The 54,407-nt window shown below is 71.0% G+C and carries 58 protein-coding genes (1 of these 58 running past the window's edge); 29 read left to right on the forward strand and 29 right to left on the reverse strand.

Annotated elements, in window-relative coordinates; genetic code table 11:
• Positions 1-111 precede the first annotated feature (111 nt).
• From ABZX61_RS49780 to ABZX61_RS49805, 6 genes are read right to left on the reverse strand one after another with little or no spacing between them, the layout of a single operon-like run.
• Positions 112-714, reverse strand: coding sequence for an SIMPL domain-containing protein (locus tag ABZX61_RS49780; RefSeq protein ID WP_350728870.1), 603 nt, complete (start codon positions 712-714; stop codon positions 112-114).
• Between the two features lie 47 nt (positions 715-761).
• Complete coding sequence (locus tag ABZX61_RS49785) at positions 762-2,177, reverse strand: alpha/beta fold hydrolase (protein WP_355206073.1); 1,416 nt, start codon at positions 2,175-2,177, stop codon at positions 762-764.
• 29 nt (positions 2,178-2,206) lie between these two features.
• Positions 2,207-2,767: a hypothetical protein gene (locus ABZX61_RS49790; RefSeq protein WP_355206076.1), complete on the reverse strand. Its 561-nt coding sequence runs from the start codon at positions 2,765-2,767 to the stop codon at positions 2,207-2,209.
• 8 nt (positions 2,768-2,775) lie between these two features.
• Positions 2,776-3,675 carry a zinc metalloprotease HtpX gene (gene htpX / locus ABZX61_RS49795; RefSeq protein ID WP_350728865.1) on the reverse strand — a complete coding sequence of 300 codons (900 nt, stop codon included), beginning with the start codon at positions 3,673-3,675 and terminating at the stop codon, positions 2,776-2,778.
• A 3-nt stretch (positions 3,676-3,678) separates the two neighbouring features.
• Positions 3,679-3,957, reverse strand: a complete 279-nt coding sequence (locus ABZX61_RS49800; protein ID WP_185072836.1) for a hypothetical protein — start codon at positions 3,955-3,957, stop codon at positions 3,679-3,681.
• Entirely contained in the window at positions 3,954-4,772 is an 819-nt protein-coding gene (locus ABZX61_RS49805; RefSeq protein WP_350728863.1) for a PspA/IM30 family protein, read from the reverse strand. The genes ABZX61_RS49800 and ABZX61_RS49805 overlap by 4 nt, the downstream gene beginning before the upstream one ends.
• Before the next feature lie 152 nt (positions 4,773-4,924).
• On the opposite strand from ABZX61_RS49805, the gene ABZX61_RS49810 reads away from it, so the two are divergent.
• Complete coding sequence (locus ABZX61_RS49810) at positions 4,925-5,506, forward strand: DUF3043 domain-containing protein (protein ID WP_350728862.1); 582 nt, start codon at positions 4,925-4,927, stop codon at positions 5,504-5,506.
• A 28-nt stretch (positions 5,507-5,534) separates the two neighbouring features.
• Here the strand turns inward: ABZX61_RS49810 and ABZX61_RS49815 are convergent, their stop codons facing one another.
• Positions 5,535-6,455 carry a hypothetical protein gene (locus ABZX61_RS49815; RefSeq protein WP_355206081.1) on the reverse strand — a complete coding sequence of 307 codons (921 nt, stop codon included), beginning with the start codon at positions 6,453-6,455 and terminating at the stop codon, positions 5,535-5,537.
• 57 nt (positions 6,456-6,512) lie between these two features.
• On the opposite strand from ABZX61_RS49815, the gene ABZX61_RS49820 reads away from it, so the two are divergent.
• Positions 6,513-7,511 (forward strand): aldo/keto reductase family protein, encoded by a 999-nt coding sequence (locus ABZX61_RS49820; protein WP_350728858.1) that lies wholly within the window; start codon positions 6,513-6,515, stop codon positions 7,509-7,511.
• 69 nt (positions 7,512-7,580) lie between these two features.
• Here the strand turns inward: ABZX61_RS49820 and ABZX61_RS49825 are convergent, their stop codons facing one another.
• Positions 7,581-7,787, reverse strand: coding sequence for a hypothetical protein (locus tag ABZX61_RS49825; protein ID WP_185072832.1), 207 nt, complete (start codon positions 7,785-7,787; stop codon positions 7,581-7,583).
• An 82-nt stretch (positions 7,788-7,869) separates the two neighbouring features.
• Here ABZX61_RS49825 and ABZX61_RS49830 point away from each other — a divergent pair, with 82 nt between their 5' ends.
• Together ABZX61_RS49830 and ABZX61_RS49835 are read left to right on the forward strand one after the other, a co-directional pair.
• Positions 7,870-8,514 (forward strand): SCO2322 family protein, encoded by a 645-nt coding sequence (locus ABZX61_RS49830; RefSeq protein WP_355206085.1) that lies wholly within the window; start codon positions 7,870-7,872, stop codon positions 8,512-8,514.
• A gap of 50 nt (positions 8,515-8,564) precedes the next feature.
• On the forward strand, positions 8,565-9,596 hold the full coding sequence (locus ABZX61_RS49835) for a bifunctional adenosylcobinamide kinase/adenosylcobinamide-phosphate guanylyltransferase (RefSeq protein ID WP_355206088.1): 1,032 nt from the start codon (positions 8,565-8,567) through the stop codon (positions 9,594-9,596).
• Positions 9,597-9,599: 3 nt separating this feature from the next.
• Here the strand turns inward: ABZX61_RS49835 and ABZX61_RS49840 are convergent, their stop codons facing one another.
• A complete protein-coding gene (locus ABZX61_RS49840; RefSeq protein WP_350728852.1) occupies positions 9,600-10,400 on the reverse strand; it encodes an ATP-binding cassette domain-containing protein in 801 nt (266 codons plus the stop codon).
• Positions 10,401-10,433: 33 nt separating this feature from the next.
• Between ABZX61_RS49840 and ABZX61_RS49845 the strand changes: the two genes are divergently transcribed.
• Positions 10,434-11,171 (forward strand): adenosylcobinamide-GDP ribazoletransferase, encoded by a 738-nt coding sequence (locus tag ABZX61_RS49845; RefSeq protein WP_350728851.1) that lies wholly within the window; start codon positions 10,434-10,436, stop codon positions 11,169-11,171.
• A 12-nt stretch (positions 11,172-11,183) separates the two neighbouring features.
• Here ABZX61_RS49845 and ABZX61_RS49850 read toward each other — a convergent pair whose 3' ends face one another.
• From ABZX61_RS49850 to ABZX61_RS49860, 3 genes are read right to left on the reverse strand one after another with little or no spacing between them, the layout of a single operon-like run.
• On the reverse strand, positions 11,184-12,080 hold the full coding sequence (locus tag ABZX61_RS49850; protein ID WP_355206092.1) for a CPBP family intramembrane glutamic endopeptidase: 897 nt from the start codon (positions 12,078-12,080) through the stop codon (positions 11,184-11,186).
• The gene (locus tag ABZX61_RS49855; RefSeq protein WP_355206095.1) at positions 12,077-13,039 is read right to left on the reverse strand and encodes a hypothetical protein; all 963 of its coding nucleotides are present in this window, start codon (positions 13,037-13,039) and stop codon (positions 12,077-12,079) included. Before ABZX61_RS49855 ends, ABZX61_RS49850 begins: the two co-directional genes overlap by 4 nt.
• A complete protein-coding gene (locus ABZX61_RS49860; protein WP_355206098.1) occupies positions 13,036-13,383 on the reverse strand; it encodes a GntR family transcriptional regulator in 348 nt (115 codons plus the stop codon). Before ABZX61_RS49860 ends, ABZX61_RS49855 begins: the two co-directional genes overlap by 4 nt.
• Before the next feature lie 97 nt (positions 13,384-13,480).
• Between ABZX61_RS49860 and ABZX61_RS49865 the strand changes: the two genes are divergently transcribed.
• From ABZX61_RS49865 to ABZX61_RS49895, 7 genes are all read left to right on the forward strand, one after another.
• Positions 13,481-14,950, forward strand: a complete 1,470-nt coding sequence (locus tag ABZX61_RS49865) for a leucyl aminopeptidase (protein ID WP_350728845.1) — start codon at positions 13,481-13,483, stop codon at positions 14,948-14,950.
• Positions 14,951-15,001: 51 nt separating this feature from the next.
• Entirely contained in the window at positions 15,002-16,366 is a 1,365-nt protein-coding gene (gene lpdA, locus ABZX61_RS49870) for a dihydrolipoyl dehydrogenase (protein ID WP_350728843.1), read from the forward strand.
• 39 nt (positions 16,367-16,405) lie between these two features.
• Complete coding sequence (gene sucB / locus ABZX61_RS49875) at positions 16,406-17,863, forward strand: 2-oxoglutarate dehydrogenase, E2 component, dihydrolipoamide succinyltransferase (RefSeq protein ID WP_355206100.1); 1,458 nt, start codon at positions 16,406-16,408, stop codon at positions 17,861-17,863.
• Between the two features lie 119 nt (positions 17,864-17,982).
• A complete protein-coding gene (locus tag ABZX61_RS49880) occupies positions 17,983-18,876 on the forward strand; it encodes a TIGR01777 family oxidoreductase (RefSeq protein ID WP_355206103.1) in 894 nt (297 codons plus the stop codon).
• Positions 18,877-18,913: 37 nt separating this feature from the next.
• A complete protein-coding gene (locus tag ABZX61_RS49885) occupies positions 18,914-19,651 on the forward strand; it encodes a peptidase E (protein ID WP_350728838.1) in 738 nt (245 codons plus the stop codon).
• 37 nt (positions 19,652-19,688) lie between these two features.
• Positions 19,689-20,381: a lipoyl(octanoyl) transferase LipB gene (gene lipB / locus ABZX61_RS49890; RefSeq protein WP_355206107.1), complete on the forward strand. Its 693-nt coding sequence runs from the start codon at positions 19,689-19,691 to the stop codon at positions 20,379-20,381.
• Positions 20,382-20,403: 22 nt separating this feature from the next.
• On the forward strand, positions 20,404-21,384 hold the full coding sequence (locus tag ABZX61_RS49895) for a M48 family metallopeptidase (protein ID WP_355206110.1): 981 nt from the start codon (positions 20,404-20,406) through the stop codon (positions 21,382-21,384).
• 6 nt (positions 21,385-21,390) lie between these two features.
• Here the strand turns inward: ABZX61_RS49895 and ABZX61_RS49900 are convergent, their stop codons facing one another.
• The gene (locus ABZX61_RS49900; protein WP_355206112.1) at positions 21,391-22,776 is read right to left on the reverse strand and encodes an IS200/IS605 family accessory protein TnpB-related protein; all 1,386 of its coding nucleotides are present in this window, start codon (positions 22,774-22,776) and stop codon (positions 21,391-21,393) included.
• A gap of 95 nt (positions 22,777-22,871) precedes the next feature.
• Here ABZX61_RS49900 and lipA point away from each other — a divergent pair, with 95 nt between their 5' ends.
• The 8 genes from lipA (at position 22,872) to ABZX61_RS49940 (ending at position 30,855) form a co-directional block, all read left to right on the forward strand.
• Entirely contained in the window at positions 22,872-23,801 is a 930-nt protein-coding gene (gene lipA / locus ABZX61_RS49905; RefSeq protein ID WP_355206115.1) for a lipoyl synthase, read from the forward strand.
• A gap of 194 nt (positions 23,802-23,995) precedes the next feature.
• Positions 23,996-24,553 (forward strand): alpha-ketoglutarate-dependent dioxygenase AlkB, encoded by a 558-nt coding sequence (locus tag ABZX61_RS49910; RefSeq protein WP_355206118.1) that lies wholly within the window; start codon positions 23,996-23,998, stop codon positions 24,551-24,553.
• Between the two features lie 66 nt (positions 24,554-24,619).
• The gene (locus tag ABZX61_RS49915; RefSeq protein ID WP_355206121.1) at positions 24,620-25,588 is read left to right on the forward strand and encodes a helix-turn-helix domain-containing protein; all 969 of its coding nucleotides are present in this window, start codon (positions 24,620-24,622) and stop codon (positions 25,586-25,588) included.
• 78 nt (positions 25,589-25,666) lie between these two features.
• The gene (locus ABZX61_RS49920) at positions 25,667-26,062 is read left to right on the forward strand and encodes a VOC family protein (protein WP_355206124.1); all 396 of its coding nucleotides are present in this window, start codon (positions 25,667-25,669) and stop codon (positions 26,060-26,062) included.
• On the forward strand, positions 26,038-26,853 hold the full coding sequence (locus ABZX61_RS49925; protein WP_355206126.1) for an alpha/beta hydrolase: 816 nt from the start codon (positions 26,038-26,040) through the stop codon (positions 26,851-26,853). Before ABZX61_RS49920 ends, ABZX61_RS49925 begins: the two co-directional genes overlap by 25 nt.
• A 156-nt stretch (positions 26,854-27,009) precedes the next feature.
• On the forward strand, positions 27,010-29,346 hold the full coding sequence (locus ABZX61_RS49930) for a glycoside hydrolase family 3 C-terminal domain-containing protein (RefSeq protein ID WP_355206129.1): 2,337 nt from the start codon (positions 27,010-27,012) through the stop codon (positions 29,344-29,346).
• 64 nt (positions 29,347-29,410) lie between these two features.
• Positions 29,411-30,091 (forward strand): DUF4191 domain-containing protein, encoded by a 681-nt coding sequence (locus tag ABZX61_RS49935; protein ID WP_350728818.1) that lies wholly within the window; start codon positions 29,411-29,413, stop codon positions 30,089-30,091.
• A complete protein-coding gene (locus ABZX61_RS49940; RefSeq protein ID WP_355206132.1) occupies positions 30,091-30,855 on the forward strand; it encodes a class I SAM-dependent methyltransferase in 765 nt (254 codons plus the stop codon). The genes ABZX61_RS49935 and ABZX61_RS49940 overlap by 1 nt, the downstream gene beginning before the upstream one ends.
• On the opposite strand, the gene ABZX61_RS49945 is transcribed toward ABZX61_RS49940, so the two are convergent.
• The 3 genes from ABZX61_RS49945 to ABZX61_RS49955 are packed head-to-tail and all read right to left on the reverse strand — an operon-like array spanning position 30,836 to position 32,907.
• The gene (locus ABZX61_RS49945) at positions 30,836-31,774 is read right to left on the reverse strand and encodes a hypothetical protein (protein WP_355206135.1); all 939 of its coding nucleotides are present in this window, start codon (positions 31,772-31,774) and stop codon (positions 30,836-30,838) included. The genes ABZX61_RS49940 and ABZX61_RS49945 overlap by 20 nt on opposite strands.
• A complete protein-coding gene (locus ABZX61_RS49950; RefSeq protein WP_355206137.1) occupies positions 31,752-32,387 on the reverse strand; it encodes a TetR family transcriptional regulator in 636 nt (211 codons plus the stop codon). Before ABZX61_RS49950 ends, ABZX61_RS49945 begins: the two co-directional genes overlap by 23 nt.
• Positions 32,388-32,445: 58 nt before the next feature.
• Positions 32,446-32,907, reverse strand: coding sequence for an RDD family protein (locus ABZX61_RS49955; RefSeq protein WP_350728810.1), 462 nt, complete (start codon positions 32,905-32,907; stop codon positions 32,446-32,448).
• 77 nt (positions 32,908-32,984) lie between these two features.
• On the opposite strand from ABZX61_RS49955, the gene ABZX61_RS49960 reads away from it, so the two are divergent.
• From ABZX61_RS49960 to ABZX61_RS49970, 3 genes are all read left to right on the forward strand, one after another.
• Positions 32,985-34,079, forward strand: a complete 1,095-nt coding sequence (locus ABZX61_RS49960) for a hypothetical protein (protein ID WP_355206140.1) — start codon at positions 32,985-32,987, stop codon at positions 34,077-34,079.
• Between the two features lie 93 nt (positions 34,080-34,172).
• Complete coding sequence (gene glnA / locus ABZX61_RS49965; RefSeq protein WP_350728806.1) at positions 34,173-35,597, forward strand: type I glutamate--ammonia ligase; 1,425 nt, start codon at positions 34,173-34,175, stop codon at positions 35,595-35,597.
• Between the two features lie 725 nt (positions 35,598-36,322).
• A complete protein-coding gene (locus ABZX61_RS49970; protein WP_355206143.1) occupies positions 36,323-36,889 on the forward strand; it encodes a hypothetical protein in 567 nt (188 codons plus the stop codon).
• Positions 36,890-37,493: 604 nt separating this feature from the next.
• On the opposite strand, the gene ABZX61_RS49975 is transcribed toward ABZX61_RS49970, so the two are convergent.
• Together ABZX61_RS49975 and ABZX61_RS49980 are read right to left on the reverse strand one after the other, a co-directional pair.
• Positions 37,494-37,754, reverse strand: coding sequence for a hypothetical protein (locus ABZX61_RS49975; protein ID WP_355206146.1), 261 nt, complete (start codon positions 37,752-37,754; stop codon positions 37,494-37,496).
• Positions 37,755-37,909: 155 nt separating this feature from the next.
• Positions 37,910-38,056, reverse strand: a complete 147-nt coding sequence (locus tag ABZX61_RS49980) for a hypothetical protein (protein WP_355206148.1) — start codon at positions 38,054-38,056, stop codon at positions 37,910-37,912.
• A 213-nt stretch (positions 38,057-38,269) separates the two neighbouring features.
• Here ABZX61_RS49980 and ABZX61_RS49985 point away from each other — a divergent pair, with 213 nt between their 5' ends.
• Positions 38,270-39,106 carry a helix-turn-helix transcriptional regulator gene (locus tag ABZX61_RS49985; protein ID WP_355206151.1) on the forward strand — a complete coding sequence of 279 codons (837 nt, stop codon included), beginning with the start codon at positions 38,270-38,272 and terminating at the stop codon, positions 39,104-39,106.
• 39 nt (positions 39,107-39,145) lie between these two features.
• Positions 39,146-39,358 carry a DUF397 domain-containing protein gene (locus ABZX61_RS49990; RefSeq protein WP_355206154.1) on the forward strand — a complete coding sequence of 71 codons (213 nt, stop codon included), beginning with the start codon at positions 39,146-39,148 and terminating at the stop codon, positions 39,356-39,358.
• A gap of 198 nt (positions 39,359-39,556) precedes the next feature.
• On the opposite strand, the gene ABZX61_RS49995 is transcribed toward ABZX61_RS49990, so the two are convergent.
• Together ABZX61_RS49995 and ABZX61_RS50000 are read right to left on the reverse strand one after the other, a co-directional pair.
• Positions 39,557-40,258, reverse strand: a complete 702-nt coding sequence (locus ABZX61_RS49995) for a phenylalanine--tRNA ligase beta subunit-related protein (protein WP_350728805.1) — start codon at positions 40,256-40,258, stop codon at positions 39,557-39,559.
• A 53-nt stretch (positions 40,259-40,311) separates the two neighbouring features.
• Complete coding sequence (locus ABZX61_RS50000; protein ID WP_355206157.1) at positions 40,312-41,559, reverse strand: MFS transporter; 1,248 nt, start codon at positions 41,557-41,559, stop codon at positions 40,312-40,314.
• Between the two features lie 84 nt (positions 41,560-41,643).
• Between ABZX61_RS50000 and ABZX61_RS50005 the strand changes: the two genes are divergently transcribed.
• Positions 41,644-42,510, forward strand: a complete 867-nt coding sequence (locus tag ABZX61_RS50005; protein ID WP_355206160.1) for a LysR family transcriptional regulator — start codon at positions 41,644-41,646, stop codon at positions 42,508-42,510.
• On the opposite strand, the gene ABZX61_RS50010 is transcribed toward ABZX61_RS50005, so the two are convergent.
• The 6 genes from ABZX61_RS50010 to ABZX61_RS50035 form a co-directional block, all read right to left on the reverse strand.
• Complete coding sequence (locus ABZX61_RS50010; protein WP_355206163.1) at positions 42,497-43,018, reverse strand: GNAT family N-acetyltransferase; 522 nt, start codon at positions 43,016-43,018, stop codon at positions 42,497-42,499. The two genes, ABZX61_RS50005 and ABZX61_RS50010, sit on opposite strands and share 14 nt — an antisense overlap.
• A gap of 93 nt (positions 43,019-43,111) precedes the next feature.
• Positions 43,112-43,876: an amino acid ABC transporter ATP-binding protein gene (locus ABZX61_RS50015; protein WP_355206166.1), complete on the reverse strand. Its 765-nt coding sequence runs from the start codon at positions 43,874-43,876 to the stop codon at positions 43,112-43,114.
• A complete protein-coding gene (locus ABZX61_RS50020; protein ID WP_355206169.1) occupies positions 43,873-44,784 on the reverse strand; it encodes an amino acid ABC transporter permease in 912 nt (303 codons plus the stop codon). The genes ABZX61_RS50015 and ABZX61_RS50020 overlap by 4 nt, the downstream gene beginning before the upstream one ends.
• On the reverse strand, positions 44,781-45,707 hold the full coding sequence (locus ABZX61_RS50025) for an ABC transporter substrate-binding protein (RefSeq protein ID WP_355206172.1): 927 nt from the start codon (positions 45,705-45,707) through the stop codon (positions 44,781-44,783). The genes ABZX61_RS50020 and ABZX61_RS50025 overlap by 4 nt, the downstream gene beginning before the upstream one ends.
• Positions 45,700-46,500: a deaminated glutathione amidase gene (locus tag ABZX61_RS50030; RefSeq protein ID WP_350728791.1), complete on the reverse strand. Its 801-nt coding sequence runs from the start codon at positions 46,498-46,500 to the stop codon at positions 45,700-45,702. Before ABZX61_RS50030 ends, ABZX61_RS50025 begins: the two co-directional genes overlap by 8 nt.
• The gene (locus ABZX61_RS50035; protein WP_355206176.1) at positions 46,497-47,384 is read right to left on the reverse strand and encodes a hypothetical protein; all 888 of its coding nucleotides are present in this window, start codon (positions 47,382-47,384) and stop codon (positions 46,497-46,499) included. Before ABZX61_RS50035 ends, ABZX61_RS50030 begins: the two co-directional genes overlap by 4 nt.
• Before the next feature lie 151 nt (positions 47,385-47,535).
• On the opposite strand from ABZX61_RS50035, the gene ABZX61_RS50040 reads away from it, so the two are divergent.
• A complete protein-coding gene (locus ABZX61_RS50040; protein WP_350728788.1) occupies positions 47,536-48,885 on the forward strand; it encodes a PLP-dependent aminotransferase family protein in 1,350 nt (449 codons plus the stop codon).
• On the opposite strand, the gene ABZX61_RS50045 is transcribed toward ABZX61_RS50040, so the two are convergent.
• Both ABZX61_RS50045 and ABZX61_RS50050 read right to left on the reverse strand, forming a co-directional pair.
• Positions 48,869-49,888, reverse strand: coding sequence for a hypothetical protein (locus ABZX61_RS50045; RefSeq protein WP_355206179.1), 1,020 nt, complete (start codon positions 49,886-49,888; stop codon positions 48,869-48,871). The genes ABZX61_RS50040 and ABZX61_RS50045 overlap by 17 nt on opposite strands.
• Positions 49,889-49,935: 47 nt before the next feature.
• Complete coding sequence (locus tag ABZX61_RS50050) at positions 49,936-52,848, reverse strand: bifunctional [glutamine synthetase] adenylyltransferase/[glutamine synthetase]-adenylyl-L-tyrosine phosphorylase (protein WP_355206181.1); 2,913 nt, start codon at positions 52,846-52,848, stop codon at positions 49,936-49,938.
• A gap of 75 nt (positions 52,849-52,923) precedes the next feature.
• On the opposite strand from ABZX61_RS50050, the gene ABZX61_RS50055 reads away from it, so the two are divergent.
• The gene (locus ABZX61_RS50055; RefSeq protein WP_355206184.1) at positions 52,924-53,499 is read left to right on the forward strand and encodes an HXXEE domain-containing protein; all 576 of its coding nucleotides are present in this window, start codon (positions 52,924-52,926) and stop codon (positions 53,497-53,499) included.
• Here the strand turns inward: ABZX61_RS50055 and ABZX61_RS50060 are convergent.
• On the reverse strand, positions 53,477-54,160 hold the full coding sequence (locus ABZX61_RS50060; RefSeq protein ID WP_350728784.1) for a type 1 glutamine amidotransferase: 684 nt from the start codon (positions 54,158-54,160) through the stop codon (positions 53,477-53,479). The two genes, ABZX61_RS50055 and ABZX61_RS50060, sit on opposite strands and share 23 nt — an antisense overlap.
• Before the next feature lie 84 nt (positions 54,161-54,244).
• Here ABZX61_RS50060 and ABZX61_RS50065 point away from each other — a divergent pair, with 84 nt between their 5' ends.
• A protein-coding gene (locus ABZX61_RS50065; protein WP_355206188.1) for an alpha/beta hydrolase crosses the window boundary here: on the forward strand, positions 54,245-54,407 show its 5' end (the start). 698 nt of this gene lie beyond the right edge of the window; 163 of the gene's 861 nt are visible here — the first part of the coding sequence; the start codon lies at positions 54,245-54,247; the stop codon falls past the right edge of the window.

Genomic DNA, 54,407 nt, shown 5'->3' on the forward strand with positions numbered 1-54,407 from the left:
CGCGGCGGCCCCCCCCCCATCCCCCCCCACCCCCTCACGCTCACCCCACCCCCCCCCCCCCCCCCCCCCCGCCCCACGTCTCATCCACGGAGCCGACCTCAGTCACCCCAGTCACGCGAAGTCGTAGCCGAGCCGGACGGTCACCGTGAGGGACTGGCGGCCGGGACTGATGGAGGCGCTGGTCTCGGCCACCGCGGCGGCCATGGTGAGGGGCTGGGGGCCGCCGCCCCTGACGTCCTCGCTCACCGAGACCACCCGGCCCAGCGGGCGCCCGGCCAGCTCGGCGTAGTGGGCGGCCTTGGCGGCGGCGTCGCGGAAGGCCCGGGTACGCGCCTCCCTCAGGACGCCCGACGGGTCCGACACCTCGAACGCCAGGCCGTTCAGCCGGGCCTCCTCCCCCACCCCGGCGACCGTGTCGATGACGTGGTCGGCCCTGGACAGGTCGCGGACGATCACCTCCACCCCCTGGACCGCCCGGTAGGCGGCCACCTTGGGGTAGACCTCGTACTCCGGGCCCAGCGACAGCTCCACGGTGCGCACGTCCTGCGCGGCGATGCCCTCCCGGGCCAGGGCCTCGGCCAGCCGGGCGGCGGCGGCCCGGACGGCGGTGAAGGAATCCGCGGCGGAGGCCCGGCGGACCTCGACGCCCGCGTGCAGCCGGAGGATGTCGGGTGCGGCCAGGACGGCGCCCTCGCCGACGACGGTGATGTCCACGCCTACTCCCTCGAACGGGTCCCGCATCGATCCTAGAACGCCCGGCGTCATCCCGCCCGGCCGATGCCCGGCGCGCCCAGGACGGCCTCCGCGACCGCCCCGGGATTCTCGAGCTGGATCTGGTGCCCGCATTCCGGCAGGCGTACGAGCGTGGCGGACAGGGCCCCGGCCAGCCGTGCGTGGCCCAGGTCCCGCCCACCGGCGCTGATCACAGTGACCGGCACGCCGGGGAACTGCGTCTCCTCCCGCACCCGCAGCAGGTCGGCGACCATGTCGCGACGGGCCAGCCACTCCCCCGCCGCCGCGGCGAGCACCTTGCCCGTGCGGTAGACGCCGTACGGGTCGGGCACGCCGACGAGCAGCCGGTGGGCGGCGGGCCCGGCCAGGCGGGCCACGGCGGTCGCGCCCCACGTGCCGCCCAGGGCGGGCAGCCACTGGCCCGCGGTCCTGGCCGGCGCGGACGGCTTGCGCTCCGTGACCGGGGCCGGATCCACCAGGACGAGCTTGGCCACGCGCAGCGGGTGCAGCCTGGCGAACGCCTCCGCGTGCCAGCAGGCCACGCCGTGGGCGACGACGGTCACCTGCTCGGGATGGGACGGGGCCAGCGCGGCCAGGCGGGCCACCTCGGTGTACAGGGTGGGCGGGGCGGTCGCGTGCGGGCTGAGGCCGAGGCCGCAGCGGTCGAAGCGGATGACGTGACGGGTCCCGGCCAGCAGCCCGGCCACCGCGCCCCAGTGGAACCAGGCGCCCCCGAGCTCGGCCGTGATCAGCACGACGGGCCCGGCCCCCTGCTCGACCACGTGCGGCCCGGCGTATCCGCCGTCGTGATCGAGCGCCTCGGCCGTGATCGGCGGGACGGGCGGGTCGTCGGTGATGAGCAGGTGGACGGCCACGTACACCAGCCAGACCGCGAACAGCGTGAGCTGCGCCCGGTGGGCCAGCCCCACCCCGTGCCGGTCGGCGAGCGCGGCGGCGGTGAGCAGCGTGGCCGCCAGCCCCAGCCACGTGAACAGCCACGACACCCACGACCGCCAGCGCGCGCTGAGCAGCACCATCGCGGCCAGCAGGGCGGCCGTGCCCAGCGCCCCGGCCAGTTGATGCACGTGGTGCGCGGACGACACGACCCGCCGCCCGCAGTACGGGTCACTCAGCGTGGCGCAGTCCAGCGGGAACAACCCGGCCGCGAACGTGAACACCCCGAACGCCGCCAGCGCCAGCCAGGCCCGCCACTCGCGGGCCACCCTCGGCACGAGCGCCACCCCGGCCGCGCAGGCCAGCCCCGCCAGCGCGTCGCTGGTGCGGAACAACCGCGTCCACGGCTGGTCGCGGGCGGCCAACTCGCTGACGTACCCGTCGGTCCTGTCGACCTCCGGCGTGGTGAACTGGCCGGTGATCCACGCACTGCCCAGCACGGCCGCCACGATGAACGCGGAAGCCGCGAGGACGTACAACCTTCGCTCCACGTGATCATTAGATCACCCAGGGTGTCCGGTCAGAGGCCGGGCGCGCCCCAGACCGGGAACCATCGGCCGAGATCCTTCTCCAGCGGCAGCTCGCCCTCGAGAGCGCCCCTGACCTGCAGTTCGAGCGCGTTGTCCCGCCTCTGGGCGGCGAGCGGGGCGAACGGGTAGAAGGTCCCGCGTTTGTAGAGGTACACGACGGCCAGCCGGCGGCCGTCGCCTTCGGACCGGAACGACACCAGCGAGCACAGCAGCGACGGCCCGAACCCGGCCGACTCCAGCGACGAGTTGACGGCGTGCAGCTCGGTGACCAGGTCGCCGAGCGCGTCGGGCTCGCGGCGCACCAGGAGCCAGGTGTAGCCGTAGGAGTCGCGCGACTCCTCCACGCGCTCCCCGAGCAGCTCCTTGACGTCGCGTTGCAGCGTGGCGAACGCCCCGCCCTCGGCGGCCCTGAAGGCCACCGAGCCGAGGCCCGTGGGCACCAGCCCGGTCGCGGCCTGCAGCGTCACGGCCGCCGACGGCAGTGCGAACAGCGCGTCGAGGTTGGGCTTGACCGGCTTCGACCGGCCGAGCAGGGCGTCCAGCCAGCCCATGCCGAGGCTCAGCCCCTTCCGAGCTGCCGGGAGATGTCCGACAGCTGTGCCAGCCGCCGTTCGAGCGGCGGGTGGGTGGAGAACAGGTTCGCCAGCGTCTGGCCCGGGGCCGCCGCCGGGGCGAAGTAGAAGGCGTTGAACGGCGCCGCCTCGCGCAGGTCCTGGGTCGGGATCCTGGCCATGTCGCCGGTGATCTTGACCAGCGCGCTCGCCAGGGCCGAAGGGCGCTGGGTGAGCAGGGCCCCGGCGCGGTCGGCCGCCAGCTCGCGGTAGCGCGACAGGGCGCGGGTGAGCAGGAAGCTGATCGCGTACACGATGACGGAGACGAGCAGGATGATCAACCCGACGGGCACCCCGCCCTGGTTGCCGTTGCGGCGGCCGCCCAGCCCCGCGTAGAGGGCGAACCTGGTCATCAGCCCCGCCACGATGCCCAGGAACGAGGCGATCGTCATGACGGCGACGTCGCGGTGGGCGACGTGCGACAACTCGTGCGAGAGAACCCCTTCGAGCTCCTGGGGCTCCAGGCGGCGCAGAATGCCGGTCGTCACGCAGACGACGGCCTTCTTCTGGTTGCGGCCGGTGGCGAACGCGTTGGGGACGTCGGAATCCGCGATCGCCACCCGAGGCTTGGGCATGTCCGCGAGCGCGCACAGCCGGTCGATCATGCCGTGCAGCTCAGGGGCCTCCTGAGGCGAGACCTCCCGCCCGTGCATCGCGAACAGCGCGATGCGGTCGGACAGGAAGTACTGCACGAACAGCAGGCCCCCGGCTATCACCAGCACGCTCAGCGCCCGTACGCCCAGGGCGATCAGGACGCCGACGAACACGACATAGAGCAACCCGAGCAGGAACATCGTCACGACCATGCGGGTGGTCAGCCCGCGGTCGGACGCGAACCGCGTACCCACGGCTCAGCCCGGGATGAGGCCCTGGTCGCCCAGCATCTCCCGGACCTCCTCGATCGAGGCGTCCGCGGGGGGAAGGATCAGCTCTGACGGCTCAAGGCTGTCGTCGGGAAGCGCCTTGCCCACCTGGCGCACCTTGTCGAGCAACGCGTGCAGCTTCGTACGGAAGATCGGCTCGTCGCCGACCTCGATGGCCGCCTCGAGCTCGGTGTCGAGCTCGTTGAGCACCGCGATGTCGTCGGCGGAGATCTGTACCTGGCCTTCGCCCATGATCCTGACAATCATGCCGGCTCCCCAGGCTGACGAAGCTGCTGGGTCCCGCCGTGCTGCTGCGGCTGCGCCTGAGGCTGGGGCTGCTGCTGCGGCTGGCCCTGCTCGATGGCGCTCTTGGGCGCGGGGCCCTGGCCCAGCTCGGCCTTCATCCTGGCCAGCTCCAGCTCGACGTCCATGCCGCCGCCCATGCGGTCGAGCTCGGCCTGGATGTCGTCGCCGCGGGAGCCGGTGTAGTCGTCGAGCGCGCCGCTGGCCAGCAGCTCGTCGATCGCGCCGGCGCGGGCCTGCATCTGCGCCGTCTTGTCCTCGGCGCGCTGGATCGCCAGGCCGACGTCGCCCATCTCCTCGGAGATGCCGGAGAAGGCCTCGTTGATCCGGGTCTGCGCCTCGGCGGCGGTGTAGGTGGCCTTGATCGTCTCCTTCTTCGTACGGAAGGCGTCGACCTTGGCCTGCAGCCGCTGGGAAGCCGTGGTGAGCTTCTCCTCCTCGGCCTGTAGGTTGTCGTGCTGCAGCTTCAGGTCGGCCATCTGCGTCTGCAGATTGGAGCGACGCTGCAGCGCCTCGCGGGCGAGGTCCTCGCGCCCGACGGACAGCGCCTTGCGGCCCTGCTCCTCAAGGCGCTGGGCCTGCTTCTCGAGGCCGGTTACCTGGAGCTCGACCCGCTTACGCGACGTGGCGACGTCGGCCACACCCCGGCGCACCTTCTGCAGCAGCTCGAGCTGCCGCTGATAGGAGTAGTCAAGGGTCTCGCGCGGATCCTCCATCTTGTCCAAGGCCTTGTTGGCCTTGGACTTGAAGATCATCGAAAGTCTCTTCATCACGCTCATGCGCGTCGGCCGTCCCCTTCTAGGTCGTGCTGGTGTTCACCCAATGCAGCGCAGCCGCCTTGGGATTACCCTACGCATAACGCACGAGGGCGTCACTAAGTTGCAGTCCAGGTAGGGTTGACGTCGTGTTGCGACGCCGTTCCCAAACCTCCGTGGACGACACCCCCGTCCCCGATGACGATCCTAAGCCCCAGGGTAAAGGTCGTCCCACTCCCAAGCGCCGTGATCAGGAGAGCAAACGGCGCCAGCCGGTCCATGCACCGAAAGACCGTAAAGAGGCCTATCGGCAGATGCGGACCAAGCAGGCCGCCGAGCGAGACAGGGCCCGCCAGGGCATGCTCGCAGGTGACGAGCGGTATTTTCCTGCTCGTGACAAGGGCGCAGCGCGCAAGTTCGCGCGCGAGTGGGTCGATTCCCGGCGGCTGCCGAGCCAGTATTTCCTGCCGTTCTCGCTACTGATCCTGCTGGCGACGTGGATCCCATGGCCCATGTCGATCCGCACCGCGGTGCTGGGATACACGGTCACCATCGGCTGGCCGATCATGATGATCGGCGTGCTGTTCACCTCTGTCTACGTGGCGTGGAAGGTGAAGCGCCTGGTGGCGGAGAAGCTGCCCCAGGAGAGCACCCGGGGCGTGGGCTTCTACGCGGCCATGCGGGCGCTGCAGATCCGCAAGCTGCGCTTCCCGCCGCCCACGGTGCTGCCGGGCGGCAAGCCGGTGCTCAAGAAGTAGCCGTCCCCGGCCTCCGGGGACGGCTCGCTCACAGAGCGTCGGACCAGCGGAGCAGGCCGCCCTTGACCGTGGCCCGCGCCCCGAACATGGGGCGGCCCTTCTCCAGCGCGTCCGCCATGTCGCGCAGCATCGCGTGGTACGAGGGCCAGATCGGTTCCGGCCCCACCATCGACGCCACCACGTGGCCGCTGTCCGCGTCGACCTCGATCAGGGTGCCGACGCGGATCAGCCGGCCGATCGGGTCGCCCCTGCCGACCCGCGCGGCGCAGCTCTCCCGCCACTGGTCGCGGATCTCGCGCACGCCGAGCACCCGCTCCTCGCCGAAGCTGAAGCGGGCCCCGGGCGGGCCGGACATGCCGTTGTGGCGCAGCAGCGAGGCCCTCAGGTCGTCGGGGAACTCCAGGCCCGTCTGGGCCTCGGCGAGCGCGACGGTGCCGGCCCTGCCGGGGGCGCCCAGCGAGGCGTACGTCCGGGGCGCGTGCTCCCGTAGCCACCGCTCGATGCGCCGCCACTGCCGGTTCACCGCCGCCCGCACGCGGGGGCTGATCGGGCGTACCGTCGCCTGACCGCTTACCATGCACGCGGCCGGGATGCCCGGGGGCGGCACTGGGGCCGTGGCGGCCGGCGTGGGCGCGACAGGCGTGGGTGTGGGCGCCGGGCTCTTTCCGTCGGCGCCCATCGTCACGCCCATGACCGACTGCTGAATCTGGTAGACGGCCGACCGCACCTCGGACGCCGCCTGCGGCCCCGTGGGGATGAGGGCGGCGCCCAGTGCCAGGGCCACCACCCCCGCAATGGCGGCCCATGCCAGGCCCATCCGCGCGTGTGCGACCGCCTGCGGGGCCGGGGGCGCGGGCGGCTTGACGGGCATCCGGGCGCGGCGGCGCAGCCGTACCCCGATCGCGGTCAGGATGGCCGCCGTCAGCGCCAGCCGTACGAGCTTCAGCACGTCGCGCACCCTATCCCGAAACCAATCACCCCATGGACCGGGATTAAGGTCGGATCCATGGAATTCCGACACCTCGGTCGTAGTGGTCTCAAAGTCAGCGAGATCAGCTACGGAAACTGGCTCACCCACGGCTCCCAGGTCGAGGAGGACGCCGCCAAGCAGTGCGTGCAGGCGGCGCTCGACGAGGGCATCACCACGTTCGACACCGCGGACGTCTACGCGGCGACGAAGGCCGAGGAGGTGCTCGGCCGCGCGCTGAAGGGCGTGCGAAGGGAGTCGCTGGAGATCTTCACCAAGGTCTACTGGCCGACCGGCCCCGGCCAGAACGACCGCGGCCTGTCCCGCAAGCACATCACCGAGTCCATCAACGGCTCGCTGCGCCGCCTGCAGACCGACTACGTCGACCTGTACCAGGCGCACCGCTTCGACTACGAGACGCCGCTGGAGGAGACGCTCAAGACGTTCGACGACCTCGTACGCCAGGGCAAGGTCCTCTACATCGGCGTCAGCGAGTGGAGCGCCGACCAGATCGCCCAGGCGCTGAAGATCGCCGACGAGATGGGCTTCGACCGGATCGTCTCGAACCAGCCCCAGTACTCGATGCTGTGGCGGATCATCGAGGGCGAGATCGTGCCGCTGAGCGAGAAGGAGGGCATCGGCCAGATCGTCTGGTCGCCCATCGGCCAGGGCGTGCTCACGGGCAAGTACCTGCCCGGGCAGCAGCCGCCGGAGGGCTCCCGGGCCACCGACGGCAGCGGCAGTGCCATGATCGCCCGGTTCATGAACGACGACGTGCTGACCCGCGTCCAGGAGCTCAAGCCGATCGCGGCCGACCTCGGGCTGAGCATGGCGCAGCTGGCCGTCGCGTGGGTGCTGCAGAACCCGAACGTCTCCAGCGCCATCGTCGGGGCCAGCCGCCCCGAGCAGGTGCGTGACAACGTCAAGGCCGCGGGCGTGAAGCTGGACGCCGACGTGCTCAAGCGGATCGACGACGTGCTGGACCCGGTCGTGGAGCGCGACCCGGCCAAGACGCAGAGCCCGCGCACCCGCCCGTAACCCGTCCCCACCCGAGAAACAGCCCCTTGAGCCACAATGGCGCTCAAGGGGCTTTTCATTTACCGCAGATCACTCCTGGCGCAATGACAAACCCGTGTACTCCACGCGGTCCTCTTCGAGCAAGGCCACCTGCTCAACTCCCGATTCGAGCAGGTCACGCCAGTTCTCGCCAAGCCAGGACTCCGCGTCCGCCTGGCTCGGAAAAACTTCTCGCGGCAAAGGGCGATCCGTTACCTCACCACCATTTGCATTTTCATAACGCCACCGCCATGTCATGCCATACGCTCCTTTTCCGCGGGTTCGCCGGCGCACCCTCCGCAGGCACTGGAACCCTACTCCCGAGCTTGGAGGTCAATCGATGCTGCGCGCGTATCGTGTTGCGGCCGGGGTCGCCCTCGGGGCGGCCGCCTTTCTCTCGCTCCCCTCCTCCGCTCTCGCCGACCCCGGGGTCCCGCGGACGTGGAGCGCGTGGCAGAGCGACGGGACGGCCTGGCTGGCCGTGACGGCCGACGCCGCCCCGCCGGACGGCTCCGTCATCGGATGGCGCTTCTCCGTGGCCCCGGACGGGGCGAGGGGCGAGTCTCCTGGCGGGGACCTGCCGTCGTTCCAGGCGGTGTGCGGCCGGGACGCGGCCGGGTCCGGGCACAAGCGCGTGGTGGTCGCGGTGGACTTCGGCGACGGGGAGGCCGACGCCTACCCCGGCGAGCGGACTCCCGGGCAGAGCGCGCCGAAGTGCGTCGCGGGCGCCGAGGACGCCACCGCCGCCCAGCTCCTCGCCTCCACGGCCAAGGTCCGGGTGAACGCCCAGGGAGCCGTCGTGGCGGTCGCGGACTATCCGTTCAGGGAGAGGGGCGGCACCGAGCTGGCGGCCGCCGCCGCGTCCGCCGCGCCGTCCGGGAGCGGCCTGCCGATCACGCTGGTCGCGGCCGGCGCGGGCGCGATCGCCCTGCTGGCGGGCGGCGCCGTGGCGGCCACCCGCCGCCGCTCCAGGACCCGCGTCTGACCTGGAACGTTCCATCAACCCGGCCGCGCCAGGACGCTACGCTCGGCGCGGTGAAAATCCTTGTCTCCGGTACGGCGGGCGGCGCGGGATGGCCGGAGCCCGGCTGCCGGTGCGCCTCGTGCGCCGGGCTCCCGTCCGGCCACCGACGCCCGTTCGAGCTGGTCGTGGACGGCGTGGCCCGCTTCCCCTTCGACGATCCGCCGAGCGGCTACCGGGCCCGGGCGGGCGGGCTGGGGCTGGCCGGCCCCGACGGCTCCCGGCTGCTCTGCCTCCCACCGGGCCGGCCGGTGCCGGTGGACGGGCCCGCCAGGTACGACGTGGTGCTGATCGACCTGCTCGACCGGCCCGAGCGGCTAGGGGAGCTGCGGCGGGCGGGGCTGGCGGACGACCGGACCGCGGTGGTGGCCGTCGGGCTGGACCATCGGGTCCGCTCGGAGGAGGAGCTGGCCAGGCGCCTGCGGCTGTGGGGCGCGTCGGCCGTTCCCGACGGGACGGTGCTGGAGACCGGCCGGGCGCTCCCCGGGACGGCCATCGGGAGGCGACCCGGCGACGGTGGCGCGACGGCGCCGTGGCGGACGTTGCTGCTGGGCGGGTCGCGGTCGGGGAAGTCGGCCGAGGCCGAGCTGCGGCTGGCGGCCGAGCCGTACGTCACCTATGTGGCCACCGGACCGAGCGGCGCGGGGGACGGCGAGTGGGCGGCCCGCGTGCGGGCGCACCGCGAGCGGCGGCCCGCGCACTGGGCCACCGTCGAGACCGCCGACCTCGTCTCGGCCATCGGGCAGGCCACCGCGCCGCTGCTGATCGACGGGCTCGGGACGTGGCTGACGGCGGTGTTCGACGAGCACGGGGCCTGGGAGGGCGACCGCGCGCCCGTCCGCGAACGCTGCGACGAGCTCGTTGCGGCCTGGCGGCAGACACCCGTGCGCCTCGTGGCGGTCTCCGACGAGGTGGGGATGGGTGTGGTGCCCGCCACGCCGAGCGGGCGGGCCTTCCGGGACGCGCTCGGCCGTCTCAACGAACGCCTCGCCGCCGAGTCCGAGTACGTGGCGCTGGTGGTGGCGGGGCGCCTGGTGGAGCTGTGACCGCTACGGGCGGACGGCGCGGGCGTACCAGCGGCCGTCGAGCCGGTCCACGTGGAGGGGGCGGCCGAAGCACTCCGAGAGGTTGTCCGGGGTGAGCACCTCCTCCACCGGCCCCGCGGCCAGCACCCTGGCGTCGCGCATGAGCATCGCGTGGGAGGTCGTCGCCGGCACCTCCTCCAGGTGGTGCGTCACCGTCACGGTGGTCAGGACGGGCCGGGTCGTGGCCAGGTCCTCGACGGCGGTGATGAGGTCCTCCCTGGCCGGCAGGTCGAGGCCCGCGAACGGCTCGTCGAGCAGCAGCACCGCCGGGTCCGCCATGAGCGCCCTGGCCACCCTGATCCTGGCCCGCTCCCCCTGCGAGCACACGCGGAACGGCCGGTCCGCCAGGTCCTTGCACCCCAGGTCGGCCAGCAGCCGGTGGGCCCGGTCGCGCTCGCCTTCGCCGTACTTGTCCCACAGAGGAACGCTCGTCCCCGTGTGCCCGGTGAGCACCACGGTGTGCGCGGTCGCGCCCTCCTCCTCCATCAGCTCCTCGTCGATCAGCCGCTGGCTGGCCGCGACCAGGCCGATGTGGCGGCGCAGCTCCCGCACGTCCACCCGGCCGAGCTTGTGGCCGAGCACCTTGACCGCGCCCTCGCTGGGATGCCGGACGGCGCCCGCCAGGGAGAGCAGCGTCGTCTTGCCCGCGCCGTTGGGGCCGAGGATCACCCAGTGATCGCCGTAGTCCACCTGCCAATCGACGCCGTCCAGCAGCGCCTTGCCGACAACTCGGACACCTACGCCTTCGAGTTCAACCACGTGCATCCCGCCACACTAGTGGGCCTACGATCGTCCGATATGCGCCTTCCGCATGGCCTGTCATTGGCGATCGGCACTCTCAGCGTCTTCCCGGTGCGGGTCGAGCGGGTGGACCGGGAGGTCGCGGGGCGGGCGATGACGCTGGCCCCGGTGGTCGGGCTCGCGCTCGGGCTGGTCGCGGGGCTGCCATTGTTCCTGCCCGGGCCGCCGCTGCTGGGGGCGGCGCTGGCGGTCGGGCTGCTGGCCGTCCTGAGCCGGGGGCTGCACCTGGACGGGCTCGCCGACCTGGCGGACGGGCTGGGCAGCGGCAAGCCGGCCGCTCAGGCGCTCGACATCATGAAAAAGTCGGACATCGGGCCGTTCGGCGTGATGACGCTGGTGCTGACGCTGCTCGTCCAGGTCGCCGCGGCGGCCGGAGCCGGGTACGCGGCGCTGGTGACGGCCTGCGTGGCCGGGCGGCTGGCGCTGACCTGGGCCTGCCGGGCGGGTGTCCCCGCCGCCCGGCCCGACGGGCTCGGCGCGATGGTCGCGGGCACGGTACGCCGCCCCGCCTCTCTGCTGGTCACCCTGGCCGCCCTCCTCGGCACCGCCGCCGTCTGCCTGGGCCTCGCCAGGGAGCCCGTGTTGCCGCTCGGCCTGGTCGCCGGGCTCGGCGCCGCCCTGCTGCTGCTCGGGCACGCGCGGCGGCGCCTCGGCGGGATCACCGGTGACGTGCTGGGGGCCCTGGTCGAGACGGCCACGGCCACCACGTTGGCGGTCTGCGCGATCCTCGGCTGAGCGCCCCCGAGATCAGGAGGGTGCGGCGACCGGCTGCGGCACGCGTACCGGACAGAAGCGGAGCAGGGCCGCGCCGACGACCGCCATGAGGGCCCAGCCCACCAGGCCGGTCAGGCCGGCCAGCACCTCGTTGGGCGGCGCGGCGGCGTCGCCGAGCAGCAGGACGGACTGGGCGACGGCGTTCAGCGAGCCGTGGGCCACGACGGCCGGCCACACGCTGCCCGTGCGCAGCCGCAGCCACCCGATCAGCACCCCGAACAGGACGCAGAACCCCACGAAGAACAGCGCCGCCCAGGAGCTGAGCCGCGCGTAGTTGTAGCCCAGGAGGGTGAGGGGGGCGTGCCAGAGGCCCCAGATGACGCCGGTGTAGACCAGCCCGAGGAGCATGCCGTTGGTGGAGACGAGCCGGGGCAGCAGCCAGCCCCGCCAGCCCCACTCCTCCCCCAGCGCGGGGATCGCGTTCAGCACGGGCCCGACGACCACGGCGATCCCGATCTGCAGCACGACCGCCGTGGTGAGGCTCTCGGGCACGCCCACGCCCTGGGCCCGCAGCACCGCCCTGAACAGGCTGAACTGGTCGAGATCCAGCGAGAACAGCCCGACGGCGGCGCTGAGGAGCGCCGCCAGGAGCAGCAGCAGCGGCACCCCGAGCCAGGCGGTCAGGATGAGAACGCCGGTGCGCCCCTTGCGCTCGCCCAGCGTGAGCCCGGTCTGCCTGGCCCACTCGCGGAACGGCGTGCGCGTGACCGCCCAGACGCCGAGCACCCCCACCGACGGGGTGAACATCATCAGCGTGGCCAGCGGCCGCAGCAGCGGCGAGCCGATCCCGCCGGCGAACCAGAGGGGCAGCGCCGCCGCCCATGAGAGCCCGAAGGCCAGGACGATGAAGATGAGGAGAGGTCGTTTCATTGTTCCACTCGCTCCGCGATGAGGGCGTTGATGAGGGATGCGCCGCGTTCGGCGTCGTCGATGCTGATCGCGAGCCGGCCGCCGGAGCGGTAGCGGATGACCAGGCACTCGCCGCCACGCAGCATGATGGTCGAACTGCCGGGCAGCCCGCGGATGCCCCAGCCCCCGACCGCGGCCGGATGGCGCGTCTCCGACCAGGCCGACTCGATCAGCGACAGGGGGATCCTGCGCGCCGGCCAGCCGAGCGGCCCGAACCGGACGGCCACCCGGCCGTCGCCGACCTGCACGGACACTGACGAGGTCAGCACTCCGGCCGCCAGCACGAGGACGAGCCCGGGCAGGACCGACGTCGCCTGCCCGCCGGGCACCAGACCGGTGACGTAGAGCAGGCCCAGCACCAGGGCGGCGACCAGGGCGGCGATCGGGAGCAGCGCCAGCCACCGGTTGGCGGCGTGGCCGACCCACACGGTGCGCCGGCCGGGCCTGAGCCGCAGGAGGGGCGGGATCCGGTGGGCGGCATCCTGGTCGGCCGCGCCCCTGCGCAGATAACCCACGAGGGCGGCGACGCCGGTCCCGGCCGCGATGACCGCGAGGACCTGCCAGCCCGGCAGCCGGGCCGCGACCCAGTCGGGCGCGTCGAGGTTGGCGAGCACGGTCGTGACGTTGACGCCGAGCGCGAGCGCGCCCAGGCCGAACAGCCCGCCCCACCACACCGTCCGGCTCGGCCTGCGGGCCGTGGCCCGCTCGGCCGCGGCCAGCGCGACCAGCCAGAGCACCGCCCAGAGCAGGAACGTGACCACGATGTACGTGGTCAAGGACATCGAGCGGGAGGCCAGTCCGCCCAGGCCCCAGCGCGTGGCCAGGGGGTCGGGCAGCCGGTCGCGCAGCGCCAGCGGCAGCCCGATCTGCGCGGCGAGGATGAACAGCCCCCAGATGACGGCGGTGATTCGGGGATTCACGGCAGGTCCTCCAGTATGGCAATGAGGTCGTCGCGGCCGTAGCCGTACTTGCGGGCCTCGTCCAGCAGCTCGCGCGCCCGCTGCGCGAGCAGGGCGCGACCGTCGGCGCGCCCCGCGACGCTGACCCCCCGGCCCCGCCTGAACTCCAGCAGCCCCTCGTCCCGCAGGTCGCGCAGCGCGCGCAGCACGGTGTTGGGGTTGATGCCGAGCACCTGGGCCAGGTCACGGGCCGGCGGCAGGCGGTCGCCGGGCCGGTAGGAGCCTTCTCCGATGGCGCGGCGGATGGCGCTCGCCACCTGCTCGTGCAGGGGCCGGGCGTCGTTGAGATCGAGCGTCAGCAGCATGATGCTAATGACACTAGCACCATTCCGCATGACTCGCGATTGGTAGGATGAACCCCTGTTTGTGAGTACGCAGAAGACCTGGATAGCATCGGTTTACGTGACCACTGTGCGGCTGAACTCAGCAGATCCAGTCTCCATCGCGACCGACGCGTTGATCGTCGGCTTCAGGTCAGGACAGGACGGCCCACGCGCCGCCACGGGCGCCGAGTCGCTCGAGGCCGCCTTCGGCGGCAAGCTCGCCGACTCCCTCCGCGCCGTCGCCTTCACCGGCAAGGCCGGCGAGGTGGCCAAGCTTCCCACGTTCGGCGCCATCGCCGCCCCGCTGCTGGTCGCGGTGGGTCTGGGCGACTCGCCCGACGCCGAAGGCCTGCGCCGCGCCGCCGGCGCCGCCGTACGGTCGCTCGCCGGCACCTCCAGGGCCGCGCTCGCCCTGCCCACCGGCACGCCCGAGGAGACCGAGGCCGTCGCGCTCGGCGGCCTGCTCGGCGCGTACGCGTTCGCCCGTTACCGCACGAACGGCGAGCAGAAGGCCCCGGTCGCCGAGCTCACCGTGGTCTCGGGCCAGCCCGACGGCGTCGCCGAGCGCGCGGGCGTGCTGGCCGACTCGGTCGCCCTGGTCCGCGACCTGGTCAACACGCCTCCGTCCGACCTGTGGCCGGCGAAGTTCGCCGAGATCGCCGAGCAGGAGGGCGACAAGGCGGGGCTGAGCGTCGAGGTGCTCGACGACAAGCAGCTCAAGGACGGCGGCTACGGCGGCCTCATCGGCGTCGGCCAGGGCTCGGCCAACCCGCCGCGCCTGGTCCGCCTCTCCTACACCCACCCCGAGGCCGGCAAGCGGCTGGCGTTCGTGGGCAAGGGCATCACGTTCGACTCCGGCGGCCTGTCGCTCAAGCCGTCGGCCTCGATGGACTGGATGAAGTCCGACATGGGCGGCGCGGGCGCGGTGCTCGGCGCCATGATCGGCATCGCCCGGCTCGGCCTGCCGGTCAACGCCGTCGGCTACCTCTGCCTGGCCGAGAACCTGCCGAGCGGCACCGCCCAGCGCCCCTCCGACGTCATCCACAGCTACAGCGGCAAGACCGTCGAGGTGCTCGACACCGACGCCGAGGGCCGCCTGGTGCTCATGGACGGCATCGCCAGGGCCGCGCAGGACGAGCCCGACCTGATCGTCGACGTGGCCACGCTCACCGGCGCGCAGATCGTCGCGCTCGGCTGGCGCACGGCCGGCGTCATGGCCAACGACGACGCCGCCAGGGAGCTGGTCGTCGAGGCCGCGAAGGCGGCGGGCGAGGGCGCGTGGGGCATGCCGCTCCCGGAGGAGCTGCGCAAGGGCCTCGACTCGCCGATCGCCGACATCGCCAACCTCCAGCCGGAGCGATGGGGCAGCATGCTGGCGGCGGGCATCTTCCTGAAGGAATTCGTGCCCGACGGCGTGCGCTGGGCCCACATCGACATGGCCGGCCCCGCCTTCAACAAGGGCGAGCCGTACGGTTACACCCCGAAGGGCGGCACGGGTGCCATCACCCGTACCCTCATCGGACTCGCAGAGCGGCACGCGAGCATCTGAAACAAATGAAAAGATGACGGCATCACGAACACCCCGACAAGGAGCCTTCCTGTGGCCTATGACATCGTCGTCCTAGGTGGCGGCAGCGGCGGTTACGCCTGCGCGCTTCGGGCGGCTGAGCTGGGCAAGTCGGTCGCGCTGATCGAAAAGGACAAGATCGGCGGCACCTGCCTCCACAGGGGATGCATCCCCACGAAGGCCCTGCTGCACTCCGCCGAGGTCGCCGACGAGACCCGCGAGAGCGAGTCCTACGGCGTCAAGGCGCGCTTCGACGGCATCGACGTGCAGGGCGTGCACGCGTTCAAGGACAAGATCGTGACGCGGGCCTGGAAGGGCGTGCAGGGCCTGCTGAAGTCCGCGGGCGTGACGATCGTCGAGGGCGAGGGCCGCCTGGTCGGCCCCAACCGGATCCAGGTGGGCTCGGAGGTCGTCGAGGGCCGCAACCTCGTCCTGGCCACCGGCTCGGCGCCCAAGTCGCTGCCGGGCCTGGAGATCGACGGCGAGCGCGTCATCACCAGCGAGCACACCCTGAAGATGGGCCGCGTGCCCACGTCCGTCATCGTGCTGGGCGGCGGCGTGATCGGCGTCGAGCTGGCGAGCGTCTACCGCTCGTTCGGGGCCGAGGTCACGATCGTCGAGGCGCTGCCGCACCTGCTGCCGACCGAGGAGGAGTCCAGCTCCAAGCTGCTGGAGCGGGCCTTCCGCCGCCGCGGCATCAAGTACGAGCTGGGCGTCTTCTTCGACACCGCCAAGACCACCGAGACGGGCGTGGTCGTCACGCTGGCCAACGGCAAGACCCTCGACGCCGAGCTGCTGCTCGTCGCGGTCGGCCGCGGCGCGGTGTCGGCGGGCATGGGCTTCGAGGAGCAGGGCATCGCCATCGAGCGCGGCGCGGTCGTGGTCGACGAGCACTGCCAGACCTCCGTGCCCGGCGTCTACGCCATCGGCGACCTCATCCCGACCCTGCAGCTCGCCCACGCCGGGTTCGCGGAGGGGATCATGGTGGCCGAGCACATCGCCGGCCTCAACCCGCCGCCCATCGACTACGCGGGCGTGCCGCGCATCACCTACTCCGACCCCGAGGTGGCCTCGGTGGGGATCACGTCGGCGCAGGCGGCCGAGCGCGGCATCGAGATCGTCGAGCAGGTCTACGACCTCGCGGGAAACCCCAAGAGCCAGATCCTCGGCACCTCGGGCGCCGTGAAGGTCATCGCCCAGAAGGACGGCCCGGTCGTCGGTGTCCACATGGTGGGCCGGCGCATCGGCGAGCTCGTCACGGAGGGGCAGCTGATCTACAACTGGGAGGCGCTGCCCGCAGAGGTCGCCCAGCTCATCCACGCACACCCGACCCAGTCCGAGGCCATGGGTGAGGCGATGCTGGCCCTGGCCGGCAAGCCGCTGCACGTACACAACTAGTCCAAGCCCTCGAGATCAGAACGCGAGAGAAGAATAACGATGCCGGTCTCCGTACAAATGCCCCAGCTCGGCGAGAGCGTGACCGAGGGCACCGTAACCCGTTGGCTGAAGAAGGAGGGCGAGCGCGTCGAGGCCGACGAGCCGCTCCTCGAAGTGTCGACCGACAAGGTCGACACCGAGATCCCGTCGCCGGCCGCGGGTGTCCTCACGAAGATCGTCGTGGCTGAGGACGAGACGGTCGAGGTCGGGGCCGAGCTCGCCGTCATCGACGAGAAGGGCCAGGCGGCCGCCGCCGCCCCGGCGCCCGAGGCGGCGGCGGCCCCCGCGCCGGCTCCGCAGCCCGAGCCCGAGCCCGCCCCGGCTCCGCCGGTCTCGTCGATCCCGCAGCCGGCTCCCCCGCAGCCCGCCCCGGCCCCGGCTCCGGCGCCCGCCCCGGTCGCGGCCCCCGCTCCCGTCGCGCAGGCCGCTCCTCCGGTCGCGGAGCCCGCGCCGCTGCCGTCGGGTGAGAGCCCGTACGTGACGCCGCTGGTGCGCAAGCTGGCCAACGAGCACGGTGTCAACCTCGACGCGATCAACGGCACCGGCGTCGGCGGCCGCATCCGCAAGCAGGACGTGCTCGAGGCCGCCAAGACCCAGCGCGAGAAGGCCGCCGCGGCCCAGGCCGCCCCCGCCGCGGCTCCGGCTCCGGCCGCCGCCCAGCCGGCGCCCGCCGCCGCTCCCGCCGCGCAGGCGCCGATCGCCGCGGGTCCCGAGCCCGTGGAGGTCGACACGACGCTGCGGGGCCGCACGGAGAAGATGACGCGGCTTCGCCAGACGATGTCGAAGCGGCTGGTCGAGTCGCTGCAGACGGCCGCGCAGCTCACCACGGTGGTCGAGGTCGACGTCACCAAGATCGCGCGGCTGCGCGACCAGGCGAAGGCCGACTTCCTGCGCCGCGAGGGCGTGAAGCTGTCGTTCATGCCGTTCTTCGAGCTGGCCGCCATCGAGGCGCTCAAGCAGCACCCGAAGCTCAACGCGACGATCAACAACGAGACCATGGAGGTCACGTACTTCGACGTCGAGCACCTGGGCATCGCGGTCGACACCGAGCGCGGCCTGATCGCGGCGGTCATCAAGAACGCCGGCGACCTCAACCTCGCCGGGCTGGCCCGCAAGACGGCCGACCTGGCCGAGCGCACGCGCGCCAACAAGGTGACGCCGGACGAGATCACCGGCGGCACCTTCACGCTGACCAACACCGGCAGCCGTGGGGCCCTGTTCGACACGCCGATCCTCAACCAGCCGCAGGTCGGCATGCTGGGCACCGGCGCCGTCGTCAAGCGGCCCGTCGTGATCGACACGCCTGAGGGCGAGGTCATCGCGGTCCGGTCGATGGTCTACCTGGCGCTGACGTACGACCACCGTCTGGTGGACGGCGCGGACGCGGCCCGCTTCCTCACGACGGTCAAGCGCCGTCTCGAGGAGGGCCGCTTCGAGGCCCAGCTCGGCCTCGCCTGATCCTGATCCTGGCGTTTGCGGCCGGGCGGCTCCCCTTCCGGGGCCGCCCGGCCGTTTGCCTGCCCTGGGCCTGGCGCGGCTGGCGCGTCCGTGACGTGGGGCGGGCGTACTGTGGGGCTATGGCGATCATCGTGACGGGGGCGTCGGGGTTGCTCGGGTCGGCGCTGGTGCCGGCGTTGCGGGCCGAGGGGTGGGAGGTCGTCCGGCTCGTACGGCGCCGCCCGCGCGAAGCCGACGAGGCCTTCTGGGACCCGGCCGAGCAGGAGATCGACCAGGCCGCGCTCGAAGGGGCGCAGGCGGTCGTGCACCTGGCGGGCGCGTCCGTGGGCGACCGGCGGTGGACGCCGGCGTACAAGCGGGAGCTCGTCGCCAGCCGGGTCCAGGGCACGAGGGTGCTCGTGGACGCGATCGGCGCGCTGTCCGGCAAGCCCGAAGTGCTCCTGTCCGCCTCCGGGGTCGACTTCTACGGCGACACCGGCGACCGGGTGATCGACGAGAGCCAGGGGAAGGGCAGCGGCTTCCTGGCGGATCTGTGCGGGCGCTGGGAGGGCGAGGCCAGGCGGGCGGGCGAGGCCGGGGTCAGGACCGCGCAGATGCGGACCGGGCTGGTGCTCAGCGAGAAGGGCGGGGCGCTCGGCCGGATGCTGCCGATCTTCAGGATCGGGCTGGGGGCGCCGCTCGGGTCGGGGAAGCAGTACTGGTCGTGGATCGCCGTGGACGACTGGGTCGGGGCCGCAGTGCATGTCTTGAAAAATCGTGACATTACAGGACCAGTCAATTTCACCTCGCCCTCGCCCGTGACCAACGCCGAATTCACCCGCACCCTCGGAAAAGCCCTGCGCAAGGGCACGGTGCCGATCCCGGTGCCCGGCTTCGCGCTGTCCGCGGGGCTCGGCGAGTTCGCCCGCGAGGCGCTGCTGCCCGGCCACCGCGTCGAGCCGAGGAAGCTGCTCGACAGCGGCTATGTGTTCGCCCATACCCGCCTCGACGAGGCGCTGAGCGCCGTACTGTAGTGAACCGTCCGTCTTCAACAGGTGGGAGAATCTTGACATGAGCCGGTCAGGACAGTCACACATCCTCGCCATCGGGGGCGGATCCTTCCGCCCGAGCAGGCGCTACAGCTTCCTCGAGGCCAGCGCGCTGCTGCGGTACGGCCTCGACCTGACCGGGCAGGACCGGCCGAAGCTGGGCCTGGTCGCCACCGCGGTGGGCGACTCGGACGACTGGATCCTGAAGATGTACGGCGCCTTCGCCGGGTGGGACGTCGAGTTGAGCCATCTCACCGTGTTCCCGATGCCCAATGTCGAGGATCCCCGGGCGTGGATGCTCGAACAGGACATGATCTACGTGAGCGGCGGCAGTGTGGCCAACCTGATGGCCCTGTGGCGGTTGCACGGCCTTGACGAGGCGTTCGAGGAGGCGTGGCGGGCCGGGGTGGTGCTTTCCGGCCAGAGCGCGGGCGCGCTGTGCTGGCACGTCGGCGGCAACACCGACTCCTTCGGACCCGACCTGCGCGTGTGGGCCGAGGGGATGGCGCTGCTCCCCTATTCGTGCGGCGTCCACTACGACTCCGACCCGCAGCGCCGGCCGCTGCTGCAGGAGTCGGTGGCCGGCGGCGAGCTGCCGTCCGGATACGCCGCCGACGAGGGCGTGGGGCTCCACTACGTGGGCACCGAGTTCATCCAGGCGGTGACCGTCGAGCCGGGCGGCTACGCGTACCGGGTGGAGAGCGACGGGGCCGGCGGGGTCAAGGAGTTCAGGATCGAGCCTCGACTCCTTACCCCCTGATTACCCTTCGCGGGGGCGGGACCGGCACAATAGGCTCATGCGCCCCATCGACGGGGACGATCCCCACGCACTCGCCATCGTCCGCCTCGGCGTCGACGTCCCCTACGAGCAGGCCTGGTCGCTGCAGCGCTGGGTGCACGGCAAGCGGGTCGCCGGAGAGCTGAGCGACACCGTCCTGTTCCTCGAGCACGCGCCCGTCTACACCGCGGGCAAGCGCACCGCCCCGGACGAGCGTCCGGCCGACGGCACCCCGATCGTCGACGTCGACCGGGGCGGCCGGCTGACCTGGCACGGGCCCGGGCAGCTGGTGGCCTACCCGATCGTCGGCATCACCGACGTCAACGCGTACGCCTGCCGCCTCGCGGAGGCCCTGATCCAGATCTGCGCCGACTTCGGCGTCACGGCGAGACAGGTGCAGGGGCGCGGGGGTGTCTGGGCGGTCGGCGATCCCAGCCTGGGCCTGCCCGACCGCCAGCTCGGCGCGGTCGGGCTGCGCGTGGCCCGCGGCGTCACCATGCACGGCTTCTCGCTCAACTGCGCCAACGACCCCCGCTGGTTCAACCGCATCGCGCCGTGCGGCATCCCCGACGTCGGCGTCTCCTCGCTGTCGGCCGAGACCGGCCGCCGCATCGTGGTGGAGGAGGTCATGCCGATCGCGGAGAAGCGGCTGGCGGAGGCCCTCGGCATGGAGTCGTACGATCTCCACGAAGAGGACCTTCTCCGCAGATGACCCGCGGCCTACGATCAGCCGTGTGAAGCGTGTCCTCGCTCTCTTACTCGCCCTTCTGGTCCACCTGCTGACGCTCGGCTTCGTCGCGCTGGGCGCGTGGGTGATCCTGGGGTACCCCGGCTCCCTGCTCGCGTGGCTGTTCGGCGGCGCGAGCCTGGCCATCGCGTGGGCGCTGCGGCCACGCCTGGGCGGCCTGCCCGCCGACGCCGAGGTGCTCAACCGCTCCTCGGCGCCCGAGCTGTACGGCGCCGCGGAACGCGTGGCCGACCTGGTCGGCGTCCGGCGGCCGCGCAAGGTCGCCGTCCTGGACCTGGACCCGGAGACGCGCTACGACCGCGTGGGCCCGCTGCGTACCCCCATCTTGATGATCGGGCTGCCGCTGTGGCTGGCGCTGCCGCCCAAGCAGCGGGTCGCCCTGCTGGCCACGGCGTACGCGCGGGTGCCGACCGGCGACGAGCTCGTCGTCAGCGGGGCGCTGCTCACCCTGGAGGCGTGGCGGGACGCGCTGATGGGGGCCGAGCCACTGCAGGTCAGGCAGGAGGCGCAGACCAAGATCGCGGCTTCCTCGCTGGGCGCCGTGGACCACCCGGGGACCACGTACGAGGTGGCGGGGATGTTCGGCCGCATGCTCGGCCGGGTGCTCGGCGGGCCCGTGCTCCTGGTCCGGTACGCGCTGACCCGGCTGGCCCGCGCCGGCGAGAGCCGTACCCTGGCCCGGCAGCGGCAGCTGGCCCGGCGGGTTGCCTCCGAACAGGACCTCGCCGAGCTCGACGGGCTGGCCGGCGGCGGCTACCTGGCGCCGATGCAGGCGGCGGCGCTGCGCGGCGAGAGCGTGGCGGCCATCAGGCAGGGCGCGCTGGCCCGCTCCAGGCTCACCGACGACGGGGTGCTCACCACTCCCCCGCACTCGGAGCTGCTCGGCACGCGCGAGTCCGAACGCGTCGACGACGAACTGCTCGCCCACTACACGCGCGCGATCCGCGGCTTCGGCCTCATCTCCTGACCGTTCCTATGGACTGAGCGTGAGTGGCACGTGCTCAGCCGAACGCTCCGGACGGTGATGAGCGTTCTGGTCGCCCGCGTACGCGCCGCGTCCGGGCGGCACGGATCGTGTCTGTGGTCCGGGGATGCGGGGGCGGGGTCCCTCACGCCCGCGAGCGTCCGGTCCGGCCTGGACGGTCCGATGCCCCTGTCCATCGCTCCGGTGGGCAGGGGGCGGTGCCGTCCGTCGCCGGATCGGGTGTCCTTGGGCGCGTCTGCCGATCGCCACGGCGGCTGCGTCGTGGCGGGTGGTTGTGCGTTTGGTGGTGAGGGGCTTTTGCCAGTGCTGGGCGCCCCATCGGGAGGTGTAGGCCGGGTCGGCGGCGATGATCGCGATACCCGTCTGGTCAGCCATCGAGGTGAGCCGGGCCCGGAGCTTGCTCGTGGGCATGCCGGAGATGAGCTTGCGGAAGCGTTTGCGGCGGCCGTGTTTCTCCCGGGTCTTGTCGGCTTCGAAGTCGAGGTCTTCGATGGCGATGGCGTGCACACCGCAGGCCCTGGCCCAGTGCAGTAGCCGGGTCAGGGTGTGGCGGATCTGGGCGTCGCGATGACCGGTGTTCCCGCTCAGGTCGTAGGTGAAGCGGCGGGGGTTGCCGATCGGGTTGCCGTGGGTGTCCAGGCGCCAGGCGGCCAGGTGGTCGGCGTTGGTGTCCACGCCGATTACGCCATAGGCGAGTGCGGTAGCCATGGGCACGGTCGGGGCTTGAGGAATCTGCCAGGAGGCGGTGATGTACCAGCGTCCGCGTTGCGCGTCCAGGTGGATGCGGTAGGCCACGGCCCGGTTGGCCTCGATGCGATCCCGCCATTCCACCCCGCGGTGGGCGAAGGTCACCCGGCAGGTGAGCACGTAGCGGCCGTGCGGCGCGTTCGCATGGTGTGCCAGCGGCACGGGCAGCTTGATCGATACCTGGCCGTCGGGGGTGATGCGGATGGTCTCGTTGCCGTGACGTTTGCCGGACTCGCCGTCGGCGGCCAGGAACCAGCGCTCGGCCTGCCACCGGTTCCGCCACTCGGACTCGGTGAGTCCGGCGGCGTCCAGGTGGTGCCGGGTGCGGGCCAGGCGTTTGCCGCCCCGCACCACGCGGACCCGCCCGGCTTGGTGGTCAGCCTTCCGCCGCTTGAGCCGGTCTTGCAGGAGGTGCAGGCGGCGGGACTTGGCGAACCACTCCTGTCTGGAGCGGTAGCCGCCCGGCTCCTTGCGGGTTCCTTTCCTTCCGACGGGCAGGGACAGCCGACGGATGAGCGTGGCGATGGCGGCCTGAAGGTCGCGGATGTGGTCGGCCTGGCCGCGGCGGGCCAGCGCCCACTGATCGTGGGAGGTTTTGGTGATGGCCCCGGCCCAGCGCGACGACACGCACTGTGGCGATGGCGTAACCAGCGTCGCATCGAACACCAACAGCTCCGCACCCCCCGGCCAGGCCGCTTTTCCGGGAGACGTAAGCTAAGAACGTGACCGTTGCCCCTGAAGGCCGAAAGCTCCTCCGCCTGGAGGTGCGTAACGCCGAAACCCCTATCGAGCGCAAGCCCCCGTGGATCAAGACCAAGCTGAAGACGGGCCCCGAATACACCGAGCTGAAATCGCTCGTGCGCCGGGAGGGCCTGCACACGGTCTGTGAAGAGGCGGGCTGTCCCAATATCTACGAGTGCTGGGAAGACCGCGAGGCGACCTTCCTCATCGGCGGCGACCAGTGCACGCGCCGCTGCGACTTCTGCCAGATCGACACGGGCAAGCCGAAGGAGTACGACCGCGACGAGCCGCGCCGCGTGGCCGAGTCCGTGCAGCAGATGGGCCTGAAGTACGCGACCGTGACCGGCGTCGCCCGCGACGACCTGCCCGACGGCGGCGCCTGGCTCTACGCCGAGACGGCCCGCCAGATCCACGGGCTGCTGCCCGGGTGCGGCGTCGAGCTGCTGGTGCCCGACTTCAACGGCAACCGCGACCAGCTGGAAGAGGTCTTCTCCAGCCGGCCCGAGGTGTTCGCGCACAACGTCGAGACGGTGCCGCGAATCTTCAAGCGGATCCGTCCCGCGTTCCGCTACGAGCGGTCCCTCGCGGTGATCACGACGGCCCGCGAGGCCGGGCTGGTCACCAAGTCCAACCTGATCCTGGGCATGGGCGAGACGCGCGAGGAGGTCGTCGAGGCCATGCGCGACCTGCACGCGGCCGGCACCGACCTGCTGACCATCACCCAGTACCTGCGGCCCACTCCCCGGCACCATCCGGTGGAGCGGTGGGTGAAGCCCGAGGAGTTCGTGGAGCTGCAGGCGCAGGCCGAGGCCATCGGGTTCGCCGGTGTCCTCTCGGGGCCGCTCGTGCGCTCGTCGTACCGGGCGGGCCGCCTCTACAAGCAGGCCATCGAGGCTCGCCAGACGGCCTGACCTCCCAACCTCCGGCCCCGGGACCCGTACGGTCCCGGGGCTGCTCCATACCCGGCCGCGCTCATGACCCCGCCCCCGCAAAATCGTTCGAAGTCCTTTGACGGCTGGTTACTGTTTTCGGCATGCCGGAGTCATTCGATCAACTGTCCTTTGACGGCCTCCCGCCGGCATCTCGCGATGAGATGGTGCCGGGATTGCGCTACATCGCCGGCTGGCTCGCTCCCGACGCCTGCGCGTCGTTGCTTTCGTTCCTCGACGCCGCCGAGTGGTCGACACAACTGCGAAGACGAGTGCAGCACTACGGCCACCGCTACGACTACGGCCGCCGAAGTGTGGCGAGGGATCCCCTGATCGCCGCCGCTCCACCGATCCCGGGATGGGCGCGGCAGCAGGCCGTACGCCTGGTCCGCGAAGGAATCATGGACAGCGAAGCGAACCAAGTGATCATCAACGAGTACCGGCCGGGGCAGGGCATCAGCCCACACGTCGACTGCGTGCCCTGTTTCGGCCCGGTCGTCGCCGCGATCTCCCTGGGCTCCGCCTGCGTCATGGACTTCACCCATCCTGCGGACGGTACGAAGGTGGCGATATCTCTCGCCCCCGGCAGCCTGTGCGTCATGTCAGGACCCGCCCGATACACCTGGCGTCACAGCATCGCCGCACGCAAGAGCGACCCCACCACGGCAGGCCGCGTCCCGCGCACACGGCGCGTGTCAGTGACCTTCCGCACGGTCAACGACCCGGCACCGTAACCGGGCTTTCGGCTCCTGCTTCATGCGGCGCGTTAGCATGGCGGGCAGCCGACCCCGGGAGCGGACATGGCGGTTCTGATCCGCACGAGTGACCTGCCCGCCAAGCGACGTCACGACGCCTGGCGCAGCATCGTGTGTGACACGCTCGGCCCGCTCGACTGCAGGATCGCCCCCGGCGCCCCGCTGCGGGGCGAGATCGTGACCGGCGGGCTGGGCTCGGTCACCGTCGGCCGGATCCGTACGTCCACGCCTCACAGCGTCCACCGCACCCCGGGCATGATCGACAGCGGCAGCCCCGAGATGTACCGCGTCGTGCTGGCCCTGGAGGGCAGCCCGCGGCTCTCCCAGGACGGGCGGGACGCGCAGCTCAGCCGGGGCGAGTTCACGATCTACGACTTCACCAGGCCCTACGAGCTGGCCTACGACTCGGCGGTGCGGCTCGCGCTGTTCAGCTTCCCGCGCGACCTGCTCGCGCTGCCGTCCGGCGCCGTGGACGCGCTCGCCGCCGTCCCCATCGCCGCCGAGACCGGCGCCGCCGCGCTGGCCGTGCCGCTGCTGCGCCGGGTGGCCGAGGACATCGAGACGTACCGGCCGGGCAGCGCCGCCAGGCTGTCGGGCATCGTGACCGACCTGGTCAGCACCGCCGTCGCCGAACGCGTCGAGCTGACGCGGGCATTACCGGAGGACTCCCGGCAGCGCGTGCTGCTGATGGAGATCCATGCCTTCATCGAGCAGCGGCTGGGCGACATCGGCCTCGACCCGGCCACCGTCGCCGCCGCGCACCACATCTCCGTGCGCTACCTGCACCGGCTGTTCGAGGCGGAGCACACCACGGTGGCCGCCTGGATCCGGCAGCGGCGGCTGGAGCGGTGCCGCGCGGAGCTGGCATCGGGTGGCACCCGGTCCGTGAGCGAGATCGGGGCCCGGTGGGGGCTGCCGGACTCGGCCCACTTCAGCAGGCTCTTCAAGAGCGCGTACGGGATGCCGCCCGCCGAATACCGGCGCCTGAACACCGTGCTGAACACCGTGCGCTGAACGTCAATCCGCCTGGCACCCAGATCCAAGACCGGCACCCCCTTCGATCGGCAGACTGAAGGCACATCGAAGGAAGGGATGAGGAAAATGCAGCTGTTCGTCAATCTGCCGGTCAAGGATCTCGAGCGGTCGAAGAAGTTCTTCGCCGAACTCGGCTTCAACCTGTTCGGCATGGCCGAGGGCATGGCGTCGGTGATCATCAGTGAGCAGACCCAGGTCATGCTGCTGACCGAGCCGACGTTCGGCTCGTACATCACCAAGGAGATCGCCGCCGCCGACACGGCCACGGAGGCGATCCTGGTGCTGGGCATGGAGAACCCGGCCCAGGTGGACGAGCTGGTCGACAAGGCGCTGGCGCTCGGCGCCACCCCGGCGGGCGTGAAGCAGGAGGACGGCATCCGCTACCAGCGCGGCTTCGCCGACCTCGACGGACACCACTGGGAGGCGCTGTGCCTGGCGCAGCCGGCCGCCTGAGCGGCAAGGCGATCTCGGCGGACGGGACCGTCATCGCCTTCGACAGCTGCGGCGAGGGGCCCGCGGTCGTCCTGGTCCACGGCGCGTTCGGGGTGCGGGGCCACGTCACGCCGGCCGGCATTGCGGCCGCCCTGGCCCCGTGGTTCACGGTGTACGACTACGACCGCCGGGGGCGCGGCGACAGCGGGGACACCCAGCCGTACGCGGTCGAGCGGGAGATCGAGGATCTGGCGGCGGTCATCGAGGCGGCGGGCGGGTCGGCCATGGTGTTCGGGGGCTCGTCGGGGGCCGCGCTGGCGCTGGAGGCCGCGGTGCGGAACCCGGCCGTCACGAAGCTGGCCCTGTGGGAGCCGCCGTACCACGTGGACGACAGCGCGCCCCCGCTGCCGGACGACTTCGCCGCGCGGCTGGAGGCGCTGGTGAGGGCGGGCAGGCGGGGCGAGGCCGTCGAGCGGTTCATGGTGGAGGCGGCCGAGGCGCCGCCGGAGGCGGTGGCCGCGATGCGCGCGCAGCCGTCCTGGGCGCAGGTGGAGGCGCTGGCCCACACCCTCGCCTACGAGGCCGCCGTGCTGGGGCCGGGCAACGCGCTGCCCGCCGGGCGGCTGGCCGCCGTCAGGCAGCCGACGCTGGTGCTGAACGGCGAGGACAGCCCCGGGTGGATGTCGAACGCGGGGCTGGCGGTCGCGGCGGCCGTGCCGGGCGCGGTACGGCGGGTCCTGGAGGGCCAGGCGCACAACGTGGCCCCGCAGGCGCTGGTGCCCGAGCTCCTGGAGTTCTTCGCCACCGCCTGAGCCTCCTGCTTGAGCCCCACCTGAGCCACCGCCTGAGGCCACCGCGTGAGCCCCGTCTGCCCCCCGCGTGAGCCCCGTCTGAGCTCCCGTGAGCCCCCTCTGAGCCCCCGCGTGAGCCTCATTTGAGCCCCGCGCGAGCTGGTGGAGACTGGGCTCGTGGACTTCGACGAACTCATCGCCCGGCTCGACCTCGGCGCCAAGGTCCGCCTGCTCACCGGGGCCGGCATGTGGTCGCTCCCGCCGCTGCCCGAGATCGGCCTCGATCGGCTCGTCATGAGCGACGGCCCGATCGGCGTACGCGGCGAGCAGTGGAGCGCGGTCGATCCCTCGATCGCGCTGCCCAGCTCGACCGCGCTGGCCGCCACCTGGGACGTGGACCTGGTCCGCCGGGCGGGCCGGCTGCTGGCCCAGGAAGCCCGGCGCAAAGGCGTGCACGTGCTCCTCGCCCCCACGATCAACCTGCACCGCTCCCCGCTCGGCGGCCGGCATTTCGAGTGCTTCTCCGAGGACGCGTACCTGACGGGCGAGATCGGCGCCGCGTACGTCGAGGGTGTCCAGGAGGGCGGGGTGGCCACCACCCCGAAGCACTTCGTGGCCAACGACTTCGAGACCGACCGCTTCACCGCGGACGTCCGGGTGAGCGAGAAGGCGCTGCGCGAGGTCTATCTGCGGCCGTTCGAGCGGGTGGTGCGGGCCGGGGCGTGGGGCCTCATGACCGCCTACAACTCGGTGAACGGCACGACCATGACCGAGCACGCCGAGCTGGTGAACGGGGTGCTGAAGGGCGAGTGGGGGTTCGACGGGTTCGTGGTGTCGGACTGGACGGCGGTGCGTACGACCGAGGCCGCGGCGCTGGGCGGCACCGACGTGGCGATGCCGGGTCCGCACGGGCCGTGGGGAGAGAGGCTGGAGGCCGCCGTACGGGAGGGGCGGGTGCCCGAGTCGGTCGTGGACGATCGGGTGCGCCGCATCCTGCGCCTGGCCCACCGCGTCGGGGCCCTGCACGGCGCGGAGCCCCCACCCATCGAGGAGCGCCCCGCCATCGACGGGGTGGCGCTGGCGCGTGAGGTGGCCACGCGCGGCTGCACGCTGCTCACCAACGACGGCATCCTGCCGTTCCGGCAGATCAGGACCATCGCCCTGATCGGGGCGGCCGCCGCCGAGGCGCGCGTCATGGGCGGCGGGAGCGCGCAGGTCTTCCCGGGCCGGATCGTCTCGCCGCTGCAGGGGCTCGGCGAGCGGGCCGAGGTCCGGTACGCGCTCGGCACCGACCCCCGGATCCGCCTGTCCCCGCTCCCCGGCCCGGCCACGGCCGCCTTCCTGGACGCCGATGGCGCGGTGCTGTCGGAGCAGCCGCTGGCCACGGCCGAGGCGCGGTGGATCGGCCAGTTGCCGCCGGGCGTGGACGGCGACCGGCTGGCGGCGGTCCGGCTGCGTACCACGTACACACCGGACGTTTCGGGCGAGCACCAGCTGTCGGTCGCGGGTGTGGGCGCCTTCACCGTCACCGTCGACGGCGAGAGCGTCTTCGACGAGAGCATCGGCCCGGACGGCGACGACCCCGCCATGGCGTTCCTGTCGCCGCCCGAGCGGCGGATCAGCCTGCCCATGGCCGCCGGGCAGGCGTACGAGGTGGTCGTGACGCACCCGGCCGGGGCGTTCGGCGGGATGGCGTTCGTGTCCTTCACGGCCGGCCACGCGAACCCCGGCCCCGGCGAGGACGAGCTCATGGCCGAGGCCGTGCGGGTGGCGGCGGAGTGCGACGTGGCGGTGGTCGTGGCCGCGACCACGCCCGAGGTGGAGAGCGAGGGCTTCGACCGCGCGGACCTCAGGCTGCCGGGGCGGCAGGACGAGCTGATCCGCGCGGTGGCCGCGGCCAACCCGCGCACCGTCGTGGTGGTCAACGCGGGTTCGCCGGTCGAGCTGCCGTGGGCGGAGGAGGTGGCGGCCGTGCTGCTCACCTGGTTCCCGGGGCAGGAGGCGGGGGCGGCGCTGGCGGACGTGCTGTTCGGGGACGCCGAGCCGGGCGGGCGGCTGCCCACGACGTGGCCGCGGCGGCTGGAGGACGCTCCCGTGGCCGACGTGACGCCGGTGGACGGTGTGGTGGCCTATGAGGAGGGGACCTCGATCGGCTACCGGGCGTGGGAGCGCACGGGCCGCGCGCCGGCGTTCTGGTTCGGGCACGGCCTGGGCTACACCACCTGGTCGTACGACTCGATCGCGGCCGAGGGCACGAGCGTGACGGTGGCGGTCACCAACACCGGCGACCGCCCGGGCCGCGAGGTCGTGCAGGTGTACGTCGACAGGGCGCTGGCCGGGTTCGACGTGGTCGAGGCGGCGCCCGGGGAGACCGTGATCACGACCGTGTTCCTGCCCGAGCGGACCTTCCAGGTCTGGGAGGAGGGCGGCTGGCGGACCGTCGAGGGCGTTCACACGGTCGAGGCGGGCCGCCACGCGGCCGATCCGCGCCTGTCCGCGACCGTGAAGATCTAGCCGGGCGCGAAATGACGGGGTCACGTTTTCCATACCGCACCTGTTGGTTTGTATCCTTCAGAGCATGGCAAAGTCCGAGGATCCAGAGAAGCCGGGGCGCATCAAGCAGCTCCGCATGATCGCGCAGATCATCAAGCAGGCCAACCCCAAGGGGTTGCCCATCGTCTTCCTTTCGGCGGTGGGCACGCTGGCTGTGGTCGTCGTGATCGGCCTGGTCACGGACTACTTGTGGTATTCGGTGTTCATCGGTGTGCTGGCCGCGCTCACGGTTGGTCTGGTGGTCTTCGGGCAGCTCGCCCAGAAGGCCCAATATTCGATCCTGCACGGCCAGACGGGTGCCGCGGCGGCGGTGCTGCAGGGCATGCGCGGCAACTGGCAGGTCACCCCTGCCATCGCGGTCAACCGCGACCAGGACCTCATCCACCTCGTGGTCGGCTATCCGGGCGTCGTGCTGGTGTCCGAGGGGCCGGGCAACCGGGTGGCGAAGATGCTGGCGGCCGAGAAGAAGCGGGTCGCGCGGGTGGTCCTGGGCATCGAGATCTACGACATCCAGTGCGGTGACGGCGAGGGGCAGGTGCCGCTCGGCAAGCTGCAGCGCCACCTGATGAAGCTGCCGCGCAACCTCAAGAAGCCCGCGGTCAACGAGGTGAAGGACCGGCTGCGCTCGCTGCCGAAGAACATGCCGCTGCCCAAGGGCCCCATGCCCAAGGGCGCGCGCATGCCGCGCGGCCCCAAGATGCGCTAGTGCTGTCCTCCTCCGCACGGGCCAACCGCTGGTGGTGGGACGGCAACGCCGACGACTACCAGCTCGAACACGGCGAGTTCCTGCGTGACACCGGGTTCGTGTGGTGTCCCGAAGGCGTCGACGAGGCCGACGCGCACCTCCTCGGGGAGGTGCGCGGACGGCGCGTGCTCGAGATCGGCTGCGGGGCGGCGCAGTGCGCCCGCTGGCTGGTGACGCAGGGCGCGCAGGTGGCCGCCTTCGACGTCTCCCACCGGCAGCTGCGCCACTCCCAGCGCATCGACCTCGACACGGGGCTGCGCGTGCCCGTGGTCCAGGCCGACGCCGAGTCGCTGCCGTTCGCCGCGGCCGCCTTCGACCTGGCCTGCTCGGCGTTCGGCGCGCTGCCGTTCGTGGCCGACCCGCTCGCCGTCTTCCGCGAGGTGCGGCGGGTGCTCAGGCCGGGCGGCCGGTTCGTGTTCTCGGTGAGCCATCCGATCCGGTGGGCGTTCCCGGACGATCCGGGGCCGCGCGGGCTGACGTCCGACCGGTCCTACTTCGACCGTTCCCCTTACGAGGAGCACGACGAACGGGGCACGGTCACGTACGCCGAGCACCATCGCACCATGGGTGACTGGGTGAACCTGCTGGTCGCCTCCGGGCTGACCGTCGCGGGGCTGCTGGAGCCCGAGTGGCCGGAGGGGCACGAGCGGGTGTGGGGCGGCTGGAGCCCGCTGCGCGGCCGTCACCTCCCGGGCACGGCCATTTTCAGCTGCGCGCGTACCTAGCGGCCATGGCGTGGAAGACCTCCTTGGGCTCCCAGCGCCGCTCGTCGAGCATCCTGACCACGCCGTAGGAGCCCAGGTCGGCCTCCCCTGGCCGGTTGAAGGCGGCGAACGTGAACCACAGCGCGGTCTCCACCCCCTCCTGCTCGAAGACGTCCATCAGCTCGGTGAAGTAACGCACCTGCTCGCCCTCGTCGCGTACCGCGTCCTCGGGCACCACCCAGGCCGAGCCGCCGTGCTCCCCCGCGCCGCGGTACGCGCAGGTGCCGAACTCCGTCACGGCGACCGGCCTGCCGTGCTTGAACTGGGCGCGTAGCTCGTCCGCGAAGTCGTGGGCGTTGTAGGCGGCGCGGTAGGCGTCCACGCCCGCCACGTCGAACGGGGCCCAGTCGACCGGCTCCCACGGCGCCGAGGCGTAGCTCAGCCGGCCACCGAACAGCGGCCGCACGGTCTCGGCCACCTTCGCCAGGTAGGCGTTGAAGCGCGGCATGACCTGCATGAGGGACGTCCACCACTCCATGTCGCCGGCCATCATGGCGCCGAGCCGGTCGCCGTACCCGTCGCCGTCGATGAAGCCGTGGCCGAAGGCGGTGATCTCGCAGCCGGTGACCAGCACGACCTCGGCTCCGTCGCGGCGCACCGACTCGGCGCGCCGGGCCGCGTCCGCGAAGACCTCCAGCATCGCGTCCTGGGTGAGGTCCACGGGGAACGGGGTGAACCAGATCTCCAGCCCGGCCGCCGCGGCCTCCCTGGCGGCCGCCTCGACGCGCTCGGGGTCGCGGCCGGAGATGCGTACGGACGCGCAGTGCAGGTCTTCCGCGATCGTCCGCATGTCGCGCCGGACGTCCTCGATGTGGAACGACCCGCGGCTCAGGCTGTCGCCCGGCAGGAACCCGACATCATAGTTGATCCCCTTTTTCATGATTTATCCCCTTTTTTACGTATGTGAGGCCGTGCTCCAGCAGGTCGAAGGCCAGCTCCACGTCACCCGCCAGACGGCGGCCCGCCTCCTCCAGCGGCTCGCCCGTCGCGATGCGATGGAAGAAGGCCTCCTGGATGGTGGTGACGGCGGCGGTGATCTGCCCGGCCATGAGCCGCGCGGTCAGATCGTCGCCGGGATAGGCCTCCCCGAGGGCCTCGGCCAGCTCGTAGCGCTCGCTCATGTGCATCGCGTGCAGCGCGCCCATCAGGGCCGGACTCGACCCGATCACCCGCACCCTGGCCAGCAGCGCCTCGACGTCCAGCGCTCCCGCGCCCCGGGCGGCCATCGAGCGGTAGTGCTCACGCAGCGCCTGAAGGGGCGAGCGCCCCTCGCCCCGCCCGGCCACGATCGCCGCCAGGTCCTCCTTGACCCCTTCGGTGACGAGGCAGTCCTTGGTCGGGAAGTAGTTGAACAGCGTCACCTTGGCGACCCCGGCCGCCTCGGCGATCTCGTTGACGGTCACCGCGTCGTAGCCGCGCTCGTCGAACAGCCGCAGCGCCACCTCGGCGATCCGCCGCCGCGTCTGCTCCTTCTTCCGCTCCCTCAACCCCATGAGGGCAGTATAAACCGTACCGGGTACATTTTTGAACCCGGTACGGTTTTTTACTCGGCTACATGCGGACGACCATCGTGTTGGAGACGCGGTCGTGCACCCCGCGGTGGTCGCGATCCCAGATCAGGGCGGGCACAGCCAGGCACAGGAGCACCGAGCGCACCAGCACGGGCAGCCAGCGCGGGTCGCCGCCGTCCATCGCGGCCACCCTGATGCCCGCCAGCCGGTGGCCGAACGTCTGCCCCATGAACCCGACCAGGATCAGGTATTGAACGGCGAAGACGGCCGCGGGCGCCCACGGCTGCTCGGCCGGGTTGATCCTGAGCAGCAGCTGCACGACGACCCACGTGCAGATCATCCAGTCGATGACCAGCGCGGCGATCCTGCGCCCCCAGCCGGCGATCGACCCGCTGCCCTCCTCGGGCAGCCCCAGGCGCTCCCCCGGGTATCCGAGATCGACCCCGGCGGACCTGACGCCGCCCAGCCAGGTCTGCGTCCACCGAGGCTCCTTGCTGCTCATGCCCTCAACGGTAGCCGCCCGGTAGGCCGGTCGGCATCGTGACCCAACCGCGTCGCAGAACGGCCATCATGTACGCCATGCCACACGGGGATGACCTTGACGCGCGCTTCAACGAGCTGGTCGCGCAGATAGACGAGGAGCAACAGCGCAGGATGCGCGCCGCGGCCGTCAAAGGCGCGAAAGAACAGCGGCGTACCGACCGCTTGGCCAGGCGCGAGAGCAGGTCGGCGCGCTTATCCGGGGAATCCGGGGGATACGGGGACTACGGGTCCGAGCCGCGGCGGATCGGGCGGGCCTGGATCGCGATGGCCGTGATCACCTCGCTGATCACGGCCGCGGGTGTGATCGTGGCCTTCCGCCCCGATCTGCTCACCTCGGGCGTCGTCGTGGACGACCCGCCGGCGCCGATCGCCGAGCCGGCCGTCGAACCCGCCGGCAACCCGGCGGACGAAGCCGCCGAGGAGCCGACCGAGGGGGCCGGCGAGGAGCCGACGAGCCCGTTCGCCGGATCCCCCGCCGAGAAGTACGCCGAGGGGGCCGCCGGCTTCGCGTTGCCGGAGGCGAAGGCGCTGGGCGGGCTGTCGAAGAAGGACGTCGCGAAGGGCCTGAAGCTGACCCGCGAGCTGATGGCGGCGGCCTTCCTCGACAAGAAGGCGCTCCTGGGCGGCAAGCCGTCGGCGTTCACCAAGCTCCTGAGCCCCGACCAGCGTGACTGGTTCCTCCGGGACATGAAGAAGCACAAGGGCTCGGCGGCCTTCGTCATCCAGTTCGCCAAGGGCACGGCCGAGCTCTCCACCGATGTGATCAAGGTGCGCGGTCGGGTCAAGCTGGGCACGTTCAAGGACCGCTGGCGGCGCGGCGTCGAGCTCAGGCTGAACCACATCGTCGTCTACGCCGTGCACCGCCCGGGCCGGCCGGACACCACGATCCGGGTCGTCGCCCATCCCAAGGGCCGCGTGTGGCTGTACCGCGAGGAGGGGCGGCTGGTCGCGTGGCCGCTGGATTGGCGGGCGAGCAGCACCCCGGCGAGCTGCGACACGCGCGACGGCTTCATCCATCCCGTGTACGAGGATTCACCTCGGGGTACGGTGGCGCCGACCGGCGCGCCCGTGGATCCGTACGAGCTGGAAGAGGACGATTCCGAGGGATGCGCCGCTACGCAGGGCACCTGACCTGCGTAACATGTGCGAAACAATCGAGACACCACACGGAAACGGCCACGCCCTAGCGTCGGTATGATGGCCAGTCCCCAGGGAGGTTCGAGAGTGTTCAACTCCGCCGACGACGTCCTGAAGTTCATCAGTGACGAAGGGGTGCAATTCGTCGATGTCAGGTTCACCGACCTGCCGGGGACGACGCACCACTTCACCTTCCCGGTAGAAAACTTCAGCGCGAGCGTCTTCACCGACGGACTCATGTTCGACGGCTCGTCGATCCGCGGTTTCCAGGCGATCCACGAGTCCGACATGCTTCTGCTGCCCGACCCGTCCAGCGCCGTGGTGGACCCGTTCCGCCAGCACAAGACGCTCAACCTGAACTTCTTCGTGCACGACCCGCTGACCGGCGAGGCCTACAGCCGCGACCCGCGTAACGTCGCGCGCAAGGCCGAGGAGTTCCTCCGGGGCACGGGCATCGCCGACACGGTCTACTTCGGCCCTGAGGCCGAGTTCTACATCTTCGACGACGTGCGCTTCGAGACGAAGCAGAACGCCGGCTACTACTACATCGACTCCATCGAGGGCGCCTGGAACACCGGCAAGGCCACCGAGGGCGGCAACCTCGGTTACAAGCCGCGCTACAAGGGCGGCTACTTCCCGGTCCCGCCGATGGACCACTTCACCGACCTGCGCTCCGAGATGGTGCGCAACCTCATCGAGTGCGGCATCGACGTCGAGATGCAGCACCACGAGGTCGGCACGGCGGGCCAGGCGGAGATCGACTTCAAGTTCGGCACGCTGCTCAAGACCGCCGACAACCTGATGCTGTACAAGTACATCATCAAGAGCACGGCGCTCGAGTACGGCCACACCGTCACGTTCATGCCCAAGCCGATCTTCGGTGACAACGGCTCCGGCATGCACTGCCACCAGTCGCTGTGGAAGGACGGCTCGCCGCTCTTCTACGACGAGGTCGGCTACGCGGGCCTGTCCGACACGGCCCGCTACTACATCGGCGGCCTGCTCAAGCACGCGCCGTCGCTGCTGGCCTTCACCAACCCGACGGTCAACTCCTACCACCGCCTGGTCCCCGGCTACGAGGCCCCGGTCAACCTGGTCTACTCCCAGCGCAACCGTTCGGCCTGCGTCCGGATCCCGATCACGGGCTCCAACCCGAAGGCCAAGCGCATCGAGTTCCGGGTGCCCGACCCGTCCTGCAACCCGTACTTCGCCTTCGCGGCGATGCTGATGGCGGGCATCGACGGCATCCGCAACAAGATCGAGCCGCCGGAGCCGGTCGACAAGGACCTCTACGAGCTGCCGCCGGAGGAGGCCCGCAACATCCCGCAGGTGCCCGGCTCGCTCACCGACGTGCTCAACGCGCTGGAGGAGGACCACGACTACCTGCTCGAGGGCGGCGTCTTCACGCCTGACCTGATCGAGACGTGGGTCGCGTACAAGCGGGAGAACGAGGTCGACCCGATCCGCCTGCGCCCGCACCCGCACGAGTTCGAGCTGTACTACGACGTGTGATCGGTTACCGCGCGGCGAGCTGCATGTTCATCGCGCGGTTTCCGTCCGGTTCTGCCTCAGTTCCGTTCGAGCGGCGAGCACCGCCTCGATCGCGGCCCGCGTCGACTCGTCGGAGTCCGGCCACAGGTGCCCGTAGGTGTCGGGCGTGGTCTTGGCGCTGCCGGGCCTCGACGACCTTGACGTCAGCGCCCGAGGCGATCACGAGCGACGCGAGGTAGTGCCGCAAGTCGTGGAATCGAAAGCCCGTGGGAAGGTCCTGCACCTTGCCACGGGCTTTCCGCATGGCGCATTCAAGCTTCAAGGCGGCCCACCGGGCCGCACGCGCCGCCGTCAGCGCACGCCGCCGCCTCCCGCTTCACTCCCTGCGGACCGCACGCAAAACGCCGGACCACTGGCGCGGGCGAGTGGATGGGCCGCCACGACAGTACAGAGTGATCACAGGAAGCGCTCATTTCCAGACACGGGGACGAACCGGTCAGCGCACGCGGTCACGCATCCGGTTGCTAGCGGCCGGCGACTGAGGCAGATGACCGTGGAAACGCGGTGGCTCTCCCCCGCCCCCGCTGCCGCTCCGCTATGGGTCGACGGCAGGCGAGATGGACAGCTAGATCGCGGTAGCCGCGTCGGTCTTTCACCCCTTGAACGCGCGCCCGTCCTGCTGGACGATGGAAACGATTGGATCGCCTCGCGCGTGCGGGGCTCCAACAGGAGAAGGGGTCCTGATCATGGACGATCCGCAGAGCATTGTGGACGGCTTGATCAGCAAAGAGCGGGAGGACTATCCGGCAGAGGTAAAGCGGGCAGCTCTCATCCGCATGGACTACGACGATGATGTTAATGACAATAGTAACTATCTCTACCGGATCTGGGCTGCCACCAAGGGGTACACGCTCACTCCCGAGGACAGCGAAACCCTGTTCAACCTCGTCCGTGATGCCATGGACTACAACATCCAGCCGCAACAGGTGGTTTCGCTGCGCAGTATAGATTTTGAGATTTACGAACCCCTCCCATGGGAGGGTGAATATGAATACTTCTTCATCGATCTCAGGAGGCCGGTACACTCACGGGAGGAAGCATCGAAGGAATATCAGCCTGCTGGCGTGTTCGTGGTGCCGGCCATGAGGTCTTTCCAGACCATGAACGACGACTATTCGGAGACATGGAATGGAACCGGCGTCATCGTCGCGGAATATGACGGCTACGTGATGCCGGGCTTCATGCCGAGTATTTTCTACGTCCCTGTCGCGGAAGCCGGGCAAGCGAACCTGGACTGGCGCAGCCGGCATTGATCACGGGAAGGGTCCCCGCCACACAACGCAGGGTTCATCCATCGGCGACTTTTTCTACCTCGGACATGGGTCAGATTGAGACTCCCCAGCCCCGGAACTTGGGTGCGGCGTGCGAGGAGAGCAGGTCAAGGAGCGGCCGGCGAGTGCCCCCGCTAGGGTAGTCGACCACATCACCGCTTCTGACGGTGAGTCCTCCCCTGCTTCTGGTTCTCGTTCTCAGCCGCCGCCTTGTCCATCCTCCTCATGCTTGCCGCCACACCCACCGCGCCGGAGCAGTCTCCCCAGTTCCGTTCCAGTTCCGTCCGACGCCGTAAAACGCCGGAAGTCGACGGGAGACTTGAAGAGCCGTACTGCCTGGTCAGAGCACTACTCGACGTGATCGGCGCAGGTCGTGAAACGGCAGACGGGAGTTCGAGCCGTAATACGACGTGTGATCACTTAAGGCTGTGACCAGGGCAGTAGCGGTTCACGCGCTGGCTACAGGCACAGCCAGGGCGCTTGCACACCGAGAAGGCCATCGGCTCTCCACCATTGAGACCATCGTCGATGGCCTTTCTCATTCCCCAGGCGATCCAGAACAGCGCGCGACGAAGCAGCGGCCCGATTACTGTACGTCTTGATCCGTTGGCGGCCTGACACTGCCCGTCGCCGGAAGAGCCGGCTCCTTTAACGTCCCCGTGGCGGTGAGGAAAGCGGCGAAGCCCATCGAGACCGCGACGAAGGTGCTGCCTCCTGCGCCCAGCGCCGCCAGCGGCTGAGCGCCCAATTCCCTGGCGACGCAGAACGCGAAGAGTCCCGCAATAAGGGCCGTCTGCATCGCATGGACGAGCCAGTGCAAGACGCGTATACGGTGGACCATGATCAAGAAGACCCTCCTTGATCTTGTTAGACCTGAGTGCGGAAGTGGCACGAGAAGCCAGCCGTCAGTTCGCACATGCGTCGTTGCCCTGCGTCATACGACCTGCATCCTCCTGCTGTGGCGTGAGCGTCGAGGCTCCCGAACGAAGTCGGTGACTCAGCTCAGCTCACCTTGATGAAGCGGGCATACCCGGCGAACCGCCCGACTGTGAGGCTATCCCTGAGGGTGCCGGATCGAACGTCTCCGGCAGAACGCAGCACGCCGGCCGGGAAGCGATATTCACTGGCAACATTGGTCTCGTCTTTCACACCTCCCTCTTGAGAAGGCTGATCGGGTCTCCTAGAGTAAAGCCTAGCGGGATTCCCGCTGAGATTCCTTGAGAGAATCCTTGCGATACATAACTCAAGCGTCCCGGTGAGGATTGCAGTGGCTTTGCCAGACGTACGGGATGGTTAGAGCCAAGCAGAGAAGCGGAGGCATCGATGACTCGAGGAAGCCCCACGATCCTCCGCCGACGACTCGTGGCCGAGCTCCGGCGACGGCGCGAGGCGATCGGCCTCAGCGGCCCTCAAGTAGCCAGGGAGCTCAATTGGTCCACGTCTAAGATTTCCAGACTGGAAAACGGGCAGACACTACCTCGCTCCACCGACGTAGAAGCACTGCTCACTCTTTACCAGATTCCGGAGCCAGAACGCACACGTCTCCTTGATCTGGTGCCGCCGTCCACAGCTTCGGAATGGTGGGAGCAGTATGCTGATGCCATCCCGCCGGGATTCATCGACTATCTCGGCTACGAAAGCGGTGCCGAGGAATCATGGGAATGGCAGGCCATAATCGTTCCAGGGCTGCTCCAGACCCCCGACTATGCACGCATGATCATCGATGTCCCTCCTTATAAGGACCTCCTGACGCCACGTCAAATTCGAAGCCGAATCGAGCTTCGCATGGCACGCATAGAGCGCGTCCTCGGCAACTCTTCGGCGAGCTTCAACGTGGTCTTGGATGAATCCACCCTCATGCGACGCGTCGGCGACAACTCCATCATGGCAGCCCAAATACGCCATCTTATGGATGTGGCCGAAACCCCCAACCTCTCCCTCCAGGTCCTACTGAATCGCGAGGGCCTCCCAGGCGGCTACATGCCAAATTTCATTTTACTAAAATTTCCCACCGTTGAAGGCTTTGGCGAAATTCATCCCGAGGTCCTCTACGTAGAGGACGAGTCCGGGGGAAACGTCGACATGGATGAAATGCGGACTCATCGCCAGTTCATGGCTTTCAAGCGTCTAAGTGAAGTCGCGCTCAATCCGCAAGACACGATACGCTTTCTCGAGTCACAAATAGAGAAGTGGGTCTAGAACGGCCCACACCTTGTTAACCATAGAAAGGATGACACGATGAATCAGGTCACCCCTGCTTCACCGAAGGTCTGGCACAGAAGTCTCCAGTGCGGAGCCACTGGGTCGTGCGTCGAGGTCGGCGTTTTCGGGGACGGACGCATCGGACTGCGGGATTCCAAGAATCCATCGGACGGAATAATCGCCCTCTCTCCGGCCGAATACGAGAGCTTTCTCGGGAGAATAAAGCGGGGCGAAGTCAGGCTTGCTTGAACTTCTGTTGACGGACCCTCTGAGTGCGGATCGGCCAATGATCTAGTGACGGCTTGAGCACGGCATCGCCTTCCGGCGGCCCGTCCGTCGAGTTCGGTCGAGGCCAACCACCGACATGACACCTGCGGCCTCAAGCTCGCCGGCCCGCACACGGCGAACGGCCCGGGACCGATCGGCACGGTCCCGGGCCGCTTCATGTCACGCCGGGAACTCGAACCGGGGCTCGGACGGGCCGAGGATCGTGTATTCCGGCAGCGTCATGTGCCAGACGGCGGCCAGTTCGTCCGAGAGCGCGGCCATGAGGGACTCGACGTCCTTCCTGGCGGTGTCGTGCAACGCCTCGGCGACGATCAGGACGTCGGTGGTCGTGTCGCGGACGGCCGAGTGGCCGCTCTGGCGGTTGGTCCAGCGGCGGGCGTGGGCCCTGCCCTCCGCGTCGGCGAAGATCACCTCGCCGGGCGGCGGGTGCTCGGTCTCGCCGGAGAAGGTCAGGTACGTCTCGTCGCCCGCCGCGTACCTGACCTCCACGTACTGCGAGATCTTGGAGACGTCGAACACCGCCACCGGGATCGCGTACGCGATGGAGACCGCGTTGCAGAGGTCGATCAGCGGGTGCAGGCGCGGCAGCGCGCCTTCCTTCCTGAAGCGGCGCAGCAGGGACTCCGAGGCGCAGCGGTACTGGGTCGGTTTGAGGCCCATCTTCGAGAACGCCCGCCGCCACGCCTGGATCGCCGGCAGCTCGCCCTCCGAGGCGGTGGCGAGCCGCTCCGCGGCGAGCTCGCCGAGCTCGAAGAGCTGATCGTCGACGGAGACGTCCGCCGAGACGCCCGACGCGACGAGCACGCCGGGCACGAGCTCCGGGAAGTCCCGCCAGATGTCACTCGAATGCTGGAAACGCACGGTCCACCTCGCCATCCCCGGACAAACCCCAGCCGATCACGATACCCGCATCGTCAGGTCAGGGCGGCCGTGCGGGCGCGCCAGGCGCCCGCCGCGTAGCACAAGCAGGTCAGGGCCGTCAGGACGGCCGCCGCCAGCAGGGGCCGGCCGACCACGCCCATGACCGCCACGCCGAGGGTCGCGCCGGCCTGGCGGAACGCGTTCAGGACGCCGCCCGCGGTGCCCGCCGTCCCCGGCGGAGCGCTGTTGACCATGCCCGCCATCAGCGCGGGCAGCACGAACGACAGCCCGAACCCCATCACCACCAGCCACAACGCCAGCGCGTCCGTGAGGGCGACCCCCGCCAGGCCGGTCGCGAGCAGGGTGAGGCCGCACAGGATCGGCGGGCGCGGGCCGTAGCGGGCCACCAGGCGGCCGGTGAGCAGCGGGTTCACGGCCATGGGGAGGGTGAGCGGCAGGAAGGCCAGCCCGGCGGCCAGCGGGTCCAGGTGGCGGGTGTCCTGCAGCAGGAGGGTGAGGACGAACAGGGCGCCGGAGAAGGCGAAGTTGGCCACCGTGCCGGCGAGCAGTTCGGGCCAGGTGGCGGCGAGCAGGCCGCCGGGCAGCGCGGGGGCGTCGCTGCGGCGCTCCACCGGCACCAGCGCCGCCAGTACGGCCACGGCCGCGACGCCCGCCAGGACCGAGGGGCCGATCAGGGCCTGCGCCACCAGGCCCAGGAACGCGCAGGCCAGCGCCTGGACCCGCCAGTCGATCCCGCGGTGGCCGCGCGGCGAGCTCACCCGGCGCATGGCCAGCAGGCTGATCAGGGCGAGGGGCGGGTTGAGCAGGAAGACCGCGCGCCAGCCGTACAGGTCCACCAGAAGACCGCCGAGCAGCGGACCGGCGGCGAGCGCGGTGCCGGTGATGGCCGCCCACAGGCCGGTGGCGCGGGCGCGGGCGGCCGGGTCGGGGAAGAGCTGCGGGAGCAGGCCGAGCGAGCCGCCCGTGCAGAGCGCGCCCGCCACGCCCAGCAGGGCCCGCAGCCCGACCAGCACGCCCAGGTGCGGCGCGGCAGCGCTCAGCAGCGAGATCGCGCCGAACGCCACCACACCGGCCTTGAAGATCCGGGCCGCGCCGTAGCGGTCGGCCACCGCTCCCCCGACGAGCAGCGAGGCGGCGAAGGCGACCGTGTACGCGTTCACCGCCCACTGCTGCCCGGCCAGCGAACCGCCGAGCGAGGCCCGCAGATCGGGCAGCGCGATCGTCAGCACGGTCGTGTCGAGGATCACGAGGAAGTAGGCGAGGGAGAATCCGAACATCATGCGCCTCAGCCTGCTGAAACGCCACATCCACCCTCAACAGGCGCGGCCTCAGGGTGCGTTCGGGAAAACCGTATGCTGGCGGCCATGGACTTGCGGCAGTTGCGGGGGTTCGTCGCGGTGGCGGGGACGGGCACCGTCACCGGAGCGGCGAACAGCCTCGGCCTCGCCCCCGCGTCGGTGTCGGAGCAGGTGCGCCGGCTGGAGCGGAGCCTCGGGGTCGCGCTCTTCGAGCGCACGCCCCAGGGCATGCGGCTGACCGAGCAGGGCGCCACGCTGCTGGCGCGGGCACAGGGGCTGCTCGACCACGCCGACGAGGTGCGCCGCGCCGTCACCGGGCAGCGGCGCAAGGTGCGGATCGGGGCGCTGGAGATGCTCGCCGCGGCCAGGATGCCCGCCGTGATCCGCCGCCTGTCGGAACGCCGTCCCGACCTGGATGTGGACGTGCGCTCGCACACCAGGCAGTCGCTGCTGGCCGGGGTGGCGGGCGGCGAGCTGGACGCGGTGCTCCTGCTGGACACGGGCCTGCGGATCGGCGGGCTCGGGTTCACCGTGCCGCACGACCCCGGCTCCGGGCCGGTGACGCCCGATCTGGACTTCCTGGACGTGGGTGAGGTCGGGCTGGCGCTGGTCGCGGCGCCGGACGGGGATCGGGAGCCGCTGCTGGTCAGCCCGCCGGGCTGCTCGATCCGGCTGGCCGCCGACCGGGCGTTCGGCGCGGAGGTGCCGCGCAGGGAGCTGACCAGCATCGCCACCGCCCGCGAATGGGCCCGGCAGGGGCTCGGCAGCGCGCTGCTGCCTGACTTCGCGCTGGAGCCGGACCTGGCCTCCGGCGCGTTGGTGCGGCTCGGCTTCGAGGCTCCCGCGCTGGCGCTGCGGCTGGTCTGGCTACGCGGCCGTGAACCCGCTCTGCGCGACGTCCTCTACGCCATGAGCGCCCCTACGGGCGCTTGATGTGGTACGCCACGTGCGGGAACAGAGGATGGTCCGGCGCCAGCCGCGGGTAACCGAAGTCGGTCAGGTGGGTCATCCCCAGGCGCTTCATCACGGCCTGGGAGCGGGTGTTGCTCTTGGCCGTCATGGAGACGATCTCGTCCAGCCCGGCCTTCTCGAACGCGTGCCCGAGCGCCTCCCTGGCCGCCTCGGTGGCGTACCCGTGGCCCCAGGCGGGCCGTGCCAGCCGCCATCCGATCTCCCACGCGGGCAGGAACGGCGCGTCGAACGTCTGCCAGATCAGGCCGGCGAAGCCGATGAACTCGCCGCTCCCGCGCACCTCCAGCGCCCACAGCCCGTAGCCGACCTTGTCGAACTCCTCCTCGATCCTGTCGACGAAGTGGTCGCTCTCCGGGCGGGTGAGCGGGGCGGGGAAGTGCTCCATCACCTCGAGGTCGGCGTTCATCGCGGCGAATGGTTCCCGGTCTTCGTCGCGCCATCTGCGCATGATCAAACGCTGGGTCTCCATCCCACCCACGATAGGCCCGCCCGCGCCTTTCCCACCGATGTCCCATCCGTCCTTCAGGGGGAAGGGGGCGGTCGGAAGGGGCGGTCGTGGGGGCTACAGGACGCGGCTGAGGAAGGCCTTGGTGCGGGGGCTGGTGGGGTTGTCGAGGACCTCCTTCGGCGTGCCCGACTCGACCACGACGCCGCCGTCCATGAACACCACCCGATCGGCCACCTCCCGCGCGAACCCGATCTCGTGGGTCACCACGATCATGGTCAGCCCGTCCTCCGCGAGGCTCTTCATGGTGGCCAGCACCTCACCCACCAGCTCCGGGTCCAGCGCGCTGGTCGGCTCGTCGAACAGCATCAGCTTGGGCCGCATCGCCAGCGCCCTGGCGATCGCCACCCGCTGCTGCTGCCCGCCGGAGAGCTGCCTGGGATAGCTGCCCGCCTTGTCCTCCAGCCCCACGCGGCGCAGCAGGCCGAACGCCCGTTCCCGGGCCTGCTCGCGCGACTCGCGGCGGACGCCGACCGGCGCCTCCATGACGTTCTGCAACACCGTGAAGTGCGGGAACAGGTTGAACTGCTGGAAGACCATGCCGATCTCCCGGCGCTGGCGGGTGATGTCGCGCTTGCGCAGGTGCCGCACCTTGCCGCCGGACGCCTGGAACCCGATCAGCTCCCCGTCCACGAAGATGGAGCCGCCGTCGATGGTCTCCAGGTGGTTCACGCAGCGCAGGAACGTCGACTTGCCCGACCCGGAGGGGCCGAGGATCACCACGACCTCCCCCGCGTGGACATCCAGGTCGATGCCCTTGAGGACCTCGAGGTGGCCGAAGTGCTTGCGTACGGCGTGGGCGTGGACCATGGGGACGGTCATGACGTCACCTCCGGGGGACGGCGCCGGCGGAAGGTCAGGAAGGCCCAGAAGCTCTGCGGCGCGTGCCTGGTGGCCCCGCGGGCGTAGTGCCGCTCGATGAACGACTGGCCGACGTACAGGATCGAGGTGATGACCAGGTACCAGACGCAGGCGACGATCAGCAGCGGGATGGTCTGGAAGGTGCGGTTGTAGATCGACTGCACCGTGTACAGCAGGTCGGCCAGGGCGATGACGCTCACCAGCGACGTGGCCTTCAGCATGCTGATCACCTGGCTGCCGGTGGGCGGGATGATGAACCGCATGGCCTGCGGCAGCACGATCCTGCGGAAGGTGCGCGCGTTGCTCATGCCGAGCGCCGAGGCGGCCTCGGTCTGCCCGGGGTCCACCGACATGAGGCCGCCGCGGATGATCTCCGCCATGTATGCGCCCTCGTTCAGCCCGAGCCCGAGGACGGCCGCGAGCAGCGGGGTGATGACCAGGTTCGTGTCGGCGCTGATGAACTCCGGGCCGAACGGGACGCCGAGGGAGACCTTGGGCAGCAGGTACGACAGGTTGTACCAGAGCACGAGCTGCACCAGCACCGGCGTGCCGCGGAAGAACCACACGTAGAGCCCGCAGGCCGCCCGCGCGACGGGGTTCTCGGAGAGCCGGCCGATGGCCAGCAGCACCCCGAGCACCACGCCCACGAACATCGCGATCACGGTGAGCAGCAGCGTGGTGAAGACGCCCTGGCCGATGACCTGCGCGTTGACGTACTTGAAGACCACGTCCCACTGGAAGTTGGGGTTGGTGACCAGCAGGCTCACGAGCTGGGCGGCCAGCACCAGCAGGATGATCGAGGCCACCCAGCGCAGCGGATGGCGCGTGCGGGACGCGCCCGCGACGTCGACGTCCGGCAGTCCGCTCATGACCCCGCCAGGTTGACGCCGGCCTTGTCCAGCTTGTTGTCGGAGGTGCCCCACTTGTCCATGATCTTGGCGTAGGCGCCGTTGTCGATCAGCTTCTGGATGCCGTCCTTGACCACGTCACGCAGCGGCGAGTCCTTGCCGACGACGGCCCCTTGGAAGAGGTCGTCGAAACCGTTGCTCTGCCCCTTGCCCGCCAGCTCCAGCTTGCCGCCGGACTGCGACACGAAGTACGTGAGCGGCGCCTGCGAGGAGAAGAACGCGTCGGCCCGGCCCGAGCTGACCGCCAGCACCGAGGTGGGCTGGTCCTTGTACGACTGCACGGTGATCTTCGGCTTGCCGTCCTTGGCGCAGGCCTCGGACTGGTTCTTGATCACGGCTTCGGCGGAGCCGCCGGCCATGACCGAGATCTTCAGCCCGCACGTGTCGGCCACCGAGTTGATCTTCTTGGGGTTCCCCTTCGGCACGGCGAAGACCACGAACTCCTTGACCCAGTCCACGAAGTCGTTGGACTTCTGCCGGTCCGGGAAGTCGCCCACCGGGCCGATGGCCAGGTCGTAGCGGCCCGACGCGATGCCGGTGAGCTGGCTGGGCAGGCCGTCCACGGTGACGTGCTCGATCTTGACGCCGAGCACCTGGCCGAGGGCCTCCGACAGGTCGGCCGCGGCGCCGGTCATGGACTTGCCGTCCGCCCCGGCGATCTCGTACGGCGGGAACGAGCCGTTGTTCACCGAGACCAGCTTGCCGGCGGTCTTCACCTTGTCGGGCAGCCGGTCGTACAGGGCCTGGTCCTTGCCCTGGGCGGCCACGGTGCCGGAGGGGGCGGACTGGGAGCTCAGCGCGCCCTGGGCCTCCTCCGGGTTGGCGCCGCAGCCGGCAATCAGGAGGGCGGCGCCGAGCAGGGCAGCCGTCGCGTACTTAGACATCTCGCTCCAATCGGGGGTCGACGGCGAAGCGCCGGTTCTCGAGGACGGGGAGGCTGAGGCGGGCTCGCTCGAGCTCTTCCATGGAGGCGTCGGCCCAGAGCAGGCCCGGCGCGTCGCCGAGGCGGGCCCGGGTGATGCCGAGCGGGTCGACGACCATGCTCGCGCCGATGTTGCGGCGGCCGCACTCGCCGGAGGCGGCCAGGTACACGGTGTTCTCCAGGGCGCGGGCGGTCACCATGACCTCCCAGTGCCATTCCTTGGCCGGGCCGCGCACCCACGCGGTGGGCAGCGCGATCACCTGGGCGCCCTGGTCGGCCAGGAGCCTGGCCAGCTCGGGGAAGCGCACGTCGTAACAGGTCATCATGCCGACCTTCCAGCCGGCCACGTCGATCACCACGGGCGCGTTCGTGCCGGGCACGACGTTGTCGGACTCGCGCCGGCCGAAGGCGTCGTACAGGTGCAGCTTGGTGTACGTCCCGACGATCTCGCCGTCCCTGGCGGCCACCAGGACGTTGAACACACGGCCGTCGCCCGACGGGGTGTGCACGCCGACGATCACGGTGGTGGACGAGCCGCGCGTGCGCTCGACCAGCCCGCTGACGAACGGCCCGTCCAGCGGCTGTGCGGCCTCGCGGATGCGCGTCGGCTCGTCGACGAACAGGGCCATCGCGCCCTCGGGCAGGACCAGCAGGTCGGCGCCGCCCTCGGCGGCCCGGTCGATCAGGTCCTGGCAGGTCTTGAGGTTGTCCGTCCAGTCCTCCGAGGACGCGAACTGTCCAACGGCGATTCTCATCTGTCGAAGACCTCCTCGGGTCGGATGCGGCGGTTCGAGATGCCCTGGGCGTGCAGTTCCTCGCAGAAGGCGGCGATCATGGCGGCGTTGGGCCCGACGCCGTACGGCATCCAGTCGGGGCCGAAGGTCCGCGCCGTCTCCGTCAGGTCGGCGAGCAGCCAGGGCGTGGTGTCGGTGAGCAGCCGCCGCCGGGCCAGCCAGTGCCGCTTGGAGCGTTCGAGCAGGTCCTGAACGGCCCGCGGCAGCCCAGGGTCGCGCTCGACGGCCTCGCGCTTCAGCGTCACGAGGTGGATGCCGGGCACGAAGCCGGTCTCCCGGTAGTAGGCCAACTCGGCGGCGCGGTGGTCGGCGAGCAGGTGGCGGAAGCGGCTGTCCGGGGTGAAGAACTCGTCGGGCATGAACGGAGTCATGATCGCGTCGTAACGGCCCTCGGCGAGCCCTTCGGCGAGGCCGTCGCCGGTCAGCGAGACGTTGTCGGGGAACGGGACGGGGCCGACGCGGTCCTTGCCGGTCTCCCCGGCGACCAGCGGGCCGACGGTCCACTCGATGCCCCTGATGTCCACGCCGGCGGCCCTGAGCAGGGCGCGCGTCCAGGTGTTGCCGGAGTCCGGCCAGCCGGTCAGGCCGATGCGGGCGCCCTTGAGCTCCTCCAGCGAGGTCAGCTCGCTGTCACGGCGGACCAGGACGCACCGGTGCCGGAAGCCGCGCATCACGAACACCGGCAGACCCACCAGGCGGTCGTCGCCCGCGGCGCGGCCGAGCACGTACCTGCTGAAGGACGTCTCACCGCCGTCCAGGCCCGGCTCGCTCAGGACGTCCGGGGTGACGGCGCGGGACTCGAGGTCCAGCTCGAACCCCTCGGGCCGCACCTCCCCCGTCGCCACCGGTACGAGATGGTCCCAATCCCGCAGACCCAACCGAATATGCACAAACACCCCAAAGTTCCCTTGCTTTGAATTGCTGGAAACCTTATGTTCAGGCAACGTCCCACACAAGACGATCTTTGTTGCTGAACAAAGATTTACAGGAGGTCATGTGGAATCCGCCTGGCTGGCGCAGCGCATCGGCGAGCCGACCGCACGCGGGATAGCCGCCGCCCTGACCGACCTGATCAGGCAGGGCACGGTCACCGCGCAGACGCGCCTGCCGACCGTGCGCAGCCTGGCCAGGGAGCTGGGCGTGAGCTCGGGGACCGTCGCGGAGGCCTGGTCGGAGCTGCGGCGGCACGGGATGATCCACACCGATCGCCGCCGTGGCACGGTGGTGCTCGGGCCGCCCGACGTGCCCCGTCCCATCCGTTACGAGCGCATCGGCCACTGGGGCGACCGGCTGGCGATCGACCTGGCCATCGCCTCCCCGGACCCGGCGCTGCTGCCGCCGCTGGAGGCCGCGCTGATCGCCGCGGCCGGGGCGGAGGGGCTCAACGACTACGCCCGCGAGACGATCACGCCGCGGTTGCGTGCCGCCGTGGAGCCGGACTGGCCGTTCCCGGCGCAGGGCTGGCTCGCGGTCGGCGGCGGGTACGAGGGGGTGCAGCTGCTCTGCCAGACGACCGCGCTGCCCGGCGACCGGATCGCGATCGAGGAGCCGACCGCCGCCCGGCTGCTGGACATCCTGGAGACGATCGGCGTCCAGATCGTGCCGGTGGCCTGCGACGAGCAGGGGCCCGTCCCCGAGTCGCTGGCCAAGGCGCTGCGGGCCAGGCCGGTGGCGTTCGTGTACCAGCCGCGCGGCCAGTCGCCCTGCGGCCACGCCGTGACCGCCGAGCGCTCGGCCGAGCTGGCCGCCCTGCTGGAGCCGACCTCGACGCTCATCGTGGAGGACGACGGGATCGGCGAGCTGTCGGTCTCGCCGATGGTGAGCATGGGGACGCGCTTCCCCGACCGCACGGTGCTGGTGCGCTCGTACTCCAAGTCGCACGGCCCCGACCTGCGCATCGCGATCATCGGCGGGGCGGCGGACGCGGTCGAGCGGGTGCGCGTGCTGCGGAGCTTCGGCATCGGCTGGACCAGCAGGATCCTCCAGGACACGCTGGCCCACCTGCTCGGGGACGACGAGGTGCGCGAGCGCGTGGCGCACGCCCGGACGGTCTACGCCGGGCGGCGGGCGCGGCTGAAGTCGGAGCTGGCGGAGCGCGGTGTGCCCACCGGCGGCGGCGACGGGCTGGTCCTGTGGGTGCCGGTGCGCGAGGAGTCGGCGGCGCTGGTCACCCTGGCCGCGCACGGCATCTCCGTGGCGGCCGGCAGCCGGTACGTGATCGGCCCCGCGACCACGCACCACCTGCGCCTGGCCACGGCCCGGCTCACCGACGACCCCGGCGAGCTGGCGGCCCTGGCCGACGTGATCACCCTGGCGGCCAGGGGCGGGCTCAGCGGCGGCTCTTGATCCCGGTCAGGCGGCGCAGCACGTCCCACCAGAACGACGCCCCGAACAGCAGCGCCACGTACGTCAGCAGGAAGCCGGGCCAGTGGCTGGGTGTGGTGATCCGCTGCCACCACAGGCCGCCGTTCCAGTGCACGGACGGGTCGCCCTCCGCCGGGATCGACACGCTGACCAGCGCATGGTCGAGCATCTTGACCAGCGCGGGCTGGCTCAGCGTCTCGGTGACGCACGGCACCGGGTCGCCGCCCGTACAGCGTGCCTTGAGCTCGTTGTACGCGTCCGTCCCCGACCCCGCCACGGCCGTCACCGAGGCGCGGAAGGCGTTGTCGCGCAGCAGCGTCTTGGCGTACTCCAGCCCGTCCATCGTGAACACCAGCGTCACGACCACGCCGAGCACGGCCACGACCCACTTGACGTAGCGCTTGTAGAGCATGGACAGCCGCTGCATCTCGCCGTCGAACCAGCTCTCCACCCCCTGCCGGAACCGGTCGAGGTCGCGCTGCGCGGTCTCCCACACGCCCTTGAGGTGGCCGTAGAGCGGGCTGCGCATGGCCTTGAGCTTCTCCAGGAGCCCCTCGACCCCGTCCGGCTCCCCCGCGGCCAGCTCCATCAGGGCCACCGCGAAGCGCGCGGGAGGGATGTTGGAGATGCTGGTACGGCCCTTCTTCGGATGGTCGATCCCCTGGACCCGCTGGTAGAGCAGGTTGACCATGGCGTCCTCGGCCTTGGTCTCCTGCGCCGGCAGCGCCCCCGGCTCGGGAGGCGAGGGCTGATCGCTGTGCTTGGGCCGGGGGTCGCGTATGAAGGGCAGCGCCGCGAAGACGTCACGCACCTTGGCGGGCAGCCACGACCTGCCCTGCGCGTCGGAACCGTCCATGGTGTCCCTGAGGTAGGCCCACAGGAACTTGCTGCGGATGGCGAGCACCCGCACGAACGCCTCGTTGAGCCCGCTCACCAGCAGTGACAGCAGCAGGAACGACACCACCAGGCCCAGGGCCAAATCCACGTAAACGGATAACACGCGGGCTTTGATACACCCGTACGCGCTGCCGATCAAGCCCCGTAGAAAACTCTGTCCATCACTTGTCGTGCGCGGCGGGTCACCCGGCGGTAGTCGTCGAGGAAGTCCTCCGAGCCGTCCGGCGGGTAGCCGAGCGTCTGGGCGATCAGCTTCCGCTCGCCGGAGTCGCGCGGGACGGTGTCGCCCGGGCGGCCCTTGACCAGCATGATCGCGTCGCGGATGCGGGAGGCGAAGCGCCACGCCTCGACCAGCACGGCCTCGTCGGCCGGGGCGAGCAACCTCTCGGCCACGGCCGCGCGCAGGGCGTCGAGCGTGCGGGTGGTGCGCAGGGACCCCAGCGTGCCCGCGTACCGCAGTTGCAGGAGCTGGGCCACCCACTCCACGTCGGACAGCCCGCCGGGGCCCAGCTTGGTGTGCAGGCCGGGATCGGCGCCGCGCGGCAGCCGCTCGGCCTCCATGCGGGCCTTGAGCCGCCTGATCTCCCTGACCGCGTCGTCGGGCAGGCCGCCCTTCGGGTAGCGCAGCTCGTCGACCATCGCGGTGAACTCCCGCCCCAGCTCCGCGTCGCCCGCCGAGAACCTGGCCCGCAGCAGCGCCTGCGACTCCCACGGCGACGACCAGCGCGCGTAATAGGCGCGGTAGGAGGCCATCGTCCGCACCAGCGGGCCCTGGCGCCCCTCGGGACGCAGGTCGGGGTCGATGATCAGGGGCGGGTCGGGGGCGGGCAGCGAGAGCAGCCGGCGCACCTCGTTGGCCACGGCGAAGGCGGCGTCGGTGGCCTCGCGCTCCGCCACGCCCGGCAGCGGCGAGTGCACGAACATGACGTCGGCGTCGCTCGCGTAGGAGCTCTCCATGCCGCCGAGCCGGCCCATCGCGATAATGGCGAACCTCGTGACGCGGGGGACCTTGGCGAGGGCGACGTCGAGGGTGGCCTGGAGGGTCACGTCGGTCAGGGACGACAGGGCGCCGCCGACCGTCTCGATGTCGATGAGCCCGAAGATGTCGGCCACGGCCGTCCGGAACAGCTCTTTTCTCCGCAGCGCCCGCACGGCCGCGACGGCCGGCTCGGGGTCGCCCTGGTGCCTGGAGACCGCCGCCGAGGCCTCGCCGGCCAGCGACTCCCGGGAGCGCACGGCGAGCTCGTCGTCCGAGCCCAGCATCGCGACCGCCTCGGGCGCGTTCATGATCAGGCCGGTCGCGTAGCGGCTGGTGCCGAGCACGCGCGACATCCTGGAGGCCACCGCGGTCTCGTCGCGCAGCAGCCGCAGATACCAGGGCGTGCTGCCCAGCTTGTCGCTGACCTGCCGGAACCCGAGCAGCGCCGCGTCCGGGTCGGGCGTATCGGCGAACCACCCCAGCATGACGGGCAGCAGCGTGCGCTGGATGGCCGCCCGCCTGGACACGCCCGCGCTGAGGGCGGCGATGTGGTGCAGCGCGCCTGTGGGATCGACGTAGCCGAGCGCTTCGAGCCTGGCCTTGGCCGCCGTGGTCGACAGCCGCGCCTCCGACTCCTGCAGCCGCGAGACCGCCTGGAGCAGCGGCCGGTAGAACAGCTTCTCGTGCAGCCGCCGCGCCTCCATGGCGTGCCGCCGCCACCGCGCCGTGAACTCCCCCACCGGGTCGGTCTGCATGCCGAGCGCGCGGCCCAGCCTGCGCAGGTCGGACTCGTCAGTGGGCACGATGTGGGTGCGCCGCAGCCGGTGGAGCTGCAGGAGGTGCTCGATCTGGCGCAGGTACGAGTACGCCTCAGCCAGCCCGCGCGAGTCGTCGCGGCCGACGTAGCCGCCCCGGGACAGCGCCGCCAGCGCGGGCAGCGTGGCCCTGCGGCGCAGCAGCGGATCGAGCCTGCCGTGGACGAGCTGGAGCAGCTGCACCGCGAACTCGATGTCGCGCAGCCCGCCCGGCCCCAGCTTGAGCTGGCGGTCGCCCTCGGCGCGCACGTGGGCCTCGACCCGGCGGCGCATGGCCTGCACGTCCTCGACGAAGTGCTCACGCGTGGCCGCCGTCCACACGAGGTCGTTGACCGCCTCGACGTAGGCCGAGCCGAGCTCCATGTCGCCCGCGACCGGCCGGGCCTTGAGCAGCGCCTGGAACTCCCACGTCTTGGCCCAGCGCCGGTAGTAGGCCAGGTGGCTGCCGAGCGTGCGCACCAGCGGGCCCGACCTGCCCTCCGGCCGCAGGCCCGCGTCCACCTCCCACAGGGAGCCCTCGGACGTGGTGGCGGAGCAGGCCCGCATCATGGCCTGGGCCAGCCGGGTCGCGGTGCGCAGCGCCTTGGTCTCGTCGGCGCCCTCGCGCGGCTCTGCCACGAAGATCACGTCGACGTCGCTGATGTAGTTGAGCTCCCTGGCGCCGCATTTGCCCATGCCGATGACCGCCAGACGTACCTCGCCGTCGTCGACCTCGGCCCGGGCGATGGCCAGCGCGGCCTCCAGCGCGGCGCCCGCGAGGTCGGACAGCTCCGCCATGACCTCGGCCAGCGTGGCCTCTCCCGTGAGGTCGCGGGCGGCCAGATGCAGCAGTCGGCCCCGGTAGGCCACGCGCAGCGCCTCCAGCGGGCGCTCCGCGGTGGCGGCCTCCCCCGGCTGTGCGCCGACCGCCTTGAGCAGCTCGGCCCGCGCGTCGCCCGGCAACGGCGCGGCCAGGAGTGCCACCTGGCCGGGGTGGCGCACCAGATGCTCGCCGAGTGCGGCGCTGACGCCCAGGACGGCCAGCAGCCTCGTGCGCAGCCCCTCGTCGCGGCGCAGGACGTCGAGCACGGCGGGATCGCGCTCGGCCAGGCGGGTCAGCGAGACCAGCGCCTCGTCGGGGTCGGCCACGTCCACCAGGAACTCCAGGAGCTCTTCCACTTCGGCTCCGGCCTGCCGGACGAGCTGGGCGGCCCTGGCGCCGTCGGCGAAGCCGAGCCTGGCCAGCCGCGCGGCGGTGGATTCGATCCTGGGCACCCCTCCATCTTGACAGGACTTCGGCCGTAGCATAGAAACGCAACGTTGCGTTGCATTTTAGGGAGGCGATCGGCGATGGTTCCGCCTGCCGTCACGTGGGGCCTGCTGGCCGCGTGGGCGGTGCACGACGTGGAGGAGCTGGCGACCATGGCGGGCTGGACGCGTTCGGCCCGGCCCCGGCTGGAGGAGCGGCTGCCGTGGGTGCCGTGGGAGCGGCTGGAGGTCTCGCAGCGGCACGTGAACGTGGCCATCGGCCTCATGGGCGGGGTGATGGCGGGGGCCTCGGCGCTGGGGGCGCGTACGGGCGGGCGGAGCCCGGTGTTCCAGGCGGCGCTGCTGGGGTTCGGGGCGCACGGGGTGATGCACCTGGCGCAGGCCGCGGTGACGCGGGGATACACGCCGGGGGCGGTGACCGCGCCCGTGGTGGTCATCCCGTTCTCGGTGTGGGCCTGGCGGCGGCTGCGGGCCGAAGGGGTGCCGGTACGGACGGGGGCGTCGGGCTGGGCGGGCCTGGCCGCGCTCCCGGTCGTGCTGGCCGGCGTGCACGCCGCGGCCCACGGCCTGACCCGGCCCCGCTCGGACAGGGCCGTTTGCTCGGACACGGCCGGGGCCGGGCGGACGCGGTGGTTCAGGCGCGGCCGCCGGTCCTGACCACCTCCGCGAACGCCTCCGCCACCGGCCGCCAGGTGGCCACGAGCTCGCTCTCGGCGGTCTTGACCGCGGTGTTGAGCTCCTCGGCCGCGTCCAGCCCCGACCCGTCGGTCCAGGACGTGAAGATCTCCGGCGTGGCCTCGGGGTGGAACTGGATCGCCCACGCGGCCTCCCCGAGCCGGTAGGCCTGGTTCGGGTACTGCGCACCGGTCATCAGCGGCACCGCGCCGTCGGGCAGCCGCGTCATCGCGTCCTGGTGGTACTGGACGGCCACCGCCGTCCCGACCCCGGCCAGCAGCCGGTCGTCGGCGGCCGCGGGCAGCGCGACCACCTCGCAGGCGCCCACCTCGAGCCCGTTCGTCCCCCGCTCGACGGTGCCGCCGCAGGCCATGGTCAATAACTGCGCCCCCAGGCAGACGGCCAGCGTGGGCGTGCCCTCCTCCACGGCCCGGCGCAGCAGGTCGCGGGTGGCGGGCTGCCAGGGGCTCCGCTCGTCCTCCCAGGCGGCCGCCGCACCGCCGAGCACGATCAGCCCGTCCGCCGGGCGCGCGGGGATCTCCTCGCCGAGGTACGGCCGGACGACGTCGCAGGGCAGCCCCAGCCAGTCACCGAGGTATCCGAGCCCGGCCTCGTCCTCGTGCTGAACAACGGTGATACGCATATCAGGGCATTATCCGGAATATCACTACAATTCCCCACACCGCCCCCCTGCCCGCCCGATCACCCGGATGCCTAAGCTCCGACCATGAGCTTCGAGTTGGACGATGTCGGCGGTCTGCGGATCGCCAGGTTCGGCACGGGACCGCGCACGATCATCGCGGTCCACGGGATCACGGCCTCCCTGATGACCTGGGGCGCGGTGGCGCGGCGGCTGCCCGAGGAGTGGTCGATGGTCGCCATGGACCTGC

Origin of the sequence: Nonomuraea sp. NPDC003709, from assembly GCF_040610775.1 — a bacterium.
Classification (GTDB): domain Bacteria; phylum Actinomycetota; class Actinomycetes; order Streptosporangiales; family Streptosporangiaceae; genus Nonomuraea; species Nonomuraea angiospora_A.

Excerpts from the sequence above, each read along its gene's own strand:
- ABZX61_RS49790 (WP_355206076.1), bottom strand. The coding sequence starts at position 2,767 with ATGGGCTGGCTGGACGCCCTGCTCGGCCGGTCGAAGCCGGTCAAGCCC.
- ABZX61_RS49800 (WP_185072836.1), bottom strand. The coding sequence starts at position 3,957 with ATGATTGTCAGGATCATGGGCGAAGGCCAGGTACAGATCTCCGCCGAC.
- ABZX61_RS49805 (WP_350728863.1), bottom strand. The coding sequence starts at position 4,772 with ATGAGCGTGATGAAGAGACTTTCGATGATCTTCAAGTCCAAGGCCAAC.
- ABZX61_RS49820 (WP_350728858.1), top strand. The coding sequence starts at position 6,513 with ATGGAATTCCGACACCTCGGTCGTAGTGGTCTCAAAGTCAGCGAGATC.
- ABZX61_RS49825 (WP_185072832.1), bottom strand. The coding sequence starts at position 7,787 with ATGACATGGCGGTGGCGTTATGAAAATGCAAATGGTGGTGAGGTAACG.
- ABZX61_RS49830 (WP_355206085.1), top strand. The coding sequence starts at position 7,870 with ATGCTGCGCGCGTATCGTGTTGCGGCCGGGGTCGCCCTCGGGGCGGCC.
- ABZX61_RS49840 (WP_350728852.1), bottom strand. The coding sequence starts at position 10,400 with ATGCACGTGGTTGAACTCGAAGGCGTAGGTGTCCGAGTTGTCGGCAAG.
- ABZX61_RS49845 (WP_350728851.1), top strand. The coding sequence starts at position 10,434 with ATGCGCCTTCCGCATGGCCTGTCATTGGCGATCGGCACTCTCAGCGTC.
- ABZX61_RS49850 (WP_355206092.1), bottom strand. The coding sequence starts at position 12,080 with ATGAAACGACCTCTCCTCATCTTCATCGTCCTGGCCTTCGGGCTCTCA.
- ABZX61_RS49860 (WP_355206098.1), bottom strand. The coding sequence starts at position 13,383 with ATGCTGCTGACGCTCGATCTCAACGACGCCCGGCCCCTGCACGAGCAG.
- sucB (WP_355206100.1), top strand. The coding sequence starts at position 16,406 with ATGCCGGTCTCCGTACAAATGCCCCAGCTCGGCGAGAGCGTGACCGAG.
- ABZX61_RS49880 (WP_355206103.1), top strand. The coding sequence starts at position 17,983 with ATGGCGATCATCGTGACGGGGGCGTCGGGGTTGCTCGGGTCGGCGCTG.
- ABZX61_RS49885 (WP_350728838.1), top strand. The coding sequence starts at position 18,914 with ATGAGCCGGTCAGGACAGTCACACATCCTCGCCATCGGGGGCGGATCC.
- lipB (WP_355206107.1), top strand. The coding sequence starts at position 19,689 with ATGCGCCCCATCGACGGGGACGATCCCCACGCACTCGCCATCGTCCGC.
- ABZX61_RS49915 (WP_355206121.1), top strand. The coding sequence starts at position 24,620 with ATGGCGGTTCTGATCCGCACGAGTGACCTGCCCGCCAAGCGACGTCAC.
- ABZX61_RS49920 (WP_355206124.1), top strand. The coding sequence starts at position 25,667 with ATGAGGAAAATGCAGCTGTTCGTCAATCTGCCGGTCAAGGATCTCGAG.
- ABZX61_RS49935 (WP_350728818.1), top strand. The coding sequence starts at position 29,411 with ATGGCAAAGTCCGAGGATCCAGAGAAGCCGGGGCGCATCAAGCAGCTC.
- ABZX61_RS49945 (WP_355206135.1), bottom strand. The coding sequence starts at position 31,774 with ATGAAAAAGGGGATCAACTATGATGTCGGGTTCCTGCCGGGCGACAGC.
- ABZX61_RS49950 (WP_355206137.1), bottom strand. The coding sequence starts at position 32,387 with ATGGGGTTGAGGGAGCGGAAGAAGGAGCAGACGCGGCGGCGGATCGCC.
- ABZX61_RS49955 (WP_350728810.1), bottom strand. The coding sequence starts at position 32,907 with ATGAGCAGCAAGGAGCCTCGGTGGACGCAGACCTGGCTGGGCGGCGTC.
- ABZX61_RS49960 (WP_355206140.1), top strand. The coding sequence starts at position 32,985 with ATGCCACACGGGGATGACCTTGACGCGCGCTTCAACGAGCTGGTCGCG.
- ABZX61_RS49970 (WP_355206143.1), top strand. The coding sequence starts at position 36,323 with ATGGACGATCCGCAGAGCATTGTGGACGGCTTGATCAGCAAAGAGCGG.
- ABZX61_RS49990 (WP_355206154.1), top strand. The coding sequence starts at position 39,146 with ATGAATCAGGTCACCCCTGCTTCACCGAAGGTCTGGCACAGAAGTCTC.
- ABZX61_RS50000 (WP_355206157.1), bottom strand. The coding sequence starts at position 41,559 with ATGATGTTCGGATTCTCCCTCGCCTACTTCCTCGTGATCCTCGACACG.
- ABZX61_RS50005 (WP_355206160.1), top strand. The coding sequence starts at position 41,644 with ATGGACTTGCGGCAGTTGCGGGGGTTCGTCGCGGTGGCGGGGACGGGC.
- ABZX61_RS50010 (WP_355206163.1), bottom strand. The coding sequence starts at position 43,018 with ATGGAGACCCAGCGTTTGATCATGCGCAGATGGCGCGACGAAGACCGG.
- ABZX61_RS50015 (WP_355206166.1), bottom strand. The coding sequence starts at position 43,876 with ATGACCGTCCCCATGGTCCACGCCCACGCCGTACGCAAGCACTTCGGC.
- ABZX61_RS50020 (WP_355206169.1), bottom strand. The coding sequence starts at position 44,784 with ATGAGCGGACTGCCGGACGTCGACGTCGCGGGCGCGTCCCGCACGCGC.
- ABZX61_RS50025 (WP_355206172.1), bottom strand. The coding sequence starts at position 45,707 with ATGTCTAAGTACGCGACGGCTGCCCTGCTCGGCGCCGCCCTCCTGATT.
- ABZX61_RS50030 (WP_350728791.1), bottom strand. The coding sequence starts at position 46,500 with ATGAGAATCGCCGTTGGACAGTTCGCGTCCTCGGAGGACTGGACGGAC.
- ABZX61_RS50055 (WP_355206184.1), top strand. The coding sequence starts at position 52,924 with ATGGTTCCGCCTGCCGTCACGTGGGGCCTGCTGGCCGCGTGGGCGGTG.
- ABZX61_RS50060 (WP_350728784.1), bottom strand. The coding sequence starts at position 54,160 with ATGCGTATCACCGTTGTTCAGCACGAGGACGAGGCCGGGCTCGGATAC.